This is a genomic window from Ureibacillus sp. FSL K6-0165, assembly GCF_038004285.1.
In the GTDB taxonomy this organism is placed as follows: Bacteria; Bacillota; Bacilli; order Bacillales_A; family Planococcaceae; genus Ureibacillus; species Ureibacillus thermosphaericus.
In genome coordinates this window covers 115,344-173,014 of record NZ_JBBOQS010000002.1, presented here as the reverse complement: position 1 = coordinate 173,014, position 57,671 = coordinate 115,344, and the positions used below count along the sequence as shown (strand labels likewise).

Genomic DNA, 57,671 nt, shown 5'->3' with positions numbered 1-57,671 from the left:
CATTTAACAATTTACGCAATAATGGTGAATCTTCTGCCACGATGATTCTTTTTTCTGATCGTTCCCTCTTTCCAAGTTTCTTTACAGAATCCATGCTAATTCCGGAATCTGGATTAATATCAACCATTATTTTCTCAAAATCAAGTAATAATATCATTGATTCACCTATTTTAATGACACCGATAACTTGGTTAGAACTTCCTTGATACATATCTGAAGGCTTTTCAATTTGATTCCAAGAAATACGATGTATCTGTGTAACATTATCCACATGGAATACCACTTTTTGTTTATTAAATTCTGCAACAATATATTTTTGCTGATCACTATAAGAGGCATTTGGTATTCCTAACACTTTCAACATATCGACAACCGGTAATACTTCTCCTCGCAACTGGACAATTCCCTCTATATGCGGATGAGCATGAGGAATAAATGTGACAGGAAGCGGCTGTATGATTTCTTTTACTTTTATTACATTGATTCCAAATTTATTATTTCCTACTTCAAATTCAACAATTTCTAATTCGTTGGTTCCTGATTCTAGTAAAATACTTTTTTGCTCCATCTATCATCATTCCTTCCTATATAACTAAATATAATAATATAACTTTTCTATAAATTCAGATGGTAATAATTTAAATTTAATGTTGCTCCTGCTGTACTTGCAAATGAACAATTAAACCAATAACCGTTAATACAATTAAAGAACCTAAAGCAATTCTTGATGCAAGGGGTCCATAATCCTTTAGCATGAACGTCACCGTTCCATATAACGCTGGGCCAATAATAGAAGAAACTTTTCCTGAAAAAGCAAACAAACCGAAAAATTGACCACGTTTTTCCTCCGGTGATAATTCAATAATCAATGTTCTAGAGGTTACCCACATGGAACCAAGTGACACACCGAACATGCTTCCCGCAATCCAAAACATCCATTCTTGTGTAGCACATACCGCTATTATTAAAGCGATAATCATAATGATGCTTACGATTGCAACAGCTTTTCGGGCACCAATTGCTTTTGTAATGTTGCCAAAAATGAAAGACCCAATCACAGTAGATATGGTACTTACTAAATATAAAATTATAAATTTCCCAGAAGTAAAGCCAACAATCACTGTTGCGTAGACTGCCATCATCGCTATTGTCGTTGCAATGGCGTCGTTTAAGAAAAAGTAAGCAATCATGAAAGTAAAAATTGCTTTATATTTTTTCATATCTTTAAAAGTATCGACAATTTCTTTATATCCTTTAAAAAATCCAAGCTTTTTTCTTTGATGTTTAGGGATTGGTCGATCTTTAATAAAGAAAAATAATGGTAAGGAAAATATAAGATAAAGAATTGCCGTTGGAATAAAAGCTCGATGAAAACCACCATCAGCTACGAAAAAGTATACCGATAACCCTACTATCGTTCCTAAATAACCGACAGCTACACCAAATCCTGAAATTAATGGTATCTCTTCACTTGTGCCAAGATCTCCTAACATCGTGTCATAAAACACTAAACTGGAATTAAAACAAAATTTTGCAATGATAAAACTAAGAACAACGAAACACAAACTGAGGGGCAATCCTGAAATATAACTTGAAACATCCAGTTGAGCAAAAATTCCCATCATAAATGTAAAAAATATTGAGATAGATGCAAACCAAACGATAAATCTCTTTTTATAACCTGTTTGATCAATCCAAACACCATAAAGCGGAGAAAAGAGCACCAAAAAGAGACTTGCAAAAGCATTGGCATAAGAAATAAAGGAGCTTGCAACCTGTTCCATCACTCTATCTGTTCCAAGCACTTCATCCATATAAAAAGGAAAAAAAACCGTATTAATATTGGATGAAAAAATCGTATTCGCAAAATCGTACAATGCCCATGAAAGAATTGGAAGGGAACAATATAATGCGAATTGATTCCTCTTCCTCAGGTTTTGGCCTTTAATCAAAAATATCGCCCCTATCAGTTTAAAATTGCCACTCAGACATTGTAGTATTTAATTAACGCTTGAGTTCCCAAATCACCATACCCTTTGTTTAACAACGTCTCATACATTTCTTTCGCCAAATGTAAACCTGGTAAATCTAATTCCATTTTTTCTGCTTCTTCCAAAGCAATTTTCATATCTTTAATAAAATGTTTAATATAAAAGCCTGGATCTAGATCATCTTTTAATATACGTGGTCCCAAATTTGATAATGACCATGAGCCAGCAGCTCCTGATGAAACCGACACTAATACTTTATTTAAATCTAATCCTGCCTTCATTCCATAAGCAATGGATTCACACACGCCAATCATGTTCGTCGTTATTAATAATTGATTGCACATTTTTGTATGTTGACCAGAGCCAGCTTTTCCTTGATAAACAATATTGGAGCCAAATAATCCAAAAATTGGCAACATTTCTTTAAAAACTTCTTCATCTCCACCTACCATAATGGATAATGTACCATTTCTTGCACCTATATCTCCCCCAGACACCGGTGCATCAAGGCTCATTATTCCCTTTTCTTTCGCTGCCTCATATATTTTCTCTGCAAGGCTCGGTTTTGAAGTCGTCATATCTATGAGAGTCGAACCTTTTTTTGCTGTTTTGAAAATGCCATCATCTCCAAAATACACATCTTCAACATCTTTAGGAAAACCAACCATTGTAAAAATGATATCCTTGTTTTCAGAAGCAAGGGCAGGTGTATCAGCCCAAGTAGCTCCAAGGTCAATTAAAGGAATTGCTTTTTCCTTCGTACGATTATATAACGTTACTTCGTATCCCGCCTTCAATAGATGCTTTACGATACTAGTTCCCATAACCCCTGTACCGATAAATGCAATCTTTTTATTAAACATAATTCCCCAACACCCCTGTATCATTATTAAAAATATGCATATTTTACACTTTCTTGTAATGTACCATATAAATGGGCAATTGTTGATATGTAATGAAAAAATTGTTAATACATAGACAAAAAAAAGAGCAGCAAGATACGCTGCTTGAAAAGGGGGAAAATGAGAATGTTGCTGTGTTCAAAAAATACTATTGCCAATTGCATGATTTTTTATAACAAAAAATTGAAAAAAATTATTTTTTCGTAATAATCAATGGGGATTTTTCATGCTTTTGATATTGATTTAAAATCTGGTCCAGTTGTTTACTTAATCGAATCGTTTTTGGTGATTGCAGGCCATTTTCTAAACCTGAACGAATCATTTTTTCCCGAACGTACTCCAAATGTAGCTTCAATCTATCCATACTTCTAATCCCCTCTTTCATATAGAAATGGGTGGAAGTAGTTTTTTGTTATGCACGCGGTGTATCTGAATAAGTATAAATGACCCTTCCACCTTGTTTTGCTTCACCTCTAAAATGTTTAAACTTTTCATCATTCACAAGCACTTCACGAAACTGCAAAAATTCCTCTTTTGTAATTTCTATACTTTTTATTTCCCCATTTTTTAACTTTTCAATCATATCTTTGTAGTTATTCATAAATATTTTACCTCCTACTTCTTATATTTTCGAAATTATTCTAAAATCACTTTACATTTGTTCTATTATCATGCAAACTAACTTCATAGTAACTGATAGAGGAGGGGCACGCCAATGAAAATAGCAGAAGTGGGAGATATTATTGAATTTAAGGATGGACTTCGCGGAATGGTTGAAAAAGTCAATGATAATTCAGTAATTGTTGATTTAACAATTATGTCGAACTATCGTGACTTAGATCTGGAAGAAAAAACCGTCGTTAATCATAAACGTTATAAAATCGTAAAGTCAGTAAATGATTTTAAATAAAAAAACTTCCCCTTTTCATTTGTAATTGATGATAGGGGGAGTTTTTTTTGATATTATGATAACAAAGGAGGCAAGTAACATGAAATTTTCAAAACAAATGATTGTACTCCTTCTCTCGCTTGCTTTCATCTTTATAAGTATGTATTGTTCCTTCGAAGTAAAAAAAATCTTCTGGCATTTATATACTTTTACTCTCCTCGTCGGTACTGCAATCTCCATCCTTTTTGGGAAATTCAAAGATGAACTCCCAACTTGGAAATATATCCTATTTGGTATCGGATTCGGCACAATTACTTATGGCATCATCCGACTTGGTTATATGTTGCTTAAGTTTACAGACAGTAGTTCAATAAAAACGATTCGCAAATTTTTAGAAACATATGGTCCGAATAATATTTGGCATTATTTATTGCTCATTTTTATCATTGTCGTCGGTGAAGAATTGTTTTGGCGCGGCTACGTTCAACATGCACTCAAACAATATGTTTCTCCAGTAATTGCTTGCATCATGACTAGCTTATTATTTGCATTGGCAATATCATTGAGCGGATTTATCCATGGTGTCATTTGCGCATTCATTATATCCCTAATATTTGGGTTTTTATACGAATGGAAGAAAAGTATGCCATTAGTCATCGTTGCGCATGAAGTTTTTGTTTTGCTGTTATTTTTAATATTGCCTTTTATTCATTATTAAAAAAAATGAAACTTCCTTCGTTTCATATTCGTTTAATCAAAAAGGAGGTAGAGTAAAATGAAAAAGAAACTACAACTATTTATTTCAGTAACTCTATTAATGTTCCTTCTCGCTGCTTGTGGAACAACAAATGGACAAAATACGGAGCCAGATCAAACAACAGCAGATTCGGAAAAGGAAATAGAAAATGTTGAAGATGAAGAGACAACAGAGAATGGAGCACAAGACGAAGAAACAAATCAGCCTGAAAATAAAATTGAATACACATCAAAAGGTGAAGTGTATACTCATGAAACCGCAGTTGTAGAAGAAGAAAATTATACAATACAAATTTTAGAAGGGTATGAACTCACAAAAGAAGAACCAGGAAAAGAAGTTCTTTTCCTCCAAGATAATGATGCCATCTCCATGCGTATTGAAGTGTTTCCAAAAAATGCTTCATCATATGATCATCTCGTAAAAAGTACAGAAGAATGGATGGCAGCCATCAACGAATACAAACCATTGGATATTACTGAAGCGGTTAATAAACATCCGGAAATTACTAATTCTGTTGCATTCATAACTACCATTGAAAATGATGAAGTCGTTGGAATCGTTTACGAAAAAAATAATATACTAGTTCGTTTATCTGTTTTTGATCAAAAAGATTACGATTTAAAAGACGCACTCATCAAAATGGGGTTAACAATTGAAGAAAAATAACTTATCCCTCTAAAATTAGGTGGAGGATGAAGTTACAATAAAATAAAAAAATTTTTGAAGATAATTATACAATTCAAAAGAATATACAAACGAGCTGTTCGTCTTAGCGAACAGCTCGTTTTTAATAAGACAAATCTTTAATCGATAAACCTAATTTTTTCAACAATTCGATTGCTATTTCTTTTTCACTTGGTGTTAACGCGTTCATCAATTCATGTAAATTTTTCTCATGCTCTGGAAATATTTCTTCCATAAATTTATCGCCTTCTTCAGTTATCTCTGCATATGTGACTCTCCTGTCAGAAGGACAAGATACCCGTTTAATCAAACCTCTTTTTTCAAGTTTATCAACAACATATGTGATAGACCCACTTGCTAATAAAATTTTACTTCCAATTTTTTGTAAAGGTTGTCTTCCCTTATGATATAACAATTCCAACACAGCAAATTCAGTTGGATTTAAACCTTTTTGTTGAAAAAACTGATTTGTCACTTCATTAATCGCTTTATTTGCTCTTGATAACACAATATACAATTTTAACGATTGTTTCATCTCATTTGACGGCAAGACAAATCATCCTCTTTTTTCTATCTATATAAAAGCATTATATCTATTTGAGAGAAGATTTGTCAAAGTCGTGCCTATACAACTGGTAATGAATTAACTTCCTTGGTAGTCAACCATTTTTTCAGTTGGCTGTCGTTGTAATAAATCTTAGTATAACCCTCGGTATAATTTGGAAATTCTAAAATAAACGTAGATCCTACACCGACAGTACTTTTCACAACAATCTTCCCTTGATGTTCATCTACCACTTTTTTTACAAGACATAGACCTAATCCTGTTCCTTGTTCCTTTGTTGTAAAAAATGGCGTAAATAACTTGCTTAAATTTTCTTCAGGAATTCCTATCCCTTCATCTTGTACCGAAACTTGAATTTTATTGTGGACATCCTTTAATTCAATTGTAATCGTTCCACCTTTTTTCATTACTTCAATGGCATTTTTCACTAAATTAATGAACACTTGTTTTAACTGATTGACATTCCCCAATATCGTGGAATTGCAATTGTCTTCAGAATTTAATTGAATAATCACATTGTTCGAGTATGCATGTGGTTGCATTATTTGAACAACTTCTTTCAAAATTTGTAAAAGCGATACCTTTTCCTCAATGGCCTTACTTGGTTTTGACAAATAAAGCAATTCTGAAAGAATGGATTCCATTCTTTCCATTTCAGATTCCATTACATGTAAATATTTTTTTCCTTCTTCGGTTGTATTATCTTTCAACAATTCAACAAAACCCTTCAATGATGTTACAAGATTTTTTATTTCATGGGTAATGCTTGCCGACATCCTACCCATATTACTTAACCGTTCTAAATCTCTCATATTTTGCTTTAGTTTTACATTTTCCGTATTATCAATAACTGTCATTACATACATATCTAAATAATAATTGTATTTGCAGTTTAGTGTTAAATAAACCTCTTCTTCATTATTTAAATGGGAAATTTCCAACGTTGCTTGTCCATATTTTTTTAAATCAGACAGGAATTGTAATTTATTATTTTTATAGTCATGATATTTTGAGAGAAAAGATTCCAGTGACAAGTTTAAACCTTTTTCAACATCAATCTTTAATAATTCAACCGCTTGAGAATTTATTTCAAAAATCTGATCTTCTTTGAAGAATATGATGCCATAAGGCAAATCATTAAGAAAACCTCTACTGCTCACTTGAAACTTCTTTTTTTCATCATCACTTAATATTTTTAAAAATACTAAATTCTCCTTTTGGATAAACATTCCCAAAACTTTAATTTCCTTAAAAGATGAATCCTTATTTTTAATTTTAAATGAAGAGAAGGAAAAACTCTCTTGTCTAATTCTTTTTAAAAATGAATACCAACGTGATTGAGATAGTTTATCCATGGAAAGGGGCTTCCCAACCTCCACAGCTAAGTTCAACAATTCGGCTGCTTTTTGATTGATTGACTCAATTTTACATGAGGTGTCTAAAATAAGCACTGGATCATTATCATATTGGACTAATTCTTCCAAAAAAGGCAACATAGTGGCACTTTTCATTAAAATACACCAATCCTTCCCCTCAATCATAAATTTCTCTTATCTTTTCTATCTATATATAAATTGCTAATTTTTAATTTTACAAAATTTTCTTAATTTATATTTTGTACAAAATTATTTCATAAAACAATTCAGAATAAAATGGGTATAATATACCTATTTTCTAATTTTAACCAATATCGGATATCAATTTTACTTTTATATTATTATATTTTTTGATTGTGATAGTAATTTAGTTCTATTATTAATTCACTTATTCGATTATATTAGATTACTAATTACTACTTCCCCTTATTTTGTATATTCTTGTATTTTTTTGAAAAAACCTTTTTTTACAAAACATATGATAAAAAGGACAAGGATATTCATATTTTTCAGAAAAGTTTTAATAATAACTTCTAATACGACAGCATAGAAAGAAAAAAATGGTCAATTCGACTTATCATTTAGTCACCCAATTTGGTATTTTGCTGAACAAAATGGCATATTAGCTTTTATACTCTTTAATAATAATTATTGAAAAAAAATTCACCACTTTCATTTTAAAAATGGTGAATTTTTTTAGTTTATTCACTTGTTCAACTCATTATCCAATAATTATTCGTTCTTCTGGGTACCGATATTTTGGAGTTTGGGCCTTTCCTCCCAAAGTAAATAAAAATGAAATCAACCCGACTCTTCCTATGAACATGAGGGTCATAATGACCAATTTCCCTGCAGTTGATAATTTTTCAGTAAGTCCAAGAGACATGCCACATGTTCCGAATGCAGATGTTATTTCGAAAATAATTTGTGTAGCAGTTCCATGGGGTTCCGTCACTACCAATATCATCGTCGAGATCATGACCATAAAGAAAGCTAAAATGATGACTACAAAGGATCTCAAAATATCATCCATACAAATTTCTCGACCAAACACTTGAATTTCTTTTCTTCCATTTGCGAAATTAATTAAAAATAATATAGCTATTGCAAATGTGGTAGTTCGAATACCCCCACCAACAGAACTTGGCGAAGAACCGACAAACATTAAAAAACTAAGAAAGATATTTGTCGCCTCATTAAACATCCCGATATCCATTGTCGTTAAACCAGCTGATCGTGTAGAAACAGAGTGAAACATAGCAACAAAAATTTTTTCATGCCATGATATACCTTTTAAAGAATGAAATGATTCAATAAATAAGACAACAAGTGTACCTAATATAAACAATCCCCCATACGTTACGGTCGTAATTTTAGTAAACAAACTAAAGCGAAATGCGGGATTCTTTTTCATTAAAAAATGTTTCAATTCCACTAATACCGGGAATCCAATGGCTCCGAGTACGATTAATATCATCGTAATAAATTGAACGAAATAATCGGAATAAAATGGTTCAAAGCTTTGACCCGTAATATCAAAACCGCTATTCGTCGTAGCAGAAATTGAAGCAAAAATCCCATGTTTAAAGGCCTCTGACCATGATTCAAAATATCTTTTAAAATGAACGCTTAAAATAAGTGCCCCTAATGCTTCAATAATAAATAAAATTTTTACAATTTCTTTCAGTAACCGAACAACCCCTGCAAGATGATGTTGGTTAAAATCAATCATAATCAACTGTCTTTCCCGCATCCCGATTCTTTTCCCTATCAATAACCAGATAAAGGTGCCGATAGACATAACACCAATCGCACCTAATTGAAGAATAATCAATAAAACAATCATTCCAAAATTAGTGAAAGTTTCCGAAATATCGAACACCGTCAATCCTGTAACACTAATTGCACTGACAGCAGTAAACAGCGTATCAATAATTGATACTTCTTTTCCATCTTTATAGACAGCAGGGATTCGTAATAACAAAAATGATATTAATATAGCGATAAAATAAAATGAAACTAACAGTTGAAATGGCGTTATATTTTTTATTCTCTCGGACATGTTTGCCATTTATTTCGCCCTCTTTATTGTCGAATAAACTTTTTATTAGTATAAGAAAAATTTTATATAAAATAAAGAGGAACAGCTACAAAAACTGTTCCTTCCTTACTTTAAATTTCTTTTGTTTTTTGTTTTTTATTTTTTACCATGCTAACAAACCATCCACCAATTGCAATGGCTAATAAAACGCCCCAGAAAGTAAGTTCCCAAGGGGTTGAATGCGGGAATTCATGTGGCAATATGCCAACTTTTTGATGCGATAATGTTAACACCACTAACTTCACCCCGACCCATCCTACAATTAAAAAGGCAGCAGTTTCAAGTTCAGGATATTTATTTAATATTTTCACAAAGGCTTGCGCTGCAAATCGCATTAAAATCAAGCCGATAACACCACCGAAGAACATAACAGCAAATTGTCCTCCGTTAATGCCACCGATATGGAATTCACCAATTTCTGGTAAAGTTACTGCAATTGCAACAGCAGCAAGCATTGAATCTACCGCAAAGGCGATATCTGCAATTTCTACTTTTAATACAGTTACCCAAAAGCCTTTGCCTTTTTGTAGATGTTCATCTATCTTCTCTTCTTCATTCTTAAATTTCTTCTCGTAAATATTTTTAATGGCAATAAACAATAAATAAGCTGCACCAATCGCCTGAATTTGCCAATAATTCACTAATATTGTAATTAAGAATAATGCTGTAAAGCGGAAGATGAACGCACCAAATAATCCGTAAAATAGCGCTTTTTTCTGTTTATCTGGTGGTAAATGTTTTACCATAACGGCCATTACAACCGCGTTATCTGCAGCCAATAGCCCTTCTAAAACGACGAGAACGACTAAGACCCACAAATATTCCAAAATAATTGCTTCCACTAATAATTCCTCCTTAAATTTTTTATGCCCAACTTGTAACTGTTTTACTAGTCAAGGAACTCTAATTTTAAGCAAACGAAAAGACCTTTGCCTAATTAGGCAAAGGTCTTGCTAAGCAAAATTGAATAAGTTTGCTTTCATATCCGATGGCAATTGCCATGTAGTGACGAATATGAAGTAAGTATTTAGTCACACTAAATACTTATAGCTACTCCCCTTTGACATTGTCAATGGATGTTCGATTTTCTATAGGATAAGTATAGCAATAGAATATTATATTTGCAATGAAATTATTTTATTGGAATATGAAATTGTTGGTTATTTTTATTTTTCTTATAAAATTGAACCATTGAGGGAATGGTTGCTATGAAATCCGGACAACTAATATTCCCTTTTGATAAAAGTTCTTTTGCTATCGAACAATCAAAGGTCGCATTCCATGTCAAATAATCAAGCGTTTCCTTTTCCACACCAAGTATTGTTCGAACCTTTTTTAATTGCAAAAATTTCTGCGCTATAGAAAGTGGAATTCTCCCTTTTGGGAATTTTCCTGTCATTTCCTTAACCATCGCCCGATATACTTCTTGAACAGGATGGGGATTGGGATCCGTTAAATGGACCGTCTTGCCAATCGCCTCTTCCTCTTCACAGAGGAAAATAGCCGCTTCTGTTATATAGTCTATGGGTACTACGTTAATGTGTGTATCCGATTTTCCGATGTAAGGAATGAAAGGTAAAAAACTCAAACAATCAATCATATTTAAAAAGAAATATGGACCGTCAAATTTATTGGTCTCTCCTGTAATCGAATGTCCTTTCACAATGCCTGGACGAATGATAGTTAGAGGAATTTCTCCAATTAAATTTTTCACAAGCAGCTCCGCTTCAAATTTTGTTTCTTCATAATAGTTTTTGAATTCTTTTGGATGAATTAACTCCTTCTCAAGAATTACTCCTTCTCTTCTCCCTGCTACATAAGCAGTGCTAAAATACATATATCGTTTTAAATGAGGTAATGATTTGACAAAATCGTTTACATGGGAAGTCCCTAGCACATTGATTGTCCACGCCACATCTCGAGGAACTGCCAAATCATAGATTGCCGCTAAATGCCAAAAATAGCGAACTTCCTTTGCAATTCGATTAATTGTCTCTTCCTTTAAATTTAGTTTTGGTACTGTAATATCCCCTTCGATGATTTCAATCCTTCTTCCAGGATAAGTTTCTAAAATTTTTTCACGTTCTTTTTCCGCTTTCTTCATTTCCGTTCTTAACACAAGAACATACACGGAGTCCGTTATGTTTTTTTGGAACAATTCTCCAATTAATTGTCTCGCTATAAATCCAGGAAAACCTGTAAAAAAGTGAACTGCCATCGCCAATTCCTCCATCCCCCTTTTTTCTTTTATCAATTATTCTTGACAAAAATCCGTATTCCTTTCTTTCATATACTGTATTACAAATTTGTAATTGCATATTATACAATACCGTTTCTTACACTTCGTTAATAGTTAAAGTTGTCAGCATCATTGTCAATCTACAAGCCAAAATCGAAAAGAATAATGTAGAAAGATTGCAAAAAAGAAAAAGAGCGAAAGGATAACTCCTCGCTCTCTTCCTACACGCTTATTATTCGTAAACTTGTATTCTTGCATTACTTATACAACTAAACAACTTAAAGCAAACTATATAATTGAATATGCTCGTTTTTCTCTGAAAACCAACGCATTGCAAATTCATTTTCAAATAAAAAGACAAGATTGTCGAAACGGTCTTTTACGAGCATAGAACGGGATGAAGACATTGATTCTTTTACCTCATTTTCATTTTTAATCCAACGGGCAATTTTAGATCCGATTGGTTGCATTACGACTTCCACATTATATTCATGCTTCATTCGATGTTCAAATACTTCAAACTGCAATTGACCAACCGCACCAAGCATAATCTCTTCCGTGTGTAACGTCTTATAATATTGAATGGCTCCTTCTTGTACAAGTTGAAGAATTCCTTTATGGAACTGTTTGGATTTCATTACGTTTTTTGCACTTACTTTGACAAACAATTCCGGTGTAAATTGTGGGAGTTTTTCAAATTGGAATATTTTCTTTCCACCAACAATCGTATCACCAATTTGATATGTTCCCGTATCATATAGACCAATGATATCTCCCGCTACCGCTTCGTCAACGGTTTCACGAGTTTCAGCTAAAAATTGTGTGGATTGGGTCACTTTAAACGTTTTGCCTGTACGAGCTAAAGTAACATTCATTCCTCGTTCAAACTTCCCAGATACAATGCGAACAAAGGCAATCCGATCTCGATGGGCTGGATTCATATTTGCTTGAATTTTAAACACAAATCCGGAAAGTTCTTCATGTGAAACTGGATCAATCAATTGTTCGTCTTCAGTTAATCTAGGTTTTGGAGATGGTGCAAACTGTAAATAGGTTTCTAAAAAAGTTTGCACGCCAAAGTTTGTTAATGCAGAACCGAAAAAGACAGGTGTTAATTCACCGCGGCGAATTTCTTCTTCAGAAAATTCGTTACCTGCTTCATCTAATAAATGAATATCATCCATTGCTTGTGTATAATATGAAGTTTCCTTCATTGGATGATCAACAGCTAATTCTCCATTTTCATCTAATGGTAAAAAACGATCCTTCTCATCTACTCTGAATTGCTCAATGCGTCGATGGAAGCGGTCGTAAATACCGAGGAACTCTTTCCCCATACCGATTGGCCAGTTCATTGGATAGGCTTGGATTTCAAGCACTTCTTCAATTTCTTGAATTAATTCTAGCGGCTCTTTTCCTTGGCGATCCAATTTATTAATGAATGTAAAAATTGGAATTCCGCGCATACGACAAACTTTGAATAATTTAATTGTTTGTGCTTCAATCCCTTTTGCTGCATCGATGACCATGACAGCACTATCCACTGCCATTAATGTACGATACGTATCCTCTGAAAAATCTTGGTGTCCAGGAGTATCTAAAATATTCACTCGATATCCATCATAATCAAATTGCAATACGGATGATGTAACAGAAATCCCCCGTTGTTTTTCAATTTCCATCCAGTCACTCGTTGCAAATTTTCCAGTTTTTTTCCCTTTTACTGTTCCAGCAGCTCGAATGGCCCCACCAAATAGCAATAATTTTTCAGTCATCGTCGTCTTCCCTGCATCCGGGTGGGAAATGATGGCAAATGTACGACGAGATAAAATTTCTTGTTCTAATTTTGTAGTCATTTTCTACGTCTCCTTTTTCTACGTAAACAATAATAAAAGAATTTCCCCTATTCCGACAACCATTTTCTGATTTTCATGAATAGCCTTCTATAAATTAACAACGGAATCTCTTACATAACAATAACTTTTCTTATCATCATAATTTTAGCCGTCCCTCAATTATTTGAGACGGCTATATTTTCATAATATTATTTTACGAATTTTAATTTCGCAGCTTCTAATGCAATATCAGCATCACTATGCGGGTACTTTTTATTACCTATTATTTGATAGTCTTCATGACCCTTTCCAGCAAAAATGATAATATCTCCAGGATTAGCAACAGATACTGCATGGCGCACCGCTTCTGCCCGATCACCAATACAAGCATAATTCTCATGAAGCATTCCTTTCGCTAAATCCCCTGTAATACTTTCATAATCTTCAAAACGTGGATCATCCGTTGTTAAAACAACATAATCAGCTTTGGATGCTTTTTCAGCCATTGTTGGACGTTTTGATTTATCTCGATTTCCACCAGTCCCCACAAGGAAGATGAGTTTATTTTCTGGCTTTTTAAAAGGCATTGCCGCTTCAATTGCTTTTTCAATCGCATCTGGCGTATGGGCATAATCAATAAAAATATGTAGTGGTAAATCTGTTTTAACCTTTTGCATGCGACCTCGAATCGGTACTAAATCTTCAATTTGCTCGATGATGATGTCAATCGGATACCCCCGAGCATATAAAACAGCTGCAGCAGCTAAAACATTATAAACATTAAACTCCCCTAGTAATTGCATTGTAACAGGGAATTTTCCTTCTGGTGTAATCATGTCAAAGGAAGTGCTTTCATCATTATACTCGCAATTTTCAGCCCGGAAATGAGCATCATTTTTTAACCCATATGTCCAAATTGGAAACGGTGTCATAGTTGCATACTTTTTAGACCAAGGATCATCCGCATTTAATACAACTGTTTTATTTTTTGTCAAATCTTGTCCTAATTGTGAAAATAATAGCCCTTTTGCGTAACCATACTCCTCCATTGTTCCATGGAAATCTAAATGGTCATGGGTTAAATTTGTAAATACAGCCACATCAAAATCCACACCCGCAAGTCTTCCTAATGATAGACCGTGAGATGAAACTTCCATGACCATCGTGTGGCAACCTTCCATCTTCGCACGGAATATCATTTGTTGAGTGTTTAAAGCATCGCTTGTTGTATTCGCTGTTTCATACAGAACACCATTCAAATTAAAGCCAATAGTTCCCGATAAAGCAGATTTTTCTCCTATACCCACGTACATTTGATGAATGATGTTTGAAACGCTTGTTTTTCCATTTGTTCCAGTGACACCAATCATCGTTAAATCTTTTGAAGGATAATCAAAAAATTTAGCGGCAATGAGCCCTAATGTCCTCTCCGTATCCGGTACAATTACTTGCGCCACATTCCCTTCTAATTGCAACGGTCGTTCTGCAATCACAACCGTCGCACCTTGATTCACTGCATCTTGAGCAAAATCATGACCGTCTACCGTGTAACCTTTAATACAAATAAATAAACTTTTTGGTTGCACACTTCTTGAATCGTTGGAAATATCCTTAATAGTATTTGGCAATTGTCCAATTACTTGTTTTAGTGGTATGACGCTCAATAATTCTTCTGTAATCATTTTTCTTCCTCCGTATATCCAATGGTAAGTTACGATATAAACTCACTTTTCTATGTAGCAACGGTGTATATTGTTATTAATAAACATTTTCTTTAATGATAATAATCATATCAAAAATAGATAATATTCGACAAAAATAATTTTTGAAATACGAATTTTTTAGAATTATATCGAATTTTGACGACATAAGCCGATTTTTTTCAAAATAAATACGCTATGAAATAATTTTTCTTTTTACCACAATTGAATAATTCAATTTATTTCAGGATTTTTCGAACTAATTTCACTTTTTGTTTATATGGTGGAAATAATAAGTTATTAGCAAATTTAGATGAACGCTTCAAAATCGATTTTGCATGGGTAAACGTTTCAAAACTCGCTTTTCCATGGTAACTGTTCATTCCAGAAGTGCCTACGCCTCCGAAAGGTAAATAGATATTGCCTACGTGAGTCACCGTATCGTTTATACAACCTCCACCAAAAGGTAACTCTTGTAAAAAATAATCAATTCGTTTTTCGTCTTCTGAAAAGAAATAAGCTGCTAACGGTTTTGGAAGTTTTCGAATTTGCTCAATTACTCTTGATAAATCGTCGTACTTCAATACAGGCAATAACGGTCCAAATATTTCATCTTCCATAACAGGACTTTGCCAACTTATATTTTCAATGATGGTAGGCTCGATATATAAATCCTTTCTGTCCGTTCTTCCGCCAAAAGTGACATTGTGCTTTTCCGATTGTAAAAGTTTTGCAAGTCGATCAAAGTGTCGTTCATTGACGATTCGTCCGTAATCTTTACTTAATTGAGGATTCTTTCCATAAAAACTAACAATTGCTTGCTTTAGTTTTTTCATAAATTTTTCATAAATCGAAGAATGGACTAGAAGATAATCAGGTGCGACGCAAGTTTGTCCAACATTGTTAAATTTGCCCCATGTAATTCGTTTTGCTGCAACATCAAGATTTGCACTTTTATCTACTATTGTAGGGCTTTTTCCACCTAACTCAAGAGTAATTGGTGTAAGCCGTTCAGCCGCAGCACGCATGACAATTTTTCCGACCGAGACGCTGCCTGTAAAGAAAATATAATCAAAAGGAGCATGAATCAATGCATTTACTTCTTCCTTCTCTCCTTCAACAACTCGTATATACCGCGAATCAAAGGTTTCTTCAATAATTTTTTTAATGATTTGAGCAGTATGAATAGCAGACTCAGAAGGTTTTACAATGGCAGTATTTCCACCAATTATAGCTCCAATTAACGGCTCCATCACTAATTGGAACGGATAGTTGAAAGGACCAATAATCAATACAACACCATATGGTTCTCGAATAATCATGCTCTTTGCCGGTTGAAAGTGGAATGGCGTTTTCACTTCCACAGGTTTTGCCCACTCATCGATAGACTTGATCATATGTTGAATGCTGTGCAACACGAAACCAACTTCATTAGAATAAGCTTCGAATTCGCTTTTTCTTAAATCCAAATTTAATGCTTTTAATATTTCACTTTCATACTTTTTGATTGTATTTCTCAAGTTTAGTAATTGTTTTTTTCGATATTCTATATCCCTTGTTTGCCCCGAATAAAAAAAATCCTTTTGTTCTCGAATCATTACTTCCACATCATATATATCAAATTTCATTATTTCCTCCCGAATACATAAATTAATTTTTTTCAGTCCATACTAACTACAGTAATATTACTACAACTTATTGAAGAACTCCTTTTAAAAATTAGCTATGGAGGTTCTTTAACAAGAATTTTTGAAGAGGGGGCAATGATGTATGATTTCGACTGAATATTGGTGGGAAGAAATTTTTTCTGGACCCTTGGCTATCGGAATAAATGAAGAAAAAATTCATCAATTAGAGGACGAATCGTTTTTATACTTTAAAGAACAATTACCACAAGAGGAAAATAATTATACTGGTGAGGAAACAGAAAATTAAACATTTAAATAAATAAGAACAGGCTGGGCATGTCTCACCCCAGCCTTTATTATGGTTCATCATCGACCGGCAACATTTCTCCTTCAGGTCCTAATTCCTTTGGAGGAACATCTTGAAATGTTTCCCCTTCTTCCTCTAAATCTCGCATTTTATGTGCAATACGGCTCGCAGCACATGCGGAAATACTAGCCACTAAATCATCTAAAAATGTATGGACTCCTTTGCCAGCTTTTGTGTCTAACTTTTTAATAATACCGATTTTATTTTTATCTAAATGACCATAAGTCGTTAATGCAATACTTCCGTATGTCAAAACAGAACCTAAAGCAATCGTTTCATCGACACCAAACAAACCCTCATCATTTTCAACAAGCGCTTGAAGTGGTTCTGAAAGCATCTTTTTTTCTGCTAATTCATCTAGTTCTATGCCGACAAGTATTGCATGTTGAACTTCCCGCTTCATAATAACGCGCTCAACGGAATTAATGCAATGTTCTAAAGTTAAGCCATGATTATATGGTGACTGCATTTCATACACAATTTCAGCTATATCTTCAATTGTTACGCCTCTTCTTTGTAATGCTTCCTTAGCTGCTTTCGTCACGTAATTCGAATGTACTCGACTTTTTTTCTCTTGCATTTGTGAATCCTCACTTTATTTGAATTTTCCTTTATAATGCTTATTTTAAATATTCTCTTATTTCATAATACACGATATTTTCGAATTATGATACAATTATGAACAACTGTTTTAAGGAGGATAAAAGGTGGAAAAAGGATCTATTCAAGAAATACCATTTTATAGTAATGCATTAGATGAACACTTTGAGTTGCTTGTATATACTCCTGGAAATTATACCCCTCTCTATAAATATAACATTTTAATTGCTTCAGATGGAAAAGATTACTTCCAATTAGGTGGAATTTCTCGTATTGCTGATGAATTAATGGACAATTATGAAATTGAAAACTTAATTATCGTCGGAGTGCCTTACAAAAATGCACAAGATCGTAAGAGAAAATACATACCGACAGGAGATCAACATGCTGCTTATTTGAAATTTTTAGCACATGAGCTAGTACCATTCATTGATAATGAATTTTCAACAACAGCGCTTGGTGCTAGTCGAGGGTTAATTGGAGATTCCATGGCAGCAACTGTATCTCTTCTTGCTGCAATTAAATATCCACATACTTTTGGCAAAGTTATTTTACAATCACCTTATGTAGATGAATGGGTATTAAAAGCAGTTGAGGAAGCACCAACTCATAATACGTTGTCAATTTATCATGTTATAGGAAAACAAGAGAAGGAAGTTGTAACACTTGATAAAGAAGTGAAGGATTTCCTAACACCTAATCGGGAATTAAATAAATTGTTACACTCTAAAAATTATCTCAATATATTCTACGATGAGTTTGATGGCAACCATACATGGAAATACTGGAAACCAGATTTAAGAAGAGCACTTTGCAAAACTTTTGGAATATAAAATAATGTATTCTCCGGGCATTATTTGCTATACTTAAGTAAAATTTGCATTTTAGGGAGGAAAGCGGATGAAGTTAAGTGTTGTGGCATTTCCATCAAAAAAACTGCAAGATTTGGCGAATACTTATCGCAAACGATATGATTCCCATTATTCAAAAATTACCCCTTATATTACGTTAAAAGAAGCCTTTGAAGTGGATGAATCACAAATTGAAAGTGTTTCAAATACAATCAAATCCATTACAAATAAATATGGTCCGCTAAAAATACACGCATCGAAGGTCAGCTCGTTCTTTCCAACAACGAACGTCATTTACTTTAAAATTGAGCTAACGGATCAATTGCAAAACATTCACGATGATTTATATAAAGAAATCAACATTGGTGAACCAAAACATGTGTTTATCCCACACATTACAATCGGTCGTGATTTAACGGAGACGGAACATGACGATATTTATCCTCAATTGCGTATGATTGGTATTGATGAAAAGGAAGAAATTGACCGCATACACCTAATTTATCAATTGGAAGATGGGTCTTGGACAACGTACGAAACATATAAATTAACTGGAGAATTATAATCAAATTCATTTTTAGTACATGACAATTAAAAGCAGCTTAGCTTAACAATGGGCGAGTTTTTTAATTCGCTCATTTTCTTTTCTCAAAATAACTGCATGAATACAAATGTAAGAGCCTTCTGAAAAGCCTTTTGAGATCTCGCCTTTTCAATGAGGAAACTTGTTTCAAATACCACAGAAACAAAGATAGATAATCATAAGAAGTGAGGGTGTCTGGAAAGTCGAAAACTTTCTAGACACCCTCTATCAACATTATCCTAACATTCTTTGAATGCTACTTAAGTCTAATGATTCTCCATTATTTATAATTGAATTCACAATTTGATCTTCTAATTCCTTAGAAATCGGCTTATTTGCTAACTGACTAACTCGGCGAACAATTTTACGCACTTGCTTTTCATTTGTAAAATCCGCATGTTGTATCGCATTTGCTAGTGCAAATATTTCTTCCATGCTTACGCCAGTCTTTTTTTCAATTTGTTTAAAAAAATGATTCATGCTTCCCCTCCTTACCACTTACATGCTCCTACAATTATTAATAAAATGAATAATACAACGAGTAGTACAAACATGTTACCGTTGTATTTACATTTACCTCTATAATATGCAGGACTTACATATGAGGGTGCACAATAGTCATAGGCTGGCATAATTTGTTGATATTGTTGTTGGCATCCACATTTATTCCACATAAAAAATCCCCTCCTTTCTATACAGTCGTAGTGTATGCATAGCTACAACGTTAAGGAGGGGTAATCGTCTAGTTGACTTTTCCTTTCGGCTTAAAAATTAACGCTGCAATAAACCCGAAAACAATGGCAGAACTAATACCTGAACTTGTTACTTCAAACATTCCAGTTAATACGCCTACCCAGCCATGTTTTTCGGCTTCTGCAATTGCTCCTTGGGTTAATGAATGTCCAAAAGATGTAATGGGTATTGTCGCTCCAGCACCCGCTAAGTCGATTAAAGGTTGATACCATCCTAATCCAGAAATAATTGAACCCGCAACAACTAGAATAGATAAAGTTTTTCCTGGTGTCATTTTTCCGACATCCATTAATAACTGACCTATAGCACAAATCAATCCACCTACAATAAATGCAAGTAAAAAGTCAATGAATATCATATTTATGCCCTCACTCCATCGTCACTTCGATTGCATGGGCAGTACAAGGAATTGTCTCCCCTTGTTGGAAAGTTAGTGGGGAGAGAAGAGAACCTGTCGCTACAAGTAATACTCGTTTATAACGCCCATCTTTTAATTGCTGAAGTATATAACTGAAATATACTGAAGCAGAACATCCAGCTCCACTTGCCCCAGCTAAAAAGGATTTATCTTCTCCGTAAAATTCTGCCCCGGCATCGCGGAAAATATTTAATTCTTCCTGGGTTGCACCTGTTTCAGCAAACATTCTTTTTAATATTTCTAATCCGATTTTCCCTAAATCTCCTGTCATGATGACATCATAGTCTTTTATTGTTTGTTTTCGCTTTTCTAGATGTTTGGTAATGGTGTCATATGCAGCAGGCGCCATTGCAGCTCCCATATGAAATGGATTCGTTTGTCCATAATCTACAACTTTTCCAACAGTCGCAGCTACAATTGAAGGGTTTTTCGGATTATGTTTCCCAATTAAAGTAAAGCCTGCTGCCGTTACAGTCCATTGGGCAGTCGCTGGTTTTTGAGCACCGTAATAAATAGGATAGCGGAATTGTCTTTCAGTTGAATTATGTTGGCTGGAAGCACCTGCAATAGCGTATTTTGATGCTCCTAATTCTGTCAGCAAACAAGCAATAATGACAGATGAAACCGATGTTGCACATGCTGAAAATAAACCTATAAAAGATGCAGCTATTTCTTTTGCTGCAAAATTAGTTGGCGTCATTTGATTTACTAAATCGCCTGCTAAAAAGAAGTCGATATCCAAATTATTTAAATTCGCTTTCTTTAGTATAATTTGGCAAGCTTCTTGAATCATCTTTGCATTACCCTGCTCATTCGTGGCTTGATGCCATCGTTCATCCTCTACTACAGAATCAAAATATGAATAAAAAACACTCTTTCTTTCTAACGGTCCTGCAACAGCTGCACTTGCAATAATAGACGGTTTACTTTGAAATATGATTACCATTCGATAACACCCATTGTTACTAAAATTAATTTAATTAAAGCTACAACAAATGCTGAAGAAACGCCAAATAGTATAACCGAACCAGCTAATTTAAACATATTGCCTCCCACTCCAAGCACAAATCCTTCTGTCCGGTGTTCAATTGCTGCTGAGATGACTGCGTTCCCAAATCCTGAAACTGGAACAGCACTTCCAGCTCCTGCAAATTGACCAAGTTTTTGATATAAACCAAATCCTGTGAGAAGCATTGAAATTAAAATAATCGTTGCAACTGTTGGGTTCCCGACTGTTTTTTCTGTAAAATCAAAAAAGATAATGTAAAAATACGTAATTGCATGTCCAATCGTACAAATGAGACCGCCTACCAAAAAGGCTTTTAATACATTTTTTAAATAAGGGGTTGGAGGTGTGATTTCTTGCTCAATCTTCTCAAATTGCTCCTGATTCATTACGTTTCCTCCTTCTTTAATTTTTTTAACTTGTTAAGCTGCTTCTTCACCTTTTCACTATCTTCTTCTGTTATAAGTTTTTGTGCTTCCCAATATAGTTTAAAATCTGAGGAAACAGTGATGTCATATTCAGGAAAGCTTTCTTCGAGCTTCTTTTTTAAATTCTTTTCAATTTTTGTTTTTTTATAATCTAACCAAGGTTTTGCTTGAATAGCAACCAACAACTGATCTTCTACTAAAATTGCTCTTCCGCTATATATATCATCCTCATTTTTCATAATTGTCGTTACTTCTTCTACTTCCTGTCCATTCATACTATTGACTTCAAGCGTTTTTTCATCATTGCATCCGAATAAAAAAACCGAAAGGAATATAGGGAATACCAATTTTTTCAAGTTCCATCCCCCTTTTTAATGTCATTATGCGTTTTCATAAAAAAAACTATTCAAGATAAATGACTTAAATGAAACGCGCCTATAGACAATCGCCCTTATTTCAATCGCACTTTTACATATTGTAGATTGAACAAAATTAAGTGAGGTGACATGATAATGGGTTGTGGAAGAAAACATTTTGAGAGTTCATCTCATCATGGTCGTCGTCATGAAGGATGCATTTGTGAAGTAGTAGAAACAATATTAGAACTTCAAAATCATGTAGTGGAAGATGATGATGATACTTGTGGAACAAGTTGCTTCTTAGAACCTCTTGGGGGAATTAACAATAAAAATCGTCGCAACCATGCAGATACTCGGGTATTTATGTTACTAACAGAAGATGGTTCTCCATTTAAAGTAATGTTCTGCGATAAAGAATATGGTTGGTACAAAACGCCATTCTTCAGAGTGGAAGATATGTTCGGTGATTGCTGTGCTACACTTAGAGCAATTGCTCCAACAAGCGAAGCATATGAACCAATATCAGCAGTAGATGGAGAGACATTAGATGCTGGAGCAATGATGGATTGCTACCACTTCAAGAAAACAGATACTTGCGTAACAGTTGATCTATCACGTTTTGCTGGAATTCAATGCATTGCTGACGTAAATTTACACATTAACAAGTAAGGAATAACATCCACCAAGAGGAAGGGGCAGCTTGCTCCTTCTTTTTATTTACTTTTATTGATTTACTCTTGAAAATCTTCTTGAATCTCTTATAGGTATTAATTGAGCTGAATTCTAGTGATAATCCAGTACAAGAAAATCGTCTTAAAATGCAATTGAAACTGCTGAAGCTAGACAATTGTCACGAAATAAAATGAGTTGCATATTTTATGAAAAAAAGGATGTGCATCAGTGGAAGAACCATTACTATTTATTCAAACCCCTCCTTTTTATTACATCGAAGTTGATGAAGACACGGAAGAAGCGTCTCTTGAAGAAAGTACTTCTGTTTATGAAATTACGCGTAGAGAGCGAATTAAAAATTCCGTTATTGCAAGGCAATTGCATTATTTTTCACAACCCATCAACCGTAAAAATCGTCACTTAATTTTCCATTTAAACAATGGTGAAAAAATTACAGGAATCATTGAAGGGTTAGATGGCATTTTGATTAAAATCCGTACACAAGACGACTTGAAAACCATTAATGCCAACGATATCGAAACAATTACCGTGTCGTCCAAAAAAGCATTTAAATAATTTTGTTGTAGGCAATTTGCCTTCTATAATTTTCAATATTTAGTTTCGTCCACTCCCCCGATAATTTTTCATTAAAAAAAGAAAAAATCTGCTCTTCCATTTAAAAGCAGATTTTTTCTTTCCATTTTTTTATGAAAGTTTACAACTGTCCTAACAATAACGTTGCCAATCCTAAATAAATTAAAATACTTGTAATATCATTTAAGGTCGTAATAAACGGCCCTGATGCGACTGCTGGGTCGATGCCTAATTTATGAATCAACAACGGAATAAAGGAGCCAGCAATCGTTGCTACAAAAATCGAACAACAGATGGCTGTCCCAACAAGCAACCCGATTAATAAGGATTGCTTCCAAACAAACACAACTCCTACTACAATCAAACCACAAACAATCCCTGTGATTAATCCGGTACCCATTTCACGAAAAATCATTTTTAGTTTGCTTTTTTCATCAATTTCTCCCGTTGCAATTCCTCGAACAACGACAGCTAGAGCTTGCGTACCACTATTTCCGCTAGTTCCAGAAATGAGAGGAATAAATAAAGCTAGCAACGCAACTTTTTCAAGTGTCTCTTCAAACTGGCCCATTAATGTCGCTGTAATCATTCCTAAAAATAGCAACATTACTAGCCAAGGTAATCGTTGTTTTGCAGCTTTGAATGGACTTGAAGCAATATCATCAATATCGGAAATACCGGCTAATTTTGAATAGTCGTCGCTCGCTTCTTCATCAATGACATCAATAATATCGTCTACAGTAATAATCCCTTGCAATACGAGATTGTCATCAACAACAGGAAAAGCAAGGAAATTGTAATCTTTAAAGATTTGGGCAATTTTTTCTTGATCATCTGTGACCTTTGCATAAACAACCCGATCACTCATGATATCTCGAATAAATGCATCTTCATCTGCAACAATTAAGTCTCTTAGCGATAAAACTCCTGTTAAACGATGAGATTCATCGACAACGAACACATAATAAATTGTTTCTGCATCAGGTGCCTCTTGACGAAGCACATTCATCGCCGAACGTACCGTTGAATTTTCTTGAATTGATACATATTCCGTCGTCATGATGGAACCGGCTGTATATTCTTCATACCCCAGCAACTCTGTAATTTCTTCTTTCGTTTCTTCATCCATCAATTCAAGAAAACTATTTCGATCATCTTGATCTAATTCATTTAATACATCCACCACATCATCGGTATACATGTAAGACAACATTTTTGCCGCATATGTGGGGTCCATTTCTTTAATAAAGTGTTCAACTTCTTCATCGTCCAATTCAATGGCTTCATAAATTTCCGCCATTTCTTCGGGAGACAAAAAATGATACATTGTCCTACGTATGTCTGGTCCAACCTTAACATAAAATTTCGCCCGCTCATACGCATGAAGTGATAAAAAATGCTTCCGGAATTCATCAATATTTTCTTCAATTAAATTTTGGAACAGCTGCTCCTCATCATAAGAAACATCCCGTTTTTCATCTTTTTCTTCGATCATTTTGTCTCCCTCCTCTCAACCTAAATGATAGGTTGCATTTTTAATCTCGACAATAAAATTTTTATGAATATTTTTGTGTATTTACAGAAAAAAAGATGCTCGAATAACTCGAACATCTAATTATGGATTATTTTTTTCATGGATTCAACTAGTTCACTAGAAAAAATAATTTTTTTCTTCAATAACGGATGAATCATTTCCAAGTATACGCAATGAAGGGCTTGACGATTTAATATATGTTTACTTCCTCCATATAATTCGTCGCCTACAAGCGGATGCCCGATATGCGACATATGAACACGAATTTGATGGGTTCTTCCAGTATGTAATCGTAGACGAACATGTGAAAGCGGCTCATTTTGATAAATGAAACGTTTTAATACTTTCACATCGGTATGTGCATATTGTCCATCTTCTCTTACTTCCCGTTCGATTATACTTGAATCTTTCCTGCCTATTGGGAGAATAATGGAAAGATCCTTTGAAACATGTCCATGTACAATGGCTTCATATTCTTTTATGATTTGACCCTTTTGCAATTGCATACTCATTAAGTGATGAATATGCCGATGTTTTGCAATACAAACAAGCCCTGTAGTATCACGATCTAATCTAGTCACAACATGGACGGTGGAATCAATTCCTTGTTCCAAAAAATATCCATAAACAAAATTAGCGATACTTCCCGTCGGATGTTCCCTTGAAGGAATGGTATTAATAAAAGGCGGTTTATCAATAATTAACAATGCATCATCTTCATAAACAATATTTAATTCTCCATACTCTGGTTTTAGATGCTCGCTCGCCTGTTCTTCAGGGAAAATGATTGTAATTTCATCCCCTTTCGAAAGGATGTGGCGAACATTTTGTTCTTCACCGTTCACTAAAATTTTACCACCGCGAAATTTGATTGCCGTTAATGCCCTGCTCGAAATATCTTGTTTTAAAATCGCTTCTCTTAATAATTGTCCATCTTCCATTGCTTGAAACTGCAGTTTAAATGGCATTTGAATCACTCACTTGCAATAAAGGAATCATGAACCCTTTCCCAAAATGGAAACGGACGGAATCTTGCAAATCGCACTTTCTCTTTTGCCACTTTGAAAATGACATAATCCAATTCATTGTGGTCCAATTGCAGATGGTCAATTGTCATTGTGAACGTTTGGTTTTTGACCGGTTTTAATTTACATGTATGATGGGCTGGTAACACTAGGGAGGATCCGATTGTACGGAAAACGCGGTTATTGATTGATGCCATTTCCGTCACTTGAATCGCTTGCAATGTAGGATGAATGATAGCGCCGCCTAATGCTTTATTATACGCTGTACTTCCTGATGGGGTTGAAATACATAAGCCATCACCGCGGAAACGTTCAAAATGGCGATCATTTAGAAACACATCCATCACTAACGTTACATTGGGCGATTTAATCGTTGCCTCATTGAGTGCAAGATAAGTACTGATTTCTGTATGATTGCACACATTTACTTCCAATAATGGATATTCAACAACCTTATATTGATTTTTCGCAATACATAATACTAACTTTTCCAATTCAGAAGGTTTCCAATCTGCGTAAAATCCTAAATGCCCAGTATGAATCCCTACAAAAGCCACTTTATCCAATCTTTTCACATGGTTGTGGAAAGCATGCAAAAGAGTACCATCTCCGCCAATGGAAATGACAATATCCGGTTCTACTTCATCCAATATTAATCCGAAATCCTGTAAGTAATTTTTTGCAAGTTCCTTCAATTCATTTGATTGAGAATCATTGCGTGATTGAATAGAAAATTTCAAATTATTCACGCTCCCTTTCCTCTCGGATCTTTGGATTTTGAGCTTCCTTATTTTCACTAAAATACGCCTGTGCTTCTTGTATTTCATAACGGATTGATGACATTTCTTCATCTAGTTGGAATGCTGCCTCAGCCGCACGTTTTAGGCGTAATTTAATTTCTTCAGGAAAATCGCCCTTATATTTATAATTTAAAGAATGTTCGATTGAAGCCCAAAAATTCATGGCTAACGTACGTATTTGTATTTCTACTAATACCGTCTTTTTCCCACTGACCGTTTCCACTGGATACTCTGCAATCATATGATATGAACGATAACCACTTGGTTTTTTATGAGTAATATAATCTTTTTCTTCAATTACTCTCAGGTCATCCCGCTGGCGAATTAAATTAACAACCGTTGTGATATCATCTACAAATTGACACATAATGCGAATACCAGCGATGTCTTGCAACTCCCTTGCTAATTGTTCTGAAGGTTCAAAGGGAATTCCTTTTTCAAAACTTTTATCATATATACTTGCTAATGGTTTCACTCGACCAGTAACAAATTCAATGGGTGAAGTTGTGCCTTCTGCAGAAAACTGAGATCTCATCCCTCTAAATTTCACTTTTAGTTCATCGACTGCTTGTTTATAAGGTCCTAGGAAGCGTTCCCATTGCCCCATAAAAATCCCCCCAATACGCTACAAAAACTCAATCAATTATTGTGCTTCTAATATTTCACGAAAAGTTTCTTCTACTGCTTGTACAAATTCATCACCGTAATTGCCATTTCCTTCAATGTTATATATGAGCATTTCTAATTCATTCGAAAAATTATGTAATAGTATGGATTCATTATCTAAAATTAATATCGGATCTTTCTTCTTTTTTATCATTTCTACTAATGCATGCCACACTTTTTTAGGAAATTGTAAATAACTATATTCGTTGTCTTCTTCAACGACATAAATAAAAGCAAGCTCGTCAGAATCCGTTAACACTTGTCCTGCTGGCTGAATTTGTATTTTGGAGTGATTTTTGTTTAAACTAAAATAAAGTTCATCATTTTCAAAACGATAATCATCAACGACATAAACGTTGCGCATTTATAACAATCCCTTCCTACCATTTCTCCTCATATTTTAACATAGCAGGAACTATTTTCGATAAAAAGGTTCAATAAAATGCATAAATGAAAGGGATAAAGTCATGAGTCAACAGTATGAAATTGAATTTAAAAACATGTTAACAAAAGAACAATATGAACAATTATTAACAGAGTTCAACATTCAAAAACATCAAATCGTTCGACAAGTTAATCACTATTTTGATACAGAAAATTGGCACTTGAGGAAATTTTCCAGTGCCCTACGCATTCGAGAACAAAAAGGAAAATATTTTTGTACTTTAAAAGAGAAAACGGCAAAACATATTCATCTTGAAACAACGGACATTTTAACACAACAACAAAGGGATGATATGCTTTCTGGCAAGGGATTTTGGGCACCTTCTGTCAAGGAAAGATTACTGCGATTGCAAGTGCCTATTGAAGATTTACGCCCCTTTGGAACATTGACAACAGATCGGGCTGAGGTGCCATATGAGGGTGGAATTCTTGTTTTTGACCATTCCTTCTATTTGCACTGCGATGATTATGAGGTAGAATATGAAACAAATAACCCAACAGTAGGGGAGAAACGGTTTTTATCTTTTTTACAAGAACGAAATATCGATATACAAATAGCTGACAAAAAAATCGCCCGATTTATGATAGCTGTCCAAGAGAAAGGAGTACAGTAAATGGATGTAACAATGTTGAAAACCATATTAGAAATTGACGCATTGCGTTCCCTAAATAGCTCTTCTATCAATGCAACGACTGAGGAAGGTTTATTTGCAGAAATGCTAGAAGAAATATTGGCTACTACCCAAAATAGCGATAATCCAGAAAAAGCCCTACTTGAAGCGATTGAAAACTTTTCTTATAAAAACGGACTAAATGATGAAGCAAAAGGTTATATTTCAAAATTCATATTATCTAGCCCAAATCCGTACATAACAACATCCTATTCTCAATCTAACGCTTCCGAATCAGAAGCAAATTTCGATTCAGCAACGCACGGAGATTATCGTGAAATTATTCAAAGAGCATCTGCCAAATACGGTATTCCTGAAAAATTAATTATGGCAGTTATAAAACAAGAATCGAACTTTAATCCAAATGCAGTAAGCTCAGCTGGGGCTACCGGGCTTATGCAATTGATGCCAGGTACCGCAAAATATTTAGGTGTAACGAATACGAAAGACCCTGAACAAAACATCATGGGTGGTACAAAATATTTGCGTCAAATGCTCGATCAATTTGATAATGACTTGGAACTGGCTTTAGCTGCATATAATGCAGGACCTGGTAATGTAAAAAAATATGGAGGCATTCCTCCATTTAAAGAAACTCAAAACTATGTTAAGAAAGTGTTAAATTATTATCGAACAATGTAGTTGGATAATTTCTATATTTCCCCTCAATTATCAACACTTGCTGAAAGCGATTTGTTTGAGAAAACGGTGAGTCGTTGATAGAATGAAATATAACTAATCAAGGTTTTCATAGTCGATCACAATTCGTACATGCGGGAAAAGTGTATAAAAGGAGTTTACACCTATGAATCGAAAGTATATGGTTCCTTATGAGGAAATTGGTGCTGAAAAGTTAGAAAAGCTTATTCATGCATTTTATAAACGAGTTGATGTCCATCCATTACTCCGTCCATTGTTTCCAGAAGATTTAAAAGAAACAATTCGCAAACAAATACAATTCCAAACGCAATATTTAGGTGGTCCGAATTTATATACTCAAGAACATGGTCATCCGATGATGAGAGCAAGACATATGCGCTTTAAAATCACTCCAGACCATGCTCAAGCTTGGCTGGAATGTATGAGTGAAGCGATGGATGAAGTAGGACTTGAAGGCCCATTTCGTGAACAATATTTCCAACGTCTTGTTTTAACAGCGCATCATATGATTAATACTCCGAGTGAGGATGAGGGGGGATTAGATTGAATAATATCCAGCTACTGTCAGAACCTGTCGCATCCACGAAGACGACAAAACCAATTGAACTTTATATTTTTATTGACCCGCTTTGTCCAAATGCCTTTAAATTACAGTCAATGTTAAAAAAGCTACAATTGGAATACGAGCATTATTTCACTTGGCGATACGTACTGAGCACAGAACTACAAACTTTAAACTGTGTTACTAGACGTATCAAAGGGTGCTTAACAGGTACTGATGTGGATATTACTCATCCTGCCTTACCCTCACTTGCCATTAAAGCAGCAGAATTACAAGGTAAAAAAGCAGCAAATCGTTATATTAGAAAATTGCAGGAACATGCATTGTTGGGAACTAAAAATGTTCATTCCTATTCAGCTTTAGTAGAAATTGCGAAGGAAGCAACATTAGACCAAGAGGAATTTATTAAAGATTTCGGATCAAAAGAAGCGGTGCGTGCTTTTCAATGTGATTTATATATCACTCGTGAAATGGAAGTTGATGAAGTGCCGAGCATTGTATTCTTTAATGAATGCATTGAAGATGAAGGTCTAAAAGTAAGTGGAATGTATTCCTATGAAATATACGTTCAAATATTGCAGGAAATGTTGGATGAAGAAATCGTCAGTAAACCGTTACCAACATTCGAAGAGTTATTCCAACGTTTTCAATACTTAACAACCGATGAAGTGGCAAGCATCTATTCGATATCCATGAGCGATGCGGAAAGAGAATTGAAAAAACGGATGTTACAACAAAAAATCGAACGTGTTTCAAATGATGCTGTTACATTATGGCGTTTAAAATCATCTTCTTTTTCACTCTAGTAATTGTGGATTAAATTTTTGATAATGATAGAATATCTAGATGCTTTTCTGAATGTAGACATGATATAGCATGTCTACGTTTTTTTTTGTTTTTTTAACCAAAGCTATGTTGTTAAAAGAGAAAGATTTATTACAGGTCTTTTGGTGCGAATGTATCATTGATGAGAATAAAGTAAAAGAGGCATTTGCTGCAGCAAATGCCTCCTTACACAAAGGGGATGGGAGAAATGTTCACGTTCAAACAAAGGGGTGTATGTTTGATATGTGATTTATTTCACGTTTTTAATTTATCATGGAATAATAATTTGTGCAATAAAGTTTAATGGAATTTCACAAATTCGACATAATGTAAACACTTTCATGAAACTTGCAAAAATTATTGAAAAATTAGGAACAATCAAGATAGTAAAAGCTATATATTTACTTCAAAAAACGTTCACATTCTCTAAATAAAATCGTCAAAAAAAATTATACATTAAAAACTTTTATTTCAAGAAAAAAAAGCTTCAAAAGAGATTTTATTAACTCTTTTGAAGCTTTTTTACTAACTTTAATGTGTATTTTACCGTATGAGTTATACAGTAATTCACTATTTCAATAACAGTGATTCTAATTGATTGAGTTTTTCTTCAAATACTTTGCAAGCTTGAGCGATTGGTTCTCTTGATTCCATATCTACACCAGCTTTTCGCAATACTTCAATTGGGAAATCAGAACATCCCGCTTTTAAGAAGTTGTTAATATAGCGATCTACTGCAGGACGTCCTTCTTCTAAAATTTGACGGCTTAAAGCAACTGCTGCACTTTGCCCTGTTGCATATTGATATACATAGTAATTGTAATAGAAGTGTGGTATTCTCGCCCATTCCAAGCCAATTTCTTCATCTACCGTCATTTCATCGCCAAAATATTGTTTATTTAAATCATAATAAATTTCTGTAAGATGTTCAGCAGTAAGCGCCTCACCATTTCGATCCATTTCATGAATCATATGTTCAAATTCAGCAAACATTGTTTGGCGATAAACCGTACTTCTGAAACTATCGAGCCAATGATTGAGTAAGTAAACTTTCACTTGTTTATCTTCCGTCGTTTTTAATAAATAATCGAATAAAAGCTCCTCGTTACATGTAGAAGCTACTTCCGCCACGAAAATGGAGTAATCCGCATAAGGATACGGTTGATTTTTCCGAGTATAGTAACTATGCATACTATGTCCAAATTCATGGGCTAACGTAAATAAATTATCAATATTATTTTGCCAGTTCATTAATACGTACGGATTCGTGCCGTATGTCCCTGAAGAATATGCTCCGCTTCGTTTTCCTTTATTCTCCATTACATCTACCCAGCGGCTATTTAATCCTTCTTGGACGATAGTTTGATATTCTTCCCCTAATGGAGCAAAGCTTTTCACCATAATATCTTTTGCTTTTTCATAAGGCATATCCATTTTCACTTTTTTCACAAGAGGTACGAATAAATCATACATGTGCAATTCATCCACATCGAGCACTTTTTTACGCAATGATACATAGCGGTGAAGTGCTGGTAAGTATTCGTGTATCGTTTCAATTAATTGATCATAGACCTTTTCAGGTATATGGTTGCCTGCTAATGCGCGATGACGAGCAGAATCGTAGTTCCGGATTCTTGCATAAACATTATGTGATTTTACGTTGCCTGCTAATGTGGAAGCAAAAGTATTAATATACTTGCCGTACGTATCATACATCGCTTTAAAAGCATTTTTTCTTACTTCACGATCTTCACTTTCTAAAAATGTGATGTAGTTTCCATGAGTCAGTTGTACTTCTTCGCCATCTTCATTCTTGATAGTTGGAAACTCTAAATCTGCATTATTCAAAGCGCTGAAAGTAGTACCCGGAGAGCTTGTCACTTCTGAAAATTGTGCTAATATAGCTTCTTTATCGGCCGATAATACATGTGGGCGCTGTAAATTTAATTCTTTAAACATTTGCTCATATAGACGCAACGGTTCGTATTCTTCTAAATATTGTTGTATTTGTTCTTCCGATAAAGTTAAAATTTCAGGAGTTAAGAAAGACCATGCCGCATTAATCTTTGCTCCTAGAGAACGTGCACGGCTTTCCATCCCTTGATATTTGCTTTTCGTCGTATCTTCATCGTGTTTCAAATGACTATATACGTATAATTTCCCGAAGCGCTCAGAAATTTTGTCGCTAAATTGCAATGTTTCATATAAACTTTTTGCGCTTTCTGTTGCTTTCCCTTTATACTTTTCTGCTTCTGAAATTAATTGCTCAATCTGTTTAAATTCTTCCTCCCATGCCTCGTCTGAAGGGAAAATTGTTGATAAATCCCAAGTCAATTCGACAGGCACTTCATCACGTGTTAATAATTTTTTTGCCATGTCAATGCCCCCGTAATGATAAATTTTTTTCACAATCATATTTTCTCAATATTTTCCTCTTGTTGCAAGAAATTGCCTATATAGCAATTCCTCTAATTGTTCTTCCTTCACTGTGCACATCATATCTTCCACAGACAAATCTTTGAGAAGTTCTACATATCGATTAACAACTTGTATAGCCTCACTCGTACATGCCCGCTTTGACCATCGTAAAAAGTCAATTATTACTTTTTGATTGATTGCATGTACCTTAATTCCCAATAAATGAATAAAATACATTAGTTCAGTTTGCCATTCTATTGCACATACATGAAATGCTTCATTTCCGCAAATAGGAATCCCTAAAAATATTGGAAATTGATAAAGGTCTATTCGCAGCTCATAAACACTTCTCAAAAATAAATCATTTACACCTTTTCGGCTAAATAATACCCTTGATTTTAAAAATTGATTGATAAAATTATGGTATGCATTTAATACATTGGAAAATTCCTTTTCTGTAAAAGGCCTCGGTATATAAAATGGGAATTTTTGTTTTAATAGTGGGAGAGGACTAATTTTTGATAAATAACTTATTCCCTTTAAATGGATGAGGTTAGATATATACAAAAATTGCTTTGTATTAGGATTATATGTCATTAAATATTTTGCTGTCTTTTCGCTAGTAATAAATTGTTGGAGTTGATGGGGAAGGGTAATTTTTTGTAAGCCATTTTCTTTTATTTTTGGAACAGGAGTCAATGCAATCCAAATAGGTTGGATATTTTTTTGATTGTAACCGCTATTTCGCTCAAGAAATCGTTCATGCTTTATTGGACTACATTGGAATTCAATTGCATACTGATATCCATTTAAATTTATTAGCAGATCTGGTCGTTGATTTAGTTCAGCTATATAAGGCTCTAGCAATACGGGGACTTGAAGATATCGAAAAAGTTGAAACAGCTGTTCTTTTCCTTGGAGATGTTGTATTGTTTCACCTTCAGAAAAATAAGACTCGCAATGACTTATTGAAATGTGAGCAAAGTGAGGCATTTTAACGGTTCCAATTTTCAATTGGAGTTTTTCACCACATTGTGGGCAATAGAATTGTCTTTCTTCTCTAAGGCGTTTTAATGTTGTATGAGGAATTGTGGAATCAATCACAAATCGTTCTTGATTTTCTGTAATTGCTACAAGCACAAAACCCCCCCTTTTCACACCATTTTATGGTAGAATTTTAGGATTGACAAGAGCATACAAAAAGATATATTTTTCAAGGGGGAGATTAACTGAAATTCAAAATATTAACATAAAAAAAAGTGCCTACACTTAGGCACATTTAATTAAAGTAATGAACAATTGTTTCCAAGCAATCTTCTTCCATGATCGCTGTACCATACTCTTTTAAACGATATATTGTCATTTTTGAACTTGTTAAATATTCATTTAAAATCGAGCGTATATTTTGACGAGTTGCACTATCATTCACACCAGCAAAATCGATGGCAATATAGTAATAATTTTCATATTTATATAAAGAAGTGTGCAAGCCGTACTCCACTAATCGATTTGCTACTGGAATAATTTCGTCGATATCCTTGAATTTATATAATGATATGTTCGCAATTCCTTCATGATTTAACACATCATCATCATCGAAGGGATTGAACGGGTCTTTATGGTTAACTGTAGCTTCATGATGTTCATCAAAATTAGAGAACAGAGAGCTTGGATCTGAATCATTTACATTGGCACGTGTGACGATTACTTCTAAACCTTGTTCTGAAGCATTCACGTGTATCCAAATTGGGCCATCTAAATCGAAATATTCTTCTGTGTTGATTTCACCAATCATATCCCAAAATAACTCTTCGCCTTTTGCTCTGTTATACCATATTTCTTCACGGCTATAACCGCGATCCTCAATATCACGATATGTGATAAAGAGCTTTATTGTATTTTCATTTACGCGTTCGATGTCCATGAGACTTCAACTCCCTTCACAGTCATTGGTTGAAAAACCGAAAGCGTGTACTTAGTATGTTTGAATCGGAGTAAAATACACCCCAATTCTTTAGTGCCTTTCCCCTTTACATCCCTTGGTATACAGAACAAAATGCTTAATGAATATTTATGTTTCATTCTATGATTCTATTGTATGATGAACTAATAGAAAATGAAAAGGAAAAACACCCTTCAAATAAAATTATTTGAATTATTCAAAATTGTAGATGACAATATCAATTAAATCAAGTATTAAGTGAAAAAAGGATGAATTTTCTTTATGAAGGAATTCATTAAAAAAAATGCAATAAAAAAGCGTAAACAAGTCAAACAAACGTTGACTGAATTTACACTTTTTCACCACATTATATGATTAATTGACCATTTTTTGGGCTTCCATTAATTGATAAGCACGTACTTTTCGAGGTAAAAATCGACGGATTTCATCTTCATTGTAACCAACTTGCAGACGCTTCTCATCTAAAATAATTGGTCTTCGGAGTAATCCTGGATGTTCTTGGATTAATTCATATAATTTTTGTAAAGGTAAACTCTCCACATCAACGTTTAACTTTTGGAATACTTTAGAGCGTGTAGAAATAATTTCGTCAGTTCCATCCTCTGTCATTCGTAAAATTTCTTTAATTTCACTAATTGTTAGCGGTTCTGAAAAAATATTTCGTTCTCTATATGGAATATCATGTTGCTCTAGCCAAGCTTTCGCTTTTCTACATGATGTACAACTAGGTGATGTAAATAATGTTACAATCATTGTTACACTTCCCTTCTATATATAAATCAAAGGCATCTATGCTTTATTATTAATTTAGAATTAATATCATTTTAAATTCTGTATCAATTATACAACATTCTTTTTCTTTTGAATATAGGATAATTGAAAAATTCACATATTCATATGATAAATTTAAAAAAACATTCGTGAATCTTAGCTTTTTTTCACAATTAACATAAAATTTCCTACTAAAGTTGTATTTTCTCCCCTCCTTTATCTTCCAATTCATTTTCTCAATTAGATAACGACAATCGAGAATTTCTATATTTATTAATAAAATTTCCTTACATTTTCCTACTACCATACTACCCAAATCTTTTTCATCTCATTCCAAAATGAAAAATTTTTCACGTTTGATTTTTCCTTTGAATTACTTTATAATTCACTCATAATTTACCGAATATATACATTGAACAACGATGACGAAGAGTAGTACATTTGATTTCTGCGTTTAGAGAGTCTGTGGTAGGTGAAAACAGATCGCAGAGCAAATGGAATGGACTTTCGAGTTGGCTTTACGAAAGTGAGTAGTAAAGCTCGTACACTTCACGTTACGAAGAATCGAGAGTGGCCGTTTAAGGCAAACTGGGTGGTACCGCGGATATACATCATTCGTCCCAATACAATTTGTATTGGTCGTTTGATGTTTTTTTATGGATAAAAATAGGAGGTAGTGTTAATGAAGACTATTTTTTCAGGAGTACAACCAACTGGAGTTATTACATTGGGGAACTATATCGGAGCATTTATGCAATTCCCTGCACTTCAAGATGAAGGAAATGCCATTTACTGTATAGTAGACCAACATGCCATTACCGTTCCACAAGATCCAAAAGAATTGCGACAAAACATTCGCACCCTTGCTGCTACATATCTTGCAACGGGCATTGATCCGAAAAAAGCAACGTTATTTATTCAATCGGAAGTACCTGCTCATACAAAAGCTGGCTGGATGTTACAATGTATTTCAGCCATTGGTGAGCTCGAAAGAATGACTCAATTTAAAGATAAATCAGCAAAGGAAGGAAAAGAATTCGTTTCTGTTGGTCTATTAACTTATCCACCGTTAATGGCTGCTGATATCCTATTATATAATACGGATATCGTTCCTGTTGGAGAAGACCAAAAACAACATATTGAATTGACTCGTGATTTGGCAGAACGATTCAATAAACGATATGGTGAAGTATTTAAAATTCCAGAAATTCAATTACCAAAAGCAGGAGCTCGCATTAAGTCATTGCAAGACCCGACGAAAAAAATGAGCAAGTCCGACCCAAATACAAAAGCGACAATTCGCTTATTAGATACACCTAAAGAAATCATGAAAAAAATTAAATCAGCCGTTACAGATTCAGATGGTGTTGTCGCTTTCGACGAAGAAAAGAAACCAGGTATCTCCAACTTACTTACAATTGAAGCAGCAGTAACAAATAAATCCATTGATGAGGTTGTAAAAAAATACGAAGGCCTTGGATACGGTGCCTTTAAAGAAGGAGTTGCTACTTGCTTAATTGAACATTTAACGCCCATTCAAGAACGATTCAACGAACTTATCGATTCAGAAGAATTAGATAAAATCTTAGATGAAGGTGCAGAAAAAGCCAATGCCATTGCAAACGAAACCGTTAAGAAAATGGAAATCGCGATGGGAATAGGTCGAATATCACGATAAATAATATTACTAATGATATGATCATTAAATACAATTCAGGAGAACCTAAAATATAAAAAAAGACTGCGCGCCAAGAATAACCAAGCGTCCGATAGTTTAAGTATAAAAGAAGATTGCTTACCGAAATAACGCAAATGCCATAGCTGAATAAAAACAGCATAAATCGAAATATCAAGCCACCATCCTTTACTACTCTTATTATTCATCAAATGAAGTAAAAATGCGTTTAGCTTTGAGCTAAACGCATTTTACTTATCGACAATTTTTTTATTCTTCTATTTTTTTGAATACAAGGCTTGCATTATGTCCACCAAATCCTAAGGAATTGCTCATAGCATATTGAATATCTGCTTTACGAGCTTCATTTGGTACATAATCAAGGTCACACTCAGGATCTGGATTATGCAAGTTAATTGTAGGTGGTAAAATTCCTTCTTTTAATGCTAATGCTGTAAAGATTGCTTCAATACCACCCGCTGCACCAAGCAAGTGACCTGTCATGGATTTTGTTGAACTCATAGCTAATTTATATGCATGGTCTCCAAAGACAGTTTTGACAGCCATTGTTTCATATAAGTCATTGTATGGTGTACTTGTTCCATGAGCATTGATATATCCTATTTCTGTAGGATCAATACCCGCATCTTCAATAGCTTGCTGGATAGCGCGGGCAGCACCTTCACCATTTGGCGCTGGAGCTGTAATATGATAAGCATCACCAGTTGCACCGTATCCAACGATTTCCGCATAAATTTTTGCACCGCGAGCTTTTGCATGTTCATACTCTTCTAATACAAGAATACCTGCACCTTCACCCATAACAAATCCATCGCGTTCTTTATCGAATGGACGGGATGCCGTAGCTGGATCTGTGTTTAGCGAAAGCGCAGTGCTTGAACAGAATCCAGCAACAGCCATTTTTACGATTGGAGCTTCCGTTCCTCCCGTAATCATGACATCTGCATCGCCGCGCTGAATCACTTTAAAAGCATCGCCAATAGAGTTTGTTCCAGAAGCACATGCAGTTACAGTACAAGCATTTGGACCTTTTGCTCCTAAATAAATCGAAACTTGCCCACTTGCCATATCTGGAATCATCATTGGAACGAAAAATGGACTTACTCGGCGGGCACCACGTTTTTGGAACACTTCAAATTGTTGTTCATACGTTTCCATTCCACCTATTCCAGAACCAATCCAAACACCAACGCGGTTAGCATTTTCTTCATTAATTACTAAATCTGCATCTTTCACTGCCATCAATGCAGAAGCAAGCGCGTAATGAGTGAAACGGTCCATCTTTCTTGCTTCTTTTCGATCAATATATTGTTCAATATCAAAATCTTTTACTTCAGCAGCAACTTTAGCTGGGAATAATTCTGCTTCGACTCTTGTTAACGGCCCAATGCCGGATTTCCCTTCTTTAATTGCTGACCAGGTTTCATCTACTGTATTACCTAGTGGTGTAACAGCACCTATACCGGTAATCACTACTCTCCTTTTCATGTATCTCTAGTACCCCCTTAGGATTTACTATACTTATAAATTACTATAACTGGAATATGAAAATCTATTATTTTCCCCATTTTATTACGGCGCCGCCCCAAGTGAGTCCTCCACCAAATCCAACTAAAACGACTATATCATCATCTTTAATTTTTCCTTCATCAAGTTCATCTTTTAAAGCAAGACCGATTGAAGAAGATGATGTGTTACCGTATTTATGGATGCGTTTTGATAGTTTATCTTCATCTAGCTCTAATCTTTCTCTTGCTGCTTCCATAATGCGAATGTTTGCTTGATGCGGAACTAAGAAGTCAACATCTTCTTTTGATAATCCAGCCTTTTCAATAACGGATAATGCTGTTGCCCCCATTTGACGCACAGCAAATTTAAATACTTCACGTCCGTTCATATAGATGAAATCTTCGTCGTTCATCTTCAAATATTTTCCGCCAGTTCCATCTGCACCTAATTCAAATGCTAAAATTCCTCTGCCCTCTGATACTTTACCAACAACTGCAGCGCTTGCTCCATCACCAAATAGTACAGCAGTATTCCGATCTTTCCAATCCGTAATTTTTGATAATTTTTCTGCACCAACAACTAAAACGTAATCATAACTGTTGCTTTCCACATACAATTTCGCTGTTGCAAGGGCATAAATAAAACCAGAGCAGGCAGCTGAAATGTCCATTGCAGCCGCATTGCTAGCTCCTAATCGTTCTTGCAATTGACAAGCAACACTTGGAAAAGCACGGTCCGGAGTAACGGTTGCTACTAAAATCAATCCAATTTGTTCAGGTGAAATCCCAGAGTTTTCAAGAGCTTCTTTTGCCGCTTCATATGCCATATCTGAGGAATCTTCATCTTCACGAGCAATTCTTCTTTCTTGAATTCCTGTACGCGTACGAATCCATTCATCATTTGTATCTAAAATTTTCTCTAAATCAAAATTCGTTACAATCTTTTCAGGAACATATTTTCCTAATCCTAGTATTCCTGCATTCATGGTATTTAACCCCCAATTTAATACTTGCGATTAGTAGTTGGTCTTAATTATAGACCATAATAATGAAATTCACAACAGAAAAATTTGTTTGTACGAAAAGTTTATTGTTCATTTTTGTCGTACTATGTTATGATTATTAAGATGAGCAAAGTATATACTAGTAATTAAAGTTCGATAGAGGTGAAACGAAATGCAATATATTATGTCATTCATTTGGGGAATTTTGTTAATTTCTATGTTAAGCTACGTAGTTGGTTCTATTTTAGGAATTACAGTTTTTGACTTTGTTACAACTTTAGTAGTTGCTGTTATTTTCACAGTACTCGTTTGGGTTGTAGCTGCGATTATTCCTAGCGAATCTCCAAAAGAACTTAAAGCAGATCAACAATAATCTATTCAACAGCTTTGACAAGCACAAAAAAATTAACGAATGGGACTCCTAACTTTCCCATTCGTTTTTTATTTTTCTAACTATTAATTTATGCAATTATCGGTATAGGTATTCGCTTGAACATAATAGCCAAGGAATAGATAAACAGGTGGATACTTCCAAGATTTGAGTATATTGGTCAATATCGAACTCATAATAGTCAACCTGAAGTGGATATTAGACATTCTATGGAACTTATTAGTCAAACAATCAAAATGAGAGGCTGCGATTTACTTTATTAGTCAAAATCGAACTGATAATAGTCAACTTGGGGAAGATATTAGTCATTCTTTGGAACTTATTAGCCAAGCAAACAAAATGGGGGGACAGAGATTTACTTTATTAGTCAAAATTGAACTGATATTAGTCAACCTAAGGAAGATATTAGTCAATCTGTGGAATTTATTAGCCAAGCAAACAAAATGGGAGAACTGTGATTTGCTTTATTAGTCAAAATCGAACTGATATTAGTCAACCTCAGGAAGATATTAGTCAAACTTAAGAACTTATTAGCCAAGCAAATAAAATGAGGGAACTATGATTTGCTTTATTAACCAACTCGAACTGATATTAGTCAACCTGAGGAAGATATTAGTCAAACTTAAGAACTTATTAGCCAAACAATCAAAATGAGAAGCTTAGATTTGCTTTATTAATCAAAATCCATTTTATTTTCGCCTATTTTAAAAAAACGGCTGAGCAAAAAGAGCTCTAGCCGTTTTCACACGTACTTTATTCACCTTTTGCTACTACTAATTGACCTTCTAGTAATGAAACCCTCATCATCTCGCCTGGAAGAATTTCTCCCTTTAACAACTCTCTTGCCACAGCCGTTTCAACATGTCGTTGCACAAATCGTTTTAATGGTCTTGCACCAAATTGTGGGTCAATACCGTTTTCTACAACCCAATTTACCACTTCATCATCCACGATTAGCGTAATTTCATTTTCAGCTACTCGTTGTTGCAATTGTTTAATGTATTTCCAGGCGATTGTAGTAAAGTGTTCATCCGTCAATGCATGGAATAAAATAATATCGTCTATCCGGTTTAACAATTCTGGCTTGAAATGTTTTCGAAGTTCTCTCATTACAACATTTTCAACCTCTTCGTCAACATAAGAGCCTGCTTCCAATAAATACTGAGAACCTATATTGGATGTCATAATGATAACCGTATTCGTAAAGTTTACAAGACGCCCTTGGCTATCCGTAATCCGACCATCATCTAAAATTTGAAGCAAAATATTCGCCACATCTGGATGGGCTTTTTCAATTTCATCTAATAAAATAACAGAATATGGATTGCGACGTACCGCTTCTGTCAATTGTCCGCCCTCTTCATAGCCGACATACCCTGGAGGTGCACCAACTAATCGTGATACACTATGTTTTTCCATATATTCACTCATATCAATGCGAATAAAATGATCTTCTGAATCAAATAATTGTGCGGCCAATGCTTTTGCAAGCTCCGTTTTCCCTACTCCAGTTGGACCAAGGAAAATGAAGGAACCGATTGGACGGTAAGGATCTTTAATGCCAGCACGTGCACGCCATACAGCTTCTGTTACGAGTTTCACCGCTTCATCTTGACCAACGACTCTTTCATGGAGAGTATCTTTTAAACGCAATAATTTTTCCCGTTCACCTTCCACTAATTTTGTAACTGGAATTCCAGTCCATCGAGAAACAATTGTTGCAATTTCTTCTGCCGTAACTTCTTCTCTTAAAATCCGATTTTCTGAAGCATTGGCTAAAGTTTTTTCTAATTGTTTGATTTCCTTTTCCACAGCAGGAATTTTTCCGTATTGGAGTTCCGCCAATTTATTCAAATCTTGCCTGCTCTGTGCATCTTCAAACTGACGGCGGTACTCATCCAATAATGCCCTTTTTGTTTGCAGTTGCTCCAAACCTTCTTTTTCGAATTGCCATTTCTTTTTTAATTCTTTTTGTTCATCTTTTAGTTGTTGTAATTCTATTCTAAGGGCTTCTAAACGTTTTTTACTCGCCTCGTCCTTTTCTTTCATTAACGCCTGCTCTTCTATTTCCAGTTGCATCACGCGGCGAGTCACATCATCCAATTCTTGGGGCATGGAATCGATTTCTGTACGAATCATTGCGCAAGCTTCATCAATTAAATCAATGGCTTTGTCCGGTAAAAAGCGATCTGTAATATAGCGATTTGAAAGTTGAGAAGCAGCTATTATCGCACGGTCATGAATTCTTACTCCATGATGCAATTCAAAACGTTCTTTTAAGCCCCTCAATATCGAAATCGTATCTTCAACAGAAGGTTCTCTCACCATCACTTGTTGAAATCTTCGTTCTAAAGCTGGATCTTTTTCAATATATTTACGATATTCATCTAACGTAGTCGCCCCGATACAATGAAGTTCACCACGAGCAAGCATTGGCTTCAAAATATTCCCAGCATCCATTGAACCTTCTGCTTTACCTGCACCAACAATCGTATGAATCTCATCAATAAACAAAATGATGCGCCCTTCTGATTCACGAATTTCTTTTAACACGCTTTTTAAACGTTCCTCAAATTGACCACGGAAACTAGCACCAGCAATTAATGAACTCATATCTAATTCCCAAAGAATACAATCTTTCAATCCTTCTGGCACATCTTTACGAACAATTCGTTGAGCCAGCCCTTCAACGATTGCGGTTTTCCCAACGCCAGGTTCTCCAATTAACACTGGATTATTTTTCGTTTTTCTGGATAAAATACGAATCACATTTCGAATTTCTTCGTCGCGGCCAATAACAGGATCAATTTTCCCTTTTTTTACTTCTTCATTTAAATTGCGTCCGAATTTTTCTAATGCACTTTGATTATCTTCCTGTTGTAATTGCATCCAATCACCTTCTTATATGTTTGACCTTCTTTGACTAACTTGATTATAAGATTACGATTATGGAAATGCAAAAAATATCTCCAAAATTATTCAAAAAAAACAGTAGATTAATGTGGTATTATATATATAAGTTTAAATGTGTGTCGTTGAATGGAACCGACAAATTAACATCATTATTAAGGATGTGATGAATAGCATGGTCTTAGTCGATATGGTTCCTATGAATTTCAATTCGCTATTTGCAGAACATGGTCTGTTATTGAAAATAGATAAAGGAAATCAAATCTTCCAGGAAGGTGAAAATGCAGAAGAACTTTATCTTATTCAAAAAGGAGCCGTACAATTAAGCAAAGAAACAGAAAGCGGTAAAGAATTGACGCTAAGAATTTGCGGTCCTAACTCCATGATCGGTGAATGTTCTGTTTTTGGTCCTCCTATCAATCATACAATGACTGCTAAAGCAATGATGAATACTGAACTTTTGTCCATGAAAAAAGATTCATTAGAAATGCTTTTAACTGAGCAACCGACATTAATGATTGAATATATTAAATGGCTACAAAATGAACATCTGAAAACCCAAAGTATTTTACGGGATTTAGTGATGCACGGTAAAAAAGGAGCTCTTTACTCAACCCTCATTCGACTTGCCAATACTTACGGCAAATTGAATGAAAACAACGATCTTTACATTGATTTCAATTTAACGAATTCGGATCTTGCCAACCTTTGCTCCACAAGTCGAGAAATGGTGAATCGTATGCTGAATGATCTAAAAAAACAAGGAGTTATTTCATTTGATAAAAGCATCATTACCATTCACAATTTAGAGTATTTGAAGAAAGAAATATGTTGCGAAAACTGTCCGCTATCCGTTTGCCGCATTGATTGAACATGGAGGCTGGGACAAAAATCGAGTAGGAGGGAGTGATTAGCTCCCGTCCTCTCACACCACCGTACGTACGGTTCCGTATACGGCGGTTCAATTAAGATCATTGACGCAAGTTTTCATAACTTCCGTGAATAGCTTGTCTTCTTATGCCAGTGGTCACTCCACCCTCCAAGAGGTCTCCCACGGGATTCACCGCTTCCTTCCTCAAGTGAGGTACTACGTTTTCTGTGTTCATCATGACTCACTGAATGCCAAGGGCTATTCTCTCTTAATTGTTCGGTCCTTCTTAGTAGTTCTAAACCAACTAATACTATGACCTCTGCTGACTTCTGACGGTTCAGCTACTTATCACTAAGTAGGTTATGAAGCGTACTTCACCTATCCGCCAGACCTCCCCGGGTAAGTACATGCACTTTCACACCATCTATCCGCCTCATTTACTCGATATGACCTTCGACAGAAAGAGCTTTGTTTTGTTTCGCAAACTCACTCAATCATACCTAGCCTTATATGAGGTTCGTGTTCCTCGGACCGGTGTTTTGCCTCCAGCTTCCTTCAGATTCCGCGTCACCACGGACACCCTTGCTCTTGGCTAACCTCTACTTCTGTCTTCGGGGTTCGGGACTTACACCCTATAGTTCATGTACATGCCGGGCGCACGATAAAAAACACCATTTTCTCACGGGAGAAAATGGTGTTTTTTTGATAATTGAAGAAAATTTGATTTCCGTTCCGGGGACGCTTTCCGCGGGCCCGGCTCGAGCCTCCTCTGATTCAATCCTTCGCTCCTGCGGGGTCTCGAGAGGGCTCGTCGCAGGAAAGCTTTGAATTTACTTCCTTGAACTTGCTCCGCTTTGCGACTAAGCGTGCGCGACAGGAGCACTCGCCCCGTCACTCCAATCAATTTTTTACAAAAAATCTTTTTGCAGCTCGTTCACTTTATTAGTTATGTCCCATCCTTTTTTTAATAGCCCTCTTTATAAGTCAATTTTTTGCAGCCAGAGTTCCTCCAAATGTCCGCAATGATGATCCCTTAATAATTGTTGCACTGCCCCTGCCGCCAATATTCTTCCTTCATGCAAAATAATGACGTCATCAGCCAACTGTTCCGCGAAAGCCAACATATGGGTTGAAAACAATACCGTTGTCCCCCGATTCCGTTCTTGGGCCATCATTTCTTTCAGTTGTGCAATCCAATAGGGATCAAGACCGTTCGTAGGCTCATCCATGATGATCAGCCCATCCCCTCCAATGAGGCTCTGAGCCAGATTTAGGCGCTGGCGCATTCCCTTTGAAAAGGAAGAGACTTTTTGCTTTTTCACTTCAAAAAGCCCGACTTTTTTTAATATTTCATCTTGTTCTCCTTTTCCAACCTTTTTTAGTGAAGCCAGGAGTCCCAGCACTTCTTGCGCCGTCAGCGTGGAAGGAAAATCCACATCATCCGGCATATAACGTACAAAGTCATCCTGATGCCAAATCAGTTCCCCATTCGTCGGCTTCTCCTGCTTTGTCAGCAGGCGAATCAGCGTGCTTTTCCCCGCACCGTTGCCTCCCGCGAGAGCGACGATGCGGCCTTTTCTAATGGTGAAATTGGCATCATGGATTCCCCGATTGTTCTTATAAATTTTCTGCAAATTTTTCGCTTCAACAATCATTTTTCAACACCAAGTTTCTTTAATTTGATGGTTGCCACAATGAGTGGAAGTGCAATCCATAACAACGTCACTGCCACAAACACTATTGTTCCAAACGCTGACTCATAGAAGGCGATCAAATCATAATAAGTCGGACCAAGAACCGCCGTCTGATGGGAAAGGAGGAAATATCCAAACCGCAGCCAATCTGCCGGATTGATATGCAACATGACAATTGTGAGTTTTTGCAACACATGTCCAGGAACAACCGTACCGACAGCCATAACCAAATAAGATAGAAGCAATAATAACAACGCCCACACAACAAGGGAAATGGCAAGGGCATGCAAGCGGTTTTTCGCCAAACTTCCGAGCAATATGGCAATCGATGAGAAAATGAAAATCAAACAGAAAGCGATGCTCAACAATTCAGAAGGAACTTTGACGCCGCCGAATAACCCTCCAAGGGTAAAAACCACCCCAAGGGACAATATAACAATAAACATGAAGGAACCGATCAGCGCAATAAATTTGCCCAACACATATTGGACAATTTTCATCGGATAGGTTTTCAATAAAGAAAACCAGCCGGATTCCACATCCCCCGCCACACTCATTCCTCCAATGGTGAGCGTAAACAGCGGCAATAAAAACAATAGCAAATTCAAAAAAGATGCCGTTTGTCTCGTAAATCCTTCAATATCCGGCAGTGCCAGCTGCTGAATCATGACGATGGCGACAAAAACGAAAATGAAGAGGATGGCCACCAGTTGCAGCCATCTGCTGCGGAGCATTTGTTTCCATTCCAATAAAATGAATTTGCCCAGCATCAGAAATGGATTCCCCATTGAAAATCGTCCAATTGTTCAAAGGAATACACTTCGCCTTCACCGTTCTCTTCCATGTATTGTTCCGCAGCATCTTTGGAAGGGAAGGCGAGCACGCCATAATTCATCGGTGTCCAATAGTCTTTGGAATAAACATAGGTTGCATCTTCCACAGGAAGCCATTCGTTGCCGTCAGCGCTTTTTATATAAGCGGCACCCACTTCCGATTCATCGACATCTTTCAAAAATTCCACCAAACATCCCAAATCATCGAACACTTCATAATCCCCGTTTTTAAAGATCAGTTCCGCCGCATAATCTTCATGGGCAATCCCCATGTTGCACACTTTGCAAATATCAGTTTCCACATTGATTTCTTTCGGCTCATAGGCTTTTTCCGAGCAGCCGACTAAAAACAAGCTCAATGATAAAATGAAAATAAACGTTTTCCATTTCATATTAGGACACTCCTTCTCCAAATAGCGATGCATCCGATTGTAAAAATCAATCCAATGATGAGCTGAGGCAAATGGAATTGAAAATGGAAGGCTTTGTCCCTTTCAAATTGGGTTGCCGGTGTTTCATCCACCAAAAGCTGTTTGGCGGTTTTATTGGTTTGTTGATCGATTTGATTCAATAAAACCACGCTCGGCGCTTCCACATAATATTGGTACACCGGTTTTCTCACGATCCACTGGCCAAAGCTTTGCAATGCCACATAGGACTCGTCCCCGATTCCATCATCGTCGATATCAATCCCTGCATAGTCATCGTAATAATTTTCCTGCAGCTGAATGCCTTTCACATCTGAACGGACATTCACCAAATTCCCTACAAAATCGTTTTTGGCGACCAGGTTCGTGCCCGATTGAATGGATTCAATCGCCGTTTGATTCATTTGAAAAATATTGTCGGAAATCGTGACTCCATCGGATTTTTGAATGGAAAGGGCGACCCGGTTTCCTGAAACGGTATGTTTTTGTATTTCGATATTCTTGACCTCATATAGGGTGATTCCCGTCCCGTTAAACCCATTTTGATAGGAAATATCGTTATTGAATAGGCTTACATTTTCCGTCATCATGATCATAAAACCTGTCACATTTTTCCGGAACTTGTTTTCTGATGCTTCAGCATCTGCACTATACATAAAATGGGTTCCGTACCGGCTGTTTTCCACTCTATTGCCTTTTACGGTGATTCCCTTTGCGTTTTCAATGTAAATTCCGTCCTGCACTTTGGAAATTTTATTATGTTTGATGGACAGGTCGTAACTGTCATAGATGGCAATGCCGTTTCGTTTATTGGCAAAATCTTGATCATTACCCGTAACGGCAACTTGCCGAATATCGATTTGTTTGGAATTGTAGATTTCGACCCCGCTGTAAACATGGTTCATTGATACGTTTGAGAGCTGAACATTTTCCGAATTTTTAATGAGAATCCCTGTTCCGGATGTGCGCAATTGCAAATTTTGAATGGACACATCCTTTGCCCCCGTAACCGCAATGACCGGTTCTTCTGGATTTTTGGGAAGAAGGATGACTTTCTCATCCCCAATCAATGTAATCCCCTTGGATATGGATACATTCCCTTCATATGTACCTGCCGAAAGATGAATCGTTGCCCCTTCCCCGGCATCATCGATGATTTGCTGCAAATCCATGTTGGCGTCCGCTTCATGGACAAAGGCTACAAAGCAAATCAGGAATACGAGGTGGCTTATTATATAACGCACGCTGATCAACTACTTTCAAACGGTATTGGGCCGTCCAGAAAACACTTTAGACGGCCTTCACAATTTTTACTTTAGTTCTTTCGATGATTTTTCAAGATGGATTTCATTAATGGTTATGTCCATCATGTGACATATTTTGCATGTTTTGCATATTTCCTTGTTGTTGCTGTTGTTGTTCCGCTTGTTTTTTCAATTTAGCTTCGCGTCTTTCTTTTGCTTCTTGTTTTACGACATCAAGCGCTGTGATTTTGTAGCTAGGGTTGTCTGCGATGAATTGATCTGCATCTTCTTTGTTTTTAAAGAATACGTAACCCCAGTTCATTGGAGATTTTAAATCTGTTTTTACGATCGTTGCATCATCGACAAGTACCCATTCCAATGTATTGTAGTCACGCACATATTTTTGGTTCTTTTCATTGTGCGCCAACTCCGCGTTCAATAAGCAACCGATATCATCATAGAAAGCAATCGTGCCATCTGCTTTGATCGCTTGACCGCTGAATTTTCCTAAATCATCTGTCACTTCATAAACTTTCATATTACACATTTCACATTTCGTATCGGCAGTCGGTTCTTCAAGGCGTGCATCCGGTTTGGATACGGTAACTTTCTCATCTTCTTTATTTTGTTTGTCTTTGCTTACTTCCGTTTGTTTTGTGTCGTCATTTGCATTTTTTGAATCGTTACTTGCATCATCTGATTGTCCACAAGCAGCCAATGTGAACAAAGCGATCAACATCATGAGTGTCAATAATTTCTTCATTCTGATAAGACTCCTTCCAACATATTACTAGAATAAGTTCTACGCTTATTACTTTACTAAGAAGTTGTGAAAAAAGATGAAAGTGTCTGTTAAAAAAATGAGAAATAAAATTGGCAATTTTGTTGCATGCCCGTTTTCATCCCAAACAAAAAGAGCGAACCGGAAAACTCAACGTTTTCCCAATTCGCTCTGCATTTACAATCAAACGAGGTGCCGGAAATGCCTTTTTCGTGCTTATATTTTAACCAAATTATATGATTCAATACATCCGTTTGATTACTGCAATCATCGGATTCCCAATGCCATTTTTGCGTAGCGGGACATCATATCTTTATTCCATGGCGGATTCCATACAATATTGACATCCACATCTTTAATTTCTGGAAGTTCGCTCAACACCGTTTTAATTTGATCCACAATAATTGGACCAAGCGGACAGCCCAATGAAGTCAGTGTCATGGTAATTTTGCAGACACCTTCATCATCCATATCCACATCATATACCAAACCGAGATTGACAATATCGATTCCCAATTCAGGGTCAATGACGTTTTCCAAAGCACCAAGAATACTTTCTTTCATATCCGCATCCATTGCCATCAGCCATCGCTCCTTTCAATCCGAAAATGATAACTGTTCTCAATCATCATACTATATTAAAAATTAAAATACAAAAGTTTCGTCTTCTGTCAAATGTTTCGCAAGGAAGTCGGTCACTTTCAGCATCCCTTCCCGATTCACTTTATGCCCCTGGTTTTCATCAATAATCAACTGCAAATGTTCCGGCTGTTGATAGTATGGACGGGCCTGTTCATAAAAATGTACCGCATTTTCCATAGGGACGGTCACATCTCTTTTTCCATGCCAGAATATCACAGGGCGATTGTTTAATCGTTCCGGCGTTTTTGATATATCATATTCAGAAAGAGCGGTATGTATCTGTTCGATTTGCTCATCGCTCAAAGGAAGCGGAATCCCCGCTTTTTCAAACTCCACCAGCTGATAATCCGCAAAGGCGTTGTATCCCGGTGCACCCATGCAAATGCCGGCTGCATCAATCCAATCATATTTCTTCAAACAGCCGCATGTTGTAATTCCGCCCATGCTTGTTCCTGCAATACCCAATTTTTTCGGTTGGAAACGGGATCGGATTTCATTGTATAACTCCCCTACCTCGTGTATAGAATTCAAAACGATGTTCCAAAATTGCAAATTCATTTTTTCTTCGGATAATCCCTCGCATCTGTCGCCATGCAATAGGGCATCCGGCAAAATCACGCGAACCCCTTTTTTCACTAGTTGATAGGCATAATGTAAGTTGTGTTCTTTCGCACTTGTAAATCCATGTAAAAAAATGAGAACGGGTGAACATTCATTCATTTCTTCATTATAAAAATGAATCAGCGGAATATCCTGCCATAATTCTTCATCTATTAACATTAACGCTTCACTCCTCAACAACTCTCTCTTATCAATTATGTTACCAAAAATTATAACTGGTGACAAAATTTTGACGAACTCCAATCGTCGCGATAAAATCGTAAAGACAGAAAGGGGACTTTCCATGAAACAACATCTAATTGTTTTGGACCTGGATGGCACTCTATTGACGGACAATCATACCATTTCGCCGAAAACCAAACAAACCTTGATGAAGGCGAAAGAAGCCGGCCATCTAATCATGATCGCCACAGGAAGACCATTCCGGGCGAGCAATATTTATTATCAGGAATTGGGATTAACCACTCCGATTGTCAATTTCAACGGAGCTTATATACACCATCCAAAAAATCCATCTTGGCAGGCCATCCACTCCCCCATCGATATGCGGGTGGTGCACGACGTCATTGATTCAGTGGATAAATACCAGTATGAAAACTTAATTGCCGAAGTCATTGATGATGTGTATATACATGTGGAAGATCCGACAATGATGAACATTTTCAAAATGGGAGATCCCAAAGTGACCATCGGAAATTTGCGCGGCAACTTGAATGAAAATCCAACAAGTTTGCTCATCCACGCCAATGAAAACAACGTGCCTTTGATCCGCCGACATTTGCAGGAGGTGCATGCGGAACTCATTGAACATCGGCGTTGGGGAGCACCTTTCAATATTATCGAAGTGGTGCGGAAAGGATTAAATAAAGCGGTCGGCGTTTCCCTCATTGCAAAAGATTTGGGCATCCCAAGGGACCGCATCATCGCCTTTGGGGATGAAGACAACGACTTGGAAATGATTGAATATGCCGGCATCGGGGTTGCAATGGGCAACGGCATCAACGAATTAAAAAGCATCGCCAACGAAGTGACCGGAACAAACAATGAAGATGGCATTGCAAATTTCTTATCAGAAAGATTAAAATTATCTTAACATGATTCCATCATGAGGCACCCTTACTTACCAATTTTTGAGAAGGGTGTAATAATTTTATAAAGGATGGAAAGGAGAGTAAAATGATTCTATTCACAGATAGTGCGAGCGATTTGCCAAAAGCTTATTATGATGAGCATAATGTGGTCTTTTTCCCGCTGAAAGTCCACCTCAATGATACAGAATATGATGATGTCATCGGCATCGATCCAAAAGAAGTTTACGATGAAATGAGAAAAGGCGCTGCACCGAAAACTTCCCAAGTATCGCCTGAAATGTTCTACAATACCTTCGAAAAATACGCCCAAAGCGGTGAAGAAGGGGTTTATATCAGCTTTTCTTCCCAACTGTCCGGCACTTACAACACGGCTGTCATGATTGCCGAACAATTGCAGGAAAAGTATCCGGATTTCAAATTAAAAATCATTGATACGAAATGTGCTTCCCTTGGACAAGGCCTTGTTGTGAAAAAAGCCGTAGAATTGAGAGATGCTGGAGTCCCTTTCGATGAGCTCGTTGAAAAAGTGGAAAATTACGCAAAACATATGCAACATATTTTCACCGTGGAAAATCTGGATTACTTGGCAAGAGGCGGACGCATTTCAAAATCAAGCGCGTTTTTCGGTGGCTTATTGAGCATCAAGCCCATCCTGCATGTGGAGGACGGGAAGCTCATTCCCCTTGAAAAAATAAGGGGAAGAAAAAAAGCCCTTGCCCGGATGGTTAACATCATGGCTGAACGCGGCGGAGATTTTTCGGATAAAATCGTCGGAATCTCCCACGGGGATGATTTGGACACGGTGGAAGAAGTGAAAAAGTTGATTGAAGACAAGCTCCGTCCAAAAGGCTTTGATGTCACGATGGTGGGCGCTGTGATTGGTTCCCATTCCGGCCCTGGCACATTGGCGATCTTCTTTACGGATAAAGATTATTAAGAATAAATGTTTAAAGCACCTTCTCGGATTACGAAGGTGCTTTTGATTTTGTGCTATATCCACAGTATTTGTGACAATATCTTCTGATTTAGTGGACATAATGACCGTTGTCCATTATTTACTCTTGATCGGCTCTTTTGCCAATAATTCAATCTCATGCAGTTCAGTCGGATTGTCAAAATCGATGCTATAATGTTTGACCCGCTTATTCACAGGAACAATCTCATAGCTAAATTGGAGTGGGATGACTGGAGCTTGTTCTTCCATATATTGCTGCCAAATCCGAAACTGTTCTGCACGATATGATTGATCAAATGCTTCTGGAGAATCGATTTTTTGAATCGTCTCCTCTAAAAAGTCAGACGTAAAACGGCTAAAGTTAAAGGCATCGGATTTTCCATACAAGCCGGCTGGCGAAGGATTTGTCCCCGTTCCCCATGCAGCCATAAAGACATGGATTTCTGGATCATCTGCCTCCACTTTATCGTAAAAAGCATTCACTTCAATCGGTCTTCCTGTCGTTAAAGTGACATTTAATCCAACATCCCGCCAATTTTGTAAGTAGTAAGCAGCAATTTCATCTTGAATGGTATCTCCTGCCATTGTCGCAAACTTGATTTCCAGCTTATTTCCCTTTGGGTCTTCCCGGAAGCCATCCCCGTCAATATCGATGTAACCTGCCTTGTCTAAAATCTTTTTTGCCTTTTCGGGATTATACGTATATCCTTTCAGCATAGCATCATGGTAGGTTTTAAACGCTGGAGGAATCAATGAATTCGCCCGTTGACGAAAATTGAAAAAGAGCACTTCGCAAACCGCTTCCACATCCAACGCATACCCCATCGCTTGCCTTAAAGCCTGATCTCCTACAGGTGTGGAATTTAAATCAGTCACCACTTCTCTCTTTTTCGGGTCCCATTTTCCCAACTTAAATCCTAAATAGGAATAATATAATTCTGGCCTCCCTAAAATATCAATGTTGTTAAACTTCTGGATTTCCGGCCATTTTGTTGCAGTGAATCCTGACACAATATCATACTTTCCAGCCCCAATCGCAACAGATACTGAGCTGGATGGAACAACCTCCACAAAGACACCGTCCAATTTCGGTTCGCCTTTCCAATAGTATGGATTTTTCACAAATTGCACAGATTCCCCAGGAACAATTTTATGAAACTTGAATGGCCCGAGTGTCACAGGATTTTTTCGAACGGCGTCGCTTTCAATTAACTTCTTCACAGGAATGCCTTTCAGCTGATGGCTGGGTGCCGCATAGGTCCATAAACCGTCCCCGCCGGAAAATATCGCAGGCGACAACTTTTTGAATCGGATTTCCAATGTGCGCTCATCGATTTTCCGGATGCCGGAGATGGTTTTCGCTTTTCCTTCGTGGTATTCTTCCACCCCGATAATATTCTTGAATTCCGTATCATATCGGACGCCCGTATAATCAGGATGGGCAATAATTTCGTAAGGCAAAATCAAATCTTCTATTTTGAGTGGCTCACCATCGGACCACCGGACACCTTCACGAATAGTAATGGTCACTTTATTCTCTTCCTGATCCACTATCATGGATGCAATGCCCTCATTATTGATTAAAAAATCGCCATCCATTTCAAAAATTGCATTTGATGCATAGCTCATAATGGCAGCATCGTAGCGGTTTTCATAGAGTTCAGCCAAAAACACTCCTTGGAGAGGTTCATCTTTCACAATTCCTACTTTTAAAATGCCTCCTTTGATTGGTGTTCCTTCATTTGTAACGGAAGTCGGCAATGTGACATTTTTTGAATAAACATTCGAATTCATTAGTGCTGTTATGATGATGATCGTGATGCAGAGTAATAATTTTTTTCTCATGATGTCCTCCCTTGGTGCTGTTTTAGTTAATATTTATCGATAAATAGAACAATTCATTGACATCATCCATTATCCCAATCGCTGCTTCACATCCACCGATCTCCTTAACGCTTGGCCGATATAATTGATGGCAAGCATCATGAATAAAATTAATAAAGATGCCGGAAGCCATACCCACCAATATTGTTGCAATACGGCTGGATTATTGGCATAGCTCACTAAGGTCCCTAATGAAGGGGTTGTGGGCGGCAAGCCGAATCCTAAATATGAAAGACCAGTTTCAATGCCGACGTTGCCCGCAAAATTCAATGTTAACTCAACGATTAATAATGAACTTAAATTTGGCGCCACTTCCCTCCGAAGTATGACAAAATCGCTCGTTCCAAGTGTCTTCGATGCGCTCACATAATCCCTTTTGCTTTCTGATAATGCCTTTGAACGAACGAGCCGGGCTGTTCCCGTCCATAAAAAGAGGCTCATAATCAGAATGAAAGAGGTTATCGAATATTTTGGCACAAGGGTTACAAAGACAATGATAAATAACAATGAAGGAATCGTTACGAAAAAATCAATGATTCTCATGATGATATAATCCACCCAGCCGCCGAAATAACCACAAATGAGACCTACCACAATGCCTATAAAACCAGTGATAAGCGTGATAGCAAGAGCAATGGATACGGAGTTTCTGGCGCCAATGATTAGTTGTCCCAAAATATCTTTTCCGCCCTGATCTGCTCCTAACAAGTACTTCTCTCCCGGCCGACTATAACGGTCGTACAAATTAATGCGCATCAACTGCTCTTGATCAATGAAGAAAGATGCTATAAAAACAAATAGAATGAACAAAACTAATAAAAAGAGCGAAACCAAGGCGATTTTATCCTTTTGGAATTCCCGAAAAGCAACGCCTATTCCTCGTGGACGACCATTTTTTCGATATCGCTTCTTCTTACGTCTCATTTTTCCACCATCCCCTCCTCACTATTCAATTCGAATGCGAGGATCCACAATACTTAAAATAATGTCGGAAAGCAAACTACCTAGCAATGTTAAAAAACCATACAGCATCACTAAAGCGCAAATGACGCTATAATCCCTTGAGGCAATGGAACTGACAAATAATTGTCCCATTCCTGGGTAGCCGAAAATCGTTTCAATAAATATGGATCCGCCAAGAAGTCCGGTAATGGTAAATCCTAAAAAAGCTGCAATCGGAATCAACGAATTTCGCAAAATGTGCTTCGTATAAATTTTCCTTAACGGCACGCCTTTGCTCCGGGCCGTTCGTACATAATCCATTGTTTTTGCATCGATGATTTCCGAACGCAAATATTGAATCACACCGGTCGTACCGAGAATGGCATAAGTAATGGCTGGCAGTAGGATGTGGTAGAATCGGTTCCATATGTACTGGATGGTTCCTGGTTCCACTTCAATGTCGACGCTTCCGCCCGTCGGAAACCATTGCAATTTGTAGCCGAATATATATAAAAACAATAGAGAAAGTACAAACGTTGGAATGGCATAGGTGATGAAACTATAAAACACAATAAATTTATCTAGCCTTGACTGTTGGTATCGCCCCGCTAAAATCCCAAGTGGAATAGCTAATAGATACAATAAAATGACGCTGACAAAGGATAGCCAAAAGGTGTTCAACGCCCGTTCCCCAATGAGAGAAGTCACATCCCGCTGAAAAGTATAGCTCTTGCCGAAATCCCCTTGCAGCGCATTTTTTACCCATCGAACATATTGTATTGGTAAAGGGTCATTTAATCCCAATTCTTCCTTCAATTCTTCAATTCGTGCTGGGTCAGTATCGGGTGTAATCATACCTGTAAATGGATCCCCCGGCATCATCTTTGCCATCACAAACACGATGATGCTTAAAGCAATCAGTTGTGGAACCATAAGAATGAGACGACGTACAATGGTTTTCCACATCTATACGACCTCCTTTACGCTCGAAGCCGAAACGTAATGGGTATCAGAAATCGGAATTAAATCATACACTCGTCCATTTTCATCAAAGGCTTTATGAATATGCTTTTCATACATTTTTTCAAACTCTTGTCGAGCCCATTTCCTTTTTTCCCTTCCCAAAGGCGTTGTCGCCGGAATGGAATTAAGCAATCGCTTCGTGTAAAGATGCTTTGGATTTTGGTAAATATCCTGCTTTGTGCCGCATTCCACAAATCTTCCTTTATACATGATAAAAATATAGTCACACATATGCTTGACGACTCCTAAATCATGGGAGATAAACAAATAGGTTAATCCAAATTCCTTCTGCACATCTTTCATAAAATTGAGCACTTGTGCCTGTACGGATAAATCAAGAGCTGAAACCGGTTCATCAGCAATGATTAGCTTTGGATTCGTTGCAAGGGCTCTTGCGATATTGATGCGCTGCTTTTGTCCTCCTGAAAATTCATGTGGAAATTTCTCTTTTGAATCGCCCGGCATGCCAACTATCGCAAGAAGTTCATCAATTTTTTTCCTTTCTTCCCTAGGAGTTAAGTTCAAAAAATTTCGAATCGGTTCTGCAAGGATATCAGCAATCCGTTTTCTCGGATTTAAACTGGAATGGGAATCTTGAAAAATCATTTGCACTTCTCGATGAAAATGGGAGGTGCGAGATTTCCTCTCCTTCGTCACATCTTCCCCTTCAAAAAGGATTTTTCCCGACGTTATTTTCTCAAGGCCAATGATCGCTTTTCCCGTTGTCGATTTCCCACATCCAGACTCTCCCACAAGCCCGTAAGTTTTCCCCTGTTCGAACTCCATATCTATACCATCTACCGCATACACCCAATCAACGATGGAATTAAAAAATCCACCCCGAATCGGATAATGCACTTTTAAATCAATGATTTGCATGAAGCTCAAACTGCTTCCTCCTTCAACGATTTATGGAGCTTTCATGTTGAAAATTGAAATACTTCCAGCATGTGCACTTCACAAAATGCCCTTTTGAAATTTCGTGGAATATCGGTTGTTCTTCATGAGCATCTTTTGGAATCCATGGAATGCGAGATGCAAATCTGCATCCTGTTCTTGGTAAGTGGGTTAACGATGGAACAATTCCTTCAATGGCGTTGAGGCGTTCATTTGTGGAGTGGAGTTGTGGCATCGAGTTAAATAATAATCGCGTATATGGATGCTTTGGACTAGCAAACAATTTTTGTACTGGTGCTTCTTCAATGATTTCTCCCGCATACATCACCATCACCCGATCGGCCATTTCTGCAACAACCCCTAAATCATGAGTGATCAATATGATGCCTGCTTCTGTTTCATTTTGCAATTCCTTCAATAAATCTAAAATTTGCGCCTGTATCGTCACATCTAGAGCCGTTGTCGGTTCATCAGCTATAATTATTTTCGGTTTACAAGAAATGGCTATTGCAATCATAACCCGTTGCCGCATTCCCCCGGATAATTGATGGGGAAATTGCCTAGCAACTTGTTCAGGTTTTGATATACCGACTTGTTTTAATAATTGTAATACCTTTTC

The 57,671-nt window shown here is 36.3% G+C and carries 62 protein-coding genes and 1 other annotated feature (2 of these 63 cut by a window edge); of the genes, 17 read left to right on the top strand and 45 right to left on the bottom strand.

Going from position 1 to position 57,671, the window contains the following annotated elements:
* The 5 genes from NST00_RS14505 to NST00_RS14485 all read right to left on the bottom strand — a co-directional run.
* On the bottom strand, positions 1-568 hold the 5' portion of the coding sequence (locus NST00_RS14505) for a chemotaxis protein (RefSeq protein WP_016838268.1). Its footprint begins 335 nt before the window's first position; 568 of the gene's 903 nt are visible here — the first part of the coding sequence; its start codon is at positions 566-568; the stop codon falls past the left edge of the window.
* A 76-nt stretch (positions 569-644) separates the two neighbouring features.
* Complete coding sequence (locus NST00_RS14500; RefSeq protein ID WP_340710286.1) at positions 645-1,952, bottom strand: MFS transporter; 1,308 nt, start codon at positions 1,950-1,952, stop codon at positions 645-647.
* Between the two features lie 32 nt (positions 1,953-1,984).
* Positions 1,985-2,854, bottom strand: a complete 870-nt coding sequence (locus NST00_RS14495; protein WP_340710285.1) for an NAD(P)-dependent oxidoreductase — start codon at positions 2,852-2,854, stop codon at positions 1,985-1,987.
* A gap of 232 nt (positions 2,855-3,086) precedes the next feature.
* The gene (locus NST00_RS14490) at positions 3,087-3,257 is read right to left on the bottom strand and encodes an aspartyl-phosphate phosphatase Spo0E family protein (RefSeq protein ID WP_016838265.1); all 171 of its coding nucleotides are present in this window, start codon (positions 3,255-3,257) and stop codon (positions 3,087-3,089) included.
* A gap of 48 nt (positions 3,258-3,305) precedes the next feature.
* Positions 3,306-3,494 carry a hypothetical protein gene (locus NST00_RS14485; RefSeq protein WP_016838264.1) on the bottom strand — a complete coding sequence of 63 codons (189 nt, stop codon included), beginning with the start codon at positions 3,492-3,494 and terminating at the stop codon, positions 3,306-3,308.
* 114 nt (positions 3,495-3,608) lie between these two features.
* Between NST00_RS14485 and NST00_RS14480 the strand changes: the two genes are divergently transcribed.
* From NST00_RS14480 to NST00_RS14470, 3 genes are all read left to right on the top strand, one after another.
* Complete coding sequence (locus NST00_RS14480; protein WP_016838263.1) at positions 3,609-3,803, top strand: YkvS family protein; 195 nt, start codon at positions 3,609-3,611, stop codon at positions 3,801-3,803.
* Between the two features lie 79 nt (positions 3,804-3,882).
* Positions 3,883-4,500, top strand: a complete 618-nt coding sequence (locus tag NST00_RS14475) for a CPBP family intramembrane glutamic endopeptidase (protein ID WP_016838262.1) — start codon at positions 3,883-3,885, stop codon at positions 4,498-4,500.
* 57 nt (positions 4,501-4,557) lie between these two features.
* Entirely contained in the window at positions 4,558-5,205 is a 648-nt protein-coding gene (locus tag NST00_RS14470; RefSeq protein ID WP_016838261.1) for a hypothetical protein, read from the top strand.
* Between the two features lie 121 nt (positions 5,206-5,326).
* Here the strand turns inward: NST00_RS14470 and NST00_RS14465 are convergent, their stop codons facing one another.
* The 8 genes from NST00_RS14465 to NST00_RS14430 all read right to left on the bottom strand — a co-directional run bounded on the left by NST00_RS14465 (position 5,327) and on the right by NST00_RS14430 (position 16,667).
* On the bottom strand, positions 5,327-5,773 hold the full coding sequence (locus tag NST00_RS14465; RefSeq protein ID WP_016838260.1) for a MarR family winged helix-turn-helix transcriptional regulator: 447 nt from the start codon (positions 5,771-5,773) through the stop codon (positions 5,327-5,329).
* A gap of 74 nt (positions 5,774-5,847) precedes the next feature.
* Positions 5,848-7,299, bottom strand: a complete 1,452-nt coding sequence (locus NST00_RS14460) for a PAS domain-containing sensor histidine kinase (protein ID WP_340710284.1) — start codon at positions 7,297-7,299, stop codon at positions 5,848-5,850.
* Positions 7,300-7,885: 586 nt separating this feature from the next.
* Positions 7,886-9,235 carry a TrkH family potassium uptake protein gene (locus NST00_RS14455; protein ID WP_340710283.1) on the bottom strand — a complete coding sequence of 450 codons (1,350 nt, stop codon included), beginning with the start codon at positions 9,233-9,235 and terminating at the stop codon, positions 7,886-7,888.
* Positions 9,236-9,336: 101 nt separating this feature from the next.
* Positions 9,337-10,107: a TerC family protein gene (locus NST00_RS14450; RefSeq protein ID WP_340710282.1), complete on the bottom strand. Its 771-nt coding sequence runs from the start codon at positions 10,105-10,107 to the stop codon at positions 9,337-9,339.
* Positions 10,108-10,397: 290 nt separating this feature from the next.
* Entirely contained in the window at positions 10,398-11,483 is a 1,086-nt protein-coding gene (locus NST00_RS14445) for an SDR family oxidoreductase (protein WP_340710281.1), read from the bottom strand.
* A 299-nt stretch (positions 11,484-11,782) separates the two neighbouring features.
* Positions 11,783-13,360 carry a peptide chain release factor 3 gene (locus tag NST00_RS14440; RefSeq protein ID WP_340710278.1) on the bottom strand — a complete coding sequence of 526 codons (1,578 nt, stop codon included), beginning with the start codon at positions 13,358-13,360 and terminating at the stop codon, positions 11,783-11,785.
* A gap of 188 nt (positions 13,361-13,548) precedes the next feature.
* A complete protein-coding gene (locus tag NST00_RS14435) occupies positions 13,549-15,021 on the bottom strand; it encodes a UDP-N-acetylmuramoyl-L-alanyl-D-glutamate--2,6-diaminopimelate ligase (protein WP_339288982.1) in 1,473 nt (490 codons plus the stop codon).
* A 257-nt stretch (positions 15,022-15,278) separates the two neighbouring features.
* Positions 15,279-16,667 (bottom strand): aldehyde dehydrogenase, encoded by a 1,389-nt coding sequence (locus NST00_RS14430; RefSeq protein WP_340434597.1) that lies wholly within the window; start codon positions 16,665-16,667, stop codon positions 15,279-15,281.
* A gap of 142 nt (positions 16,668-16,809) precedes the next feature.
* Here NST00_RS14430 and NST00_RS14425 point away from each other — a divergent pair, with 142 nt between their 5' ends.
* Positions 16,810-16,974: a hypothetical protein gene (locus tag NST00_RS14425; protein ID WP_016838252.1), complete on the top strand. Its 165-nt coding sequence runs from the start codon at positions 16,810-16,812 to the stop codon at positions 16,972-16,974.
* A gap of 49 nt (positions 16,975-17,023) precedes the next feature.
* Here NST00_RS14425 and NST00_RS14420 read toward each other — a convergent pair whose 3' ends face one another.
* Positions 17,024-17,614 carry a phosphatidylglycerophosphatase A family protein gene (locus tag NST00_RS14420; protein ID WP_096550529.1) on the bottom strand — a complete coding sequence of 197 codons (591 nt, stop codon included), beginning with the start codon at positions 17,612-17,614 and terminating at the stop codon, positions 17,024-17,026.
* 127 nt (positions 17,615-17,741) lie between these two features.
* On the opposite strand from NST00_RS14420, the gene NST00_RS14415 reads away from it, so the two are divergent.
* Both NST00_RS14415 and NST00_RS14410 read left to right on the top strand, forming a co-directional pair.
* Positions 17,742-18,467, top strand: a complete 726-nt coding sequence (locus NST00_RS14415; RefSeq protein ID WP_016838250.1) for an alpha/beta hydrolase — start codon at positions 17,742-17,744, stop codon at positions 18,465-18,467.
* Positions 18,468-18,534: 67 nt separating this feature from the next.
* Positions 18,535-19,050 carry a 2'-5' RNA ligase family protein gene (locus NST00_RS14410; RefSeq protein WP_016838249.1) on the top strand — a complete coding sequence of 172 codons (516 nt, stop codon included), beginning with the start codon at positions 18,535-18,537 and terminating at the stop codon, positions 19,048-19,050.
* Between the two features lie 252 nt (positions 19,051-19,302).
* On the opposite strand, the gene NST00_RS14405 is transcribed toward NST00_RS14410, so the two are convergent.
* From NST00_RS14405 to NST00_RS14380, 6 genes are all read right to left on the bottom strand, one after another.
* A complete protein-coding gene (locus NST00_RS14405; RefSeq protein ID WP_016838248.1) occupies positions 19,303-19,548 on the bottom strand; it encodes a stage VI sporulation protein F in 246 nt (81 codons plus the stop codon).
* Positions 19,549-19,559: 11 nt separating this feature from the next.
* Positions 19,560-19,742: a YjcZ family sporulation protein gene (locus NST00_RS14400; protein WP_016838247.1), complete on the bottom strand. Its 183-nt coding sequence runs from the start codon at positions 19,740-19,742 to the stop codon at positions 19,560-19,562.
* Between the two features lie 68 nt (positions 19,743-19,810).
* Positions 19,811-20,179 (bottom strand): stage V sporulation protein AE, encoded by a 369-nt coding sequence (spoVAE, locus tag NST00_RS14395; RefSeq protein ID WP_016838246.1) that lies wholly within the window; start codon positions 20,177-20,179, stop codon positions 19,811-19,813.
* A 10-nt stretch (positions 20,180-20,189) separates the two neighbouring features.
* The gene (locus NST00_RS14390; RefSeq protein WP_016838245.1) at positions 20,190-21,185 is read right to left on the bottom strand and encodes a stage V sporulation protein AD; all 996 of its coding nucleotides are present in this window, start codon (positions 21,183-21,185) and stop codon (positions 20,190-20,192) included.
* Entirely contained in the window at positions 21,179-21,634 is a 456-nt protein-coding gene (gene spoVAC, locus NST00_RS14385) for a stage V sporulation protein AC (protein ID WP_016838244.1), read from the bottom strand. The genes NST00_RS14390 and spoVAC overlap by 7 nt, the downstream gene beginning before the upstream one ends.
* Positions 21,634-22,029 (bottom strand): hypothetical protein, encoded by a 396-nt coding sequence (locus NST00_RS14380; RefSeq protein ID WP_016838243.1) that lies wholly within the window; start codon positions 22,027-22,029, stop codon positions 21,634-21,636. The genes spoVAC and NST00_RS14380 overlap by 1 nt, the downstream gene beginning before the upstream one ends.
* Before the next feature lie 156 nt (positions 22,030-22,185).
* Here NST00_RS14380 and NST00_RS14375 point away from each other — a divergent pair, with 156 nt between their 5' ends.
* Together NST00_RS14375 and NST00_RS14370 are read left to right on the top strand one after the other, a co-directional pair.
* The gene (locus tag NST00_RS14375) at positions 22,186-22,701 is read left to right on the top strand and encodes a CotY/CotZ family spore coat protein (RefSeq protein WP_016838242.1); all 516 of its coding nucleotides are present in this window, start codon (positions 22,186-22,188) and stop codon (positions 22,699-22,701) included.
* Between the two features lie 231 nt (positions 22,702-22,932).
* Positions 22,933-23,280 carry a hypothetical protein gene (locus NST00_RS14370; RefSeq protein ID WP_016838241.1) on the top strand — a complete coding sequence of 116 codons (348 nt, stop codon included), beginning with the start codon at positions 22,933-22,935 and terminating at the stop codon, positions 23,278-23,280.
* A 139-nt stretch (positions 23,281-23,419) separates the two neighbouring features.
* Here the strand turns inward: NST00_RS14370 and mgtE are convergent, their stop codons facing one another.
* The 5 genes from mgtE to NST00_RS14345 all read right to left on the bottom strand — a co-directional run bounded on the left by mgtE (position 23,420) and on the right by NST00_RS14345 (position 27,687).
* Entirely contained in the window at positions 23,420-24,793 is a 1,374-nt protein-coding gene (gene mgtE, locus NST00_RS14365; RefSeq protein ID WP_016838240.1) for a magnesium transporter, read from the bottom strand.
* Between the two features lie 116 nt (positions 24,794-24,909).
* Entirely contained in the window at positions 24,910-25,800 is an 891-nt protein-coding gene (locus NST00_RS14360) for an RluA family pseudouridine synthase (RefSeq protein WP_016838239.1), read from the bottom strand.
* A 5-nt stretch (positions 25,801-25,805) separates the two neighbouring features.
* Complete coding sequence (locus NST00_RS14355) at positions 25,806-26,597, bottom strand: NAD kinase (protein ID WP_026019069.1); 792 nt, start codon at positions 26,595-26,597, stop codon at positions 25,806-25,808.
* A gap of 1 nt (position 26,598) precedes the next feature.
* Entirely contained in the window at positions 26,599-27,264 is a 666-nt protein-coding gene (locus tag NST00_RS14350; protein ID WP_340710274.1) for a GTP pyrophosphokinase, read from the bottom strand.
* Positions 27,265-27,300: 36 nt separating this feature from the next.
* Complete coding sequence (locus NST00_RS14345; protein WP_016838236.1) at positions 27,301-27,687, bottom strand: UPF0738 family protein; 387 nt, start codon at positions 27,685-27,687, stop codon at positions 27,301-27,303.
* A gap of 103 nt (positions 27,688-27,790) precedes the next feature.
* Here NST00_RS14345 and NST00_RS14340 point away from each other — a divergent pair, with 103 nt between their 5' ends.
* The 4 genes from NST00_RS14340 to NST00_RS14325 all read left to right on the top strand — a co-directional run bounded on the left by NST00_RS14340 (position 27,791) and on the right by NST00_RS14325 (position 30,466).
* Positions 27,791-28,381, top strand: a complete 591-nt coding sequence (locus tag NST00_RS14340; protein WP_168412436.1) for a CYTH domain-containing protein — start codon at positions 27,791-27,793, stop codon at positions 28,379-28,381.
* Positions 28,382-29,080, top strand: a complete 699-nt coding sequence (locus tag NST00_RS14335; protein ID WP_340710273.1) for a lytic transglycosylase domain-containing protein — start codon at positions 28,382-28,384, stop codon at positions 29,078-29,080.
* Between the two features lie 163 nt (positions 29,081-29,243).
* The gene (locus NST00_RS14330; protein ID WP_016838233.1) at positions 29,244-29,645 is read left to right on the top strand and encodes a globin domain-containing protein; all 402 of its coding nucleotides are present in this window, start codon (positions 29,244-29,246) and stop codon (positions 29,643-29,645) included.
* Positions 29,642-30,466, top strand: a complete 825-nt coding sequence (locus tag NST00_RS14325; RefSeq protein WP_168412434.1) for a DsbA family protein — start codon at positions 29,642-29,644, stop codon at positions 30,464-30,466. Before NST00_RS14330 ends, NST00_RS14325 begins: the two co-directional genes overlap by 4 nt.
* Before the next feature lie 589 nt (positions 30,467-31,055).
* Here NST00_RS14325 and pepF read toward each other — a convergent pair.
* The 4 genes from pepF to spxA form a co-directional block, all read right to left on the bottom strand.
* Positions 31,056-32,861, bottom strand: coding sequence for an oligoendopeptidase F (pepF, locus tag NST00_RS14320; RefSeq protein WP_096550517.1), 1,806 nt, complete (start codon positions 32,859-32,861; stop codon positions 31,056-31,058).
* Between the two features lie 45 nt (positions 32,862-32,906).
* Positions 32,907-34,043 carry a competence protein CoiA gene (locus tag NST00_RS14315; protein ID WP_340710269.1) on the bottom strand — a complete coding sequence of 379 codons (1,137 nt, stop codon included), beginning with the start codon at positions 34,041-34,043 and terminating at the stop codon, positions 32,907-32,909.
* Between the two features lie 139 nt (positions 34,044-34,182).
* Positions 34,183-34,827: an adaptor protein MecA gene (gene mecA / locus NST00_RS14310; protein WP_340434574.1), complete on the bottom strand. Its 645-nt coding sequence runs from the start codon at positions 34,825-34,827 to the stop codon at positions 34,183-34,185.
* 393 nt (positions 34,828-35,220) lie between these two features.
* Entirely contained in the window at positions 35,221-35,616 is a 396-nt protein-coding gene (spxA, locus tag NST00_RS14305; protein ID WP_172597913.1) for a transcriptional regulator SpxA, read from the bottom strand.
* Between the two features lie 434 nt (positions 35,617-36,050).
* Positions 36,051-36,263: a binding site (T-box leader), on the top strand.
* A gap of 56 nt (positions 36,264-36,319) precedes the next feature.
* Here spxA and trpS point away from each other — a divergent pair.
* Positions 36,320-37,315 (top strand): tryptophan--tRNA ligase, encoded by a 996-nt coding sequence (gene trpS / locus NST00_RS14300; RefSeq protein WP_340710268.1) that lies wholly within the window; start codon positions 36,320-36,322, stop codon positions 37,313-37,315.
* 267 nt (positions 37,316-37,582) lie between these two features.
* On the opposite strand, the gene fabF is transcribed toward trpS, so the two are convergent.
* Together fabF and NST00_RS14290 are read right to left on the bottom strand one after the other, a co-directional pair.
* On the bottom strand, positions 37,583-38,821 hold the full coding sequence (fabF, locus tag NST00_RS14295) for a beta-ketoacyl-ACP synthase II (RefSeq protein WP_016838220.1): 1,239 nt from the start codon (positions 38,819-38,821) through the stop codon (positions 37,583-37,585).
* A gap of 67 nt (positions 38,822-38,888) precedes the next feature.
* On the bottom strand, positions 38,889-39,827 hold the full coding sequence (locus NST00_RS14290) for a beta-ketoacyl-ACP synthase III (RefSeq protein ID WP_340710266.1): 939 nt from the start codon (positions 39,825-39,827) through the stop codon (positions 38,889-38,891).
* A gap of 190 nt (positions 39,828-40,017) precedes the next feature.
* Between NST00_RS14290 and NST00_RS14285 the strand changes: the two genes are divergently transcribed.
* Entirely contained in the window at positions 40,018-40,218 is a 201-nt protein-coding gene (locus tag NST00_RS14285; RefSeq protein WP_016838218.1) for a DUF2929 family protein, read from the top strand.
* Between the two features lie 771 nt (positions 40,219-40,989).
* Here NST00_RS14285 and NST00_RS14280 read toward each other — a convergent pair.
* Positions 40,990-43,125, bottom strand: a complete 2,136-nt coding sequence (locus tag NST00_RS14280; protein ID WP_340710264.1) for an ATP-dependent Clp protease ATP-binding subunit — start codon at positions 43,123-43,125, stop codon at positions 40,990-40,992.
* A gap of 184 nt (positions 43,126-43,309) precedes the next feature.
* Here NST00_RS14280 and NST00_RS14275 point away from each other — a divergent pair, with 184 nt between their 5' ends.
* A complete protein-coding gene (locus NST00_RS14275) occupies positions 43,310-44,017 on the top strand; it encodes a Crp/Fnr family transcriptional regulator (protein WP_408647337.1) in 708 nt (235 codons plus the stop codon).
* Between the two features lie 100 nt (positions 44,018-44,117).
* Here NST00_RS14275 and NST00_RS14270 read toward each other — a convergent pair whose 3' ends face one another.
* The 8 genes from NST00_RS14270 to NST00_RS14235 form a co-directional block, all read right to left on the bottom strand.
* Positions 44,118-44,255: a hypothetical protein gene (locus NST00_RS14270; RefSeq protein WP_340709696.1), complete on the bottom strand. Its 138-nt coding sequence runs from the start codon at positions 44,253-44,255 to the stop codon at positions 44,118-44,120.
* A 739-nt stretch (positions 44,256-44,994) separates the two neighbouring features.
* Positions 44,995-45,672 (bottom strand): ABC transporter ATP-binding protein, encoded by a 678-nt coding sequence (locus NST00_RS14265; RefSeq protein ID WP_340710263.1) that lies wholly within the window; start codon positions 45,670-45,672, stop codon positions 44,995-44,997.
* The gene (locus NST00_RS14260) at positions 45,669-46,499 is read right to left on the bottom strand and encodes an ABC transporter permease (RefSeq protein ID WP_340710262.1); all 831 of its coding nucleotides are present in this window, start codon (positions 46,497-46,499) and stop codon (positions 45,669-45,671) included. The genes NST00_RS14265 and NST00_RS14260 overlap by 4 nt, the downstream gene beginning before the upstream one ends.
* Positions 46,481-46,936, bottom strand: a complete 456-nt coding sequence (locus NST00_RS14255; RefSeq protein WP_340710260.1) for a nitrous oxide reductase accessory protein NosL — start codon at positions 46,934-46,936, stop codon at positions 46,481-46,483. The genes NST00_RS14260 and NST00_RS14255 overlap by 19 nt, the downstream gene beginning before the upstream one ends.
* Positions 46,933-48,144: a right-handed parallel beta-helix repeat-containing protein gene (locus NST00_RS14250; RefSeq protein WP_340710258.1), complete on the bottom strand. Its 1,212-nt coding sequence runs from the start codon at positions 48,142-48,144 to the stop codon at positions 46,933-46,935. The genes NST00_RS14255 and NST00_RS14250 overlap by 4 nt, the downstream gene beginning before the upstream one ends.
* Before the next feature lie 178 nt (positions 48,145-48,322).
* Positions 48,323-48,979, bottom strand: coding sequence for a nitrous oxide reductase accessory protein NosL (locus NST00_RS14245; RefSeq protein WP_340710256.1), 657 nt, complete (start codon positions 48,977-48,979; stop codon positions 48,323-48,325).
* Between the two features lie 285 nt (positions 48,980-49,264).
* A complete protein-coding gene (locus NST00_RS14240; protein ID WP_340705477.1) occupies positions 49,265-49,573 on the bottom strand; it encodes a metal-sulfur cluster assembly factor in 309 nt (102 codons plus the stop codon).
* A gap of 69 nt (positions 49,574-49,642) precedes the next feature.
* Positions 49,643-50,485, bottom strand: coding sequence for a prolyl oligopeptidase family serine peptidase (locus NST00_RS14235; protein WP_340710254.1), 843 nt, complete (start codon positions 50,483-50,485; stop codon positions 49,643-49,645).
* A gap of 58 nt (positions 50,486-50,543) precedes the next feature.
* Here NST00_RS14235 and NST00_RS14230 point away from each other — a divergent pair, with 58 nt between their 5' ends.
* Entirely contained in the window at positions 50,544-51,353 is an 810-nt protein-coding gene (locus tag NST00_RS14230; protein WP_340710253.1) for a Cof-type HAD-IIB family hydrolase, read from the top strand.
* Between the two features lie 83 nt (positions 51,354-51,436).
* The gene (locus NST00_RS14225) at positions 51,437-52,288 is read left to right on the top strand and encodes a DegV family protein (RefSeq protein ID WP_340710251.1); all 852 of its coding nucleotides are present in this window, start codon (positions 51,437-51,439) and stop codon (positions 52,286-52,288) included.
* 114 nt (positions 52,289-52,402) lie between these two features.
* Here NST00_RS14225 and NST00_RS14220 read toward each other — a convergent pair whose 3' ends face one another.
* The 5 genes from NST00_RS14220 to NST00_RS14200 all read right to left on the bottom strand — a co-directional run.
* Entirely contained in the window at positions 52,403-54,151 is a 1,749-nt protein-coding gene (locus NST00_RS14220) for an oligopeptide ABC transporter substrate-binding protein (RefSeq protein WP_016838211.1), read from the bottom strand.
* Between the two features lie 69 nt (positions 54,152-54,220).
* Entirely contained in the window at positions 54,221-55,114 is an 894-nt protein-coding gene (locus NST00_RS14215) for an ABC transporter permease (protein ID WP_016838210.1), read from the bottom strand.
* A gap of 21 nt (positions 55,115-55,135) precedes the next feature.
* Positions 55,136-56,098, bottom strand: coding sequence for an oligopeptide ABC transporter permease (gene opp4B, locus NST00_RS14210; protein WP_340710249.1), 963 nt, complete (start codon positions 56,096-56,098; stop codon positions 55,136-55,138).
* Complete coding sequence (locus NST00_RS14205) at positions 56,099-57,043, bottom strand: ATP-binding cassette domain-containing protein (RefSeq protein WP_016838208.1); 945 nt, start codon at positions 57,041-57,043, stop codon at positions 56,099-56,101.
* A gap of 13 nt (positions 57,044-57,056) precedes the next feature.
* Positions 57,057-57,671 carry the 3' portion of an ABC transporter ATP-binding protein gene (locus NST00_RS14200; protein ID WP_016838207.1) on the bottom strand. 384 nt of this gene lie beyond the right edge of the window, so the window shows 615 of its 999 coding nt (coding positions 385-999); its start codon lies beyond the right edge, outside the window; it ends in the stop codon at positions 57,057-57,059.

Bases quoted from the DNA above. Each gene is read 5' to 3' on its own strand.
- NST00_RS14420 (WP_096550529.1), bottom strand. From the start codon at position 17,614: ATGCAAGAGAAAAAAAGTCGAGTACATTCGAATTACGTGACGAAAGCA.
- NST00_RS14430 (WP_340434597.1), bottom strand. From the start codon at position 16,667: ATGAAATTTGATATATATGATGTGGAAGTAATGATTCGAGAACAAAAG.
- NST00_RS14265 (WP_340710263.1), bottom strand. From the start codon at position 45,672: ATGATTGTTGAAGCGAAAAATTTGCAGAAAATTTATAAGAACAATCGG.
- NST00_RS14475 (WP_016838262.1), top strand. From the start codon at position 3,883: ATGAAATTTTCAAAACAAATGATTGTACTCCTTCTCTCGCTTGCTTTC.
- NST00_RS14335 (WP_340710273.1), top strand. From the start codon at position 28,382: ATGGATGTAACAATGTTGAAAACCATATTAGAAATTGACGCATTGCGT.
- NST00_RS14425 (WP_016838252.1), top strand. From the start codon at position 16,810: ATGATTTCGACTGAATATTGGTGGGAAGAAATTTTTTCTGGACCCTTG.
- mgtE (WP_016838240.1), bottom strand. From the start codon at position 24,793: ATGATCGAAGAAAAAGATGAAAAACGGGATGTTTCTTATGATGAGGAG.
- NST00_RS14230 (WP_340710253.1), top strand. From the start codon at position 50,544: ATGAAACAACATCTAATTGTTTTGGACCTGGATGGCACTCTATTGACG.
- NST00_RS14245 (WP_340710256.1), bottom strand. From the start codon at position 48,979: ATGAAGAAATTATTGACACTCATGATGTTGATCGCTTTGTTCACATTG.
- NST00_RS14485 (WP_016838264.1), bottom strand. From the start codon at position 3,494: ATGAATAACTACAAAGATATGATTGAAAAGTTAAAAAATGGGGAAATA.
- NST00_RS14490 (WP_016838265.1), bottom strand. From the start codon at position 3,257: ATGGATAGATTGAAGCTACATTTGGAGTACGTTCGGGAAAAAATGATT.
- NST00_RS14260 (WP_340710262.1), bottom strand. From the start codon at position 46,499: ATGGGGAATCCATTTCTGATGCTGGGCAAATTCATTTTATTGGAATGG.
- spoVAE (WP_016838246.1), bottom strand. From the start codon at position 20,179: ATGATATTCATTGACTTTTTACTTGCATTTATTGTAGGTGGATTGATT.
- NST00_RS14375 (WP_016838242.1), top strand. From the start codon at position 22,186: ATGGGTTGTGGAAGAAAACATTTTGAGAGTTCATCTCATCATGGTCGT.
- NST00_RS14225 (WP_340710251.1), top strand. From the start codon at position 51,437: ATGATTCTATTCACAGATAGTGCGAGCGATTTGCCAAAAGCTTATTAT.
- NST00_RS14400 (WP_016838247.1), bottom strand. From the start codon at position 19,742: ATGTGGAATAAATGTGGATGCCAACAACAATATCAACAAATTATGCCA.
- NST00_RS14360 (WP_016838239.1), bottom strand. From the start codon at position 25,800: ATGCCATTTAAACTGCAGTTTCAAGCAATGGAAGATGGACAATTATTA.
- NST00_RS14280 (WP_340710264.1), bottom strand. From the start codon at position 43,125: ATGCAATTACAACAGGAAGATAATCAAAGTGCATTAGAAAAATTCGGA.
- NST00_RS14340 (WP_168412436.1), top strand. From the start codon at position 27,791: ATGAGTCAACAGTATGAAATTGAATTTAAAAACATGTTAACAAAAGAA.
- NST00_RS14405 (WP_016838248.1), bottom strand. From the start codon at position 19,548: ATGAATCATTTTTTTAAACAAATTGAAAAAAAGACTGGCGTAAGCATG.
- NST00_RS14345 (WP_016838236.1), bottom strand. From the start codon at position 27,687: ATGCGCAACGTTTATGTCGTTGATGATTATCGTTTTGAAAATGATGAA.
- NST00_RS14480 (WP_016838263.1), top strand. From the start codon at position 3,609: ATGAAAATAGCAGAAGTGGGAGATATTATTGAATTTAAGGATGGACTT.
- NST00_RS14435 (WP_339288982.1), bottom strand. From the start codon at position 15,021: ATGATTACAGAAGAATTATTGAGCGTCATACCACTAAAACAAGTAATT.
- NST00_RS14285 (WP_016838218.1), top strand. From the start codon at position 40,018: ATGCAATATATTATGTCATTCATTTGGGGAATTTTGTTAATTTCTATG.
- NST00_RS14460 (WP_340710284.1), bottom strand. From the start codon at position 7,299: ATGAAAAGTGCCACTATGTTGCCTTTTTTGGAAGAATTAGTCCAATAT.
- NST00_RS14270 (WP_340709696.1), bottom strand. From the start codon at position 44,255: ATGATGAACACAGAAAACGTAGTACCTCACTTGAGGAAGGAAGCGGTG.
- pepF (WP_096550517.1), bottom strand. From the start codon at position 32,861: ATGGCAAAAAAATTATTAACACGTGATGAAGTGCCTGTCGAATTGACT.
- NST00_RS14350 (WP_340710274.1), bottom strand. From the start codon at position 27,264: ATGGGGCAATGGGAACGCTTCCTAGGACCTTATAAACAAGCAGTCGAT.
- NST00_RS14330 (WP_016838233.1), top strand. From the start codon at position 29,244: ATGAATCGAAAGTATATGGTTCCTTATGAGGAAATTGGTGCTGAAAAG.
- NST00_RS14255 (WP_340710260.1), bottom strand. From the start codon at position 46,936: ATGAAATGGAAAACGTTTATTTTCATTTTATCATTGAGCTTGTTTTTA.
- trpS (WP_340710268.1), top strand. From the start codon at position 36,320: ATGAAGACTATTTTTTCAGGAGTACAACCAACTGGAGTTATTACATTG.
- NST00_RS14495 (WP_340710285.1), bottom strand. From the start codon at position 2,854: ATGTTTAATAAAAAGATTGCATTTATCGGTACAGGGGTTATGGGAACT.
- NST00_RS14215 (WP_016838210.1), bottom strand. From the start codon at position 55,114: ATGAGACGTAAGAAGAAGCGATATCGAAAAAATGGTCGTCCACGAGGA.
- NST00_RS14390 (WP_016838245.1), bottom strand. From the start codon at position 21,185: ATGGTAATCATATTTCAAAGTAAACCGTCTATTATTGCAAGTGCAGCT.
- NST00_RS14470 (WP_016838261.1), top strand. From the start codon at position 4,558: ATGAAAAAGAAACTACAACTATTTATTTCAGTAACTCTATTAATGTTC.
- NST00_RS14220 (WP_016838211.1), bottom strand. From the start codon at position 54,151: ATGAGAAAAAAATTATTACTCTGCATCACGATCATCATCATAACAGCA.
- NST00_RS14410 (WP_016838249.1), top strand. From the start codon at position 18,535: ATGAAGTTAAGTGTTGTGGCATTTCCATCAAAAAAACTGCAAGATTTG.
- NST00_RS14250 (WP_340710258.1), bottom strand. From the start codon at position 48,144: ATGGATTTGCAGCAAATCATCGATGATGCCGGGGAAGGGGCAACGATT.
- mecA (WP_340434574.1), bottom strand. From the start codon at position 34,827: ATGGACATCGAACGCGTAAATGAAAATACAATAAAGCTCTTTATCACA.
- NST00_RS14440 (WP_340710278.1), bottom strand. From the start codon at position 13,360: ATGACTACAAAATTAGAACAAGAAATTTTATCTCGTCGTACATTTGCC.
- spoVAC (WP_016838244.1), bottom strand. From the start codon at position 21,634: ATGAATCAGGAGCAATTTGAGAAGATTGAGCAAGAAATCACACCTCCA.
- NST00_RS14240 (WP_340705477.1), bottom strand. From the start codon at position 49,573: ATGGATGCGGATATGAAAGAAAGTATTCTTGGTGCTTTGGAAAACGTC.
- opp4B (WP_340710249.1), bottom strand. From the start codon at position 56,098: ATGTGGAAAACCATTGTACGTCGTCTCATTCTTATGGTTCCACAACTG.
- NST00_RS14455 (WP_340710283.1), bottom strand. From the start codon at position 9,235: ATGGCAAACATGTCCGAGAGAATAAAAAATATAACGCCATTTCAACTG.
- NST00_RS14445 (WP_340710281.1), bottom strand. From the start codon at position 11,483: ATGGCAGTTCACTTTTTTACAGGTTTTCCTGGATTTATAGCGAGACAA.
- fabF (WP_016838220.1), bottom strand. From the start codon at position 38,821: ATGAAAAGGAGAGTAGTGATTACCGGTATAGGTGCTGTTACACCACTA.
- NST00_RS14290 (WP_340710266.1), bottom strand. From the start codon at position 39,827: ATGAATGCAGGAATACTAGGATTAGGAAAATATGTTCCTGAAAAGATT.